General features: G+C 69.3%; 45 protein-coding genes and 1 pseudogene. 20 read left to right on the top strand and 26 right to left on the bottom strand.

Annotated elements, in window-relative coordinates; genetic code table 11:
* Window positions 1-131: 131 nt before the first annotated feature.
* Window positions 132-1283 (top strand): hypothetical protein, encoded by a 1152-nt coding sequence (locus ACIBR0_RS12665; RefSeq protein WP_396715002.1) that lies wholly within the window; start codon window positions 132-134, stop codon window positions 1281-1283.
* A gap of 27 nt (window positions 1284-1310) precedes the next feature.
* Here the strand turns inward: ACIBR0_RS12665 and ACIBR0_RS12660 are convergent, their stop codons facing one another.
* Window positions 1311-1577, bottom strand: coding sequence for a hypothetical protein (locus ACIBR0_RS12660; RefSeq protein ID WP_396715000.1), 267 nt, complete (start codon window positions 1575-1577; stop codon window positions 1311-1313).
* 344 nt (window positions 1578-1921) lie between these two features.
* Entirely contained in the window at window positions 1922-2341 is a 420-nt protein-coding gene (locus ACIBR0_RS12655) for a DUF2267 domain-containing protein (protein WP_357031781.1), read from the bottom strand.
* Between the two features lie 405 nt (window positions 2342-2746).
* Here ACIBR0_RS12655 and ACIBR0_RS12650 point away from each other — a divergent pair, with 405 nt between their 5' ends.
* The 3 genes from ACIBR0_RS12650 to ACIBR0_RS12640 are packed head-to-tail and all read left to right on the top strand — an operon-like array spanning window position 2747 to window position 12914.
* Complete coding sequence (locus ACIBR0_RS12650) at window positions 2747-3163, top strand: hypothetical protein (protein WP_396714998.1); 417 nt, start codon at window positions 2747-2749, stop codon at window positions 3161-3163.
* A gap of 17 nt (window positions 3164-3180) precedes the next feature.
* Window positions 3181-9147 carry a neuraminidase-like domain-containing protein gene (locus ACIBR0_RS12645; RefSeq protein ID WP_396714996.1) on the top strand — a complete coding sequence of 1989 codons (5967 nt, stop codon included), beginning with the start codon at window positions 3181-3183 and terminating at the stop codon, window positions 9145-9147.
* A 44-nt stretch (window positions 9148-9191) separates the two neighbouring features.
* Complete coding sequence (locus ACIBR0_RS12640; RefSeq protein WP_396714995.1) at window positions 9192-12914, top strand: hypothetical protein; 3723 nt, start codon at window positions 9192-9194, stop codon at window positions 12912-12914.
* A gap of 19 nt (window positions 12915-12933) precedes the next feature.
* Here the strand turns inward: ACIBR0_RS12640 and ACIBR0_RS12635 are convergent, their stop codons facing one another.
* From ACIBR0_RS12635 to ACIBR0_RS12625, 3 genes are all read right to left on the bottom strand, one after another.
* Window positions 12934-19845, bottom strand: coding sequence for a SpvB/TcaC N-terminal domain-containing protein (locus ACIBR0_RS12635; RefSeq protein ID WP_396714993.1), 6912 nt, complete (start codon window positions 19843-19845; stop codon window positions 12934-12936).
* A gap of 378 nt (window positions 19846-20223) precedes the next feature.
* Window positions 20224-20721: a YcxB family protein gene (locus ACIBR0_RS12630; protein ID WP_396714991.1), complete on the bottom strand. Its 498-nt coding sequence runs from the start codon at window positions 20719-20721 to the stop codon at window positions 20224-20226.
* A 147-nt stretch (window positions 20722-20868) separates the two neighbouring features.
* Entirely contained in the window at window positions 20869-21126 is a 258-nt protein-coding gene (locus ACIBR0_RS12625; RefSeq protein ID WP_396715335.1) for a DUF1877 family protein, read from the bottom strand.
* Here ACIBR0_RS12625 and ACIBR0_RS12620 point away from each other — a divergent pair.
* Window positions 21115-21663 (top strand): nucleotidyltransferase family protein, encoded by a 549-nt coding sequence (locus tag ACIBR0_RS12620; RefSeq protein ID WP_396714989.1) that lies wholly within the window; start codon window positions 21115-21117, stop codon window positions 21661-21663. The two genes, ACIBR0_RS12625 and ACIBR0_RS12620, sit on opposite strands and share 12 nt — an antisense overlap.
* Before the next feature lie 3 nt (window positions 21664-21666).
* Here the strand turns inward: ACIBR0_RS12620 and ACIBR0_RS12615 are convergent, their stop codons facing one another.
* The 4 genes from ACIBR0_RS12615 to ACIBR0_RS12600 all read right to left on the bottom strand — a co-directional run bounded on the left by ACIBR0_RS12615 (window position 21667) and on the right by ACIBR0_RS12600 (window position 23463).
* Entirely contained in the window at window positions 21667-21996 is a 330-nt protein-coding gene (locus ACIBR0_RS12615; protein WP_396714988.1) for an HIT family protein, read from the bottom strand.
* A 210-nt stretch (window positions 21997-22206) separates the two neighbouring features.
* Window positions 22207-22503, bottom strand: coding sequence for a glutaredoxin domain-containing protein (locus ACIBR0_RS12610; RefSeq protein WP_396714986.1), 297 nt, complete (start codon window positions 22501-22503; stop codon window positions 22207-22209).
* 179 nt (window positions 22504-22682) lie between these two features.
* Window positions 22683-22955: a hypothetical protein gene (locus tag ACIBR0_RS12605; RefSeq protein WP_396714984.1), complete on the bottom strand. Its 273-nt coding sequence runs from the start codon at window positions 22953-22955 to the stop codon at window positions 22683-22685.
* A gap of 178 nt (window positions 22956-23133) precedes the next feature.
* Entirely contained in the window at window positions 23134-23463 is a 330-nt protein-coding gene (locus ACIBR0_RS12600; protein WP_396714982.1) for a cupin domain-containing protein, read from the bottom strand.
* Window positions 23464-24317: 854 nt separating this feature from the next.
* Here ACIBR0_RS12600 and ACIBR0_RS12595 point away from each other — a divergent pair.
* Together ACIBR0_RS12595 and ACIBR0_RS12590 are read left to right on the top strand one after the other, a co-directional pair.
* Window positions 24318-24872 carry a TetR/AcrR family transcriptional regulator gene (locus ACIBR0_RS12595; RefSeq protein WP_396714980.1) on the top strand — a complete coding sequence of 185 codons (555 nt, stop codon included), beginning with the start codon at window positions 24318-24320 and terminating at the stop codon, window positions 24870-24872.
* A 681-nt stretch (window positions 24873-25553) separates the two neighbouring features.
* The gene (locus tag ACIBR0_RS12590; RefSeq protein ID WP_396714978.1) at window positions 25554-27200 is read left to right on the top strand and encodes an FAD-dependent monooxygenase; all 1647 of its coding nucleotides are present in this window, start codon (window positions 25554-25556) and stop codon (window positions 27198-27200) included.
* A 517-nt stretch (window positions 27201-27717) separates the two neighbouring features.
* Here the strand turns inward: ACIBR0_RS12590 and ACIBR0_RS12585 are convergent.
* On the bottom strand, window positions 27718-28323 hold the full coding sequence (locus tag ACIBR0_RS12585; RefSeq protein ID WP_396714976.1) for a TetR/AcrR family transcriptional regulator: 606 nt from the start codon (window positions 28321-28323) through the stop codon (window positions 27718-27720).
* Window positions 28324-28589: 266 nt separating this feature from the next.
* On the opposite strand from ACIBR0_RS12585, the gene ACIBR0_RS12580 reads away from it, so the two are divergent.
* Window positions 28590-30752, top strand: a complete 2163-nt coding sequence (locus tag ACIBR0_RS12580; RefSeq protein WP_396714974.1) for an MMPL family transporter — start codon at window positions 28590-28592, stop codon at window positions 30750-30752.
* 76 nt (window positions 30753-30828) lie between these two features.
* Here ACIBR0_RS12580 and ACIBR0_RS12575 read toward each other — a convergent pair whose 3' ends face one another.
* Both ACIBR0_RS12575 and ACIBR0_RS12570 read right to left on the bottom strand, forming a co-directional pair.
* The gene (locus ACIBR0_RS12575; RefSeq protein ID WP_396714972.1) at window positions 30829-31206 is read right to left on the bottom strand and encodes a hypothetical protein; all 378 of its coding nucleotides are present in this window, start codon (window positions 31204-31206) and stop codon (window positions 30829-30831) included.
* A 73-nt stretch (window positions 31207-31279) separates the two neighbouring features.
* Entirely contained in the window at window positions 31280-31894 is a 615-nt protein-coding gene (locus tag ACIBR0_RS12570) for a TetR family transcriptional regulator (RefSeq protein ID WP_396714970.1), read from the bottom strand.
* 258 nt (window positions 31895-32152) lie between these two features.
* On the opposite strand from ACIBR0_RS12570, the gene ACIBR0_RS12565 reads away from it, so the two are divergent.
* Window positions 32153-32692 carry a DUF2231 domain-containing protein gene (locus ACIBR0_RS12565; protein ID WP_396714968.1) on the top strand — a complete coding sequence of 180 codons (540 nt, stop codon included), beginning with the start codon at window positions 32153-32155 and terminating at the stop codon, window positions 32690-32692.
* 39 nt (window positions 32693-32731) lie between these two features.
* Entirely contained in the window at window positions 32732-33184 is a 453-nt protein-coding gene (locus ACIBR0_RS12560) for a hypothetical protein (protein ID WP_396714967.1), read from the top strand.
* Window positions 33185-33188: 4 nt separating this feature from the next.
* Here ACIBR0_RS12560 and ACIBR0_RS12555 read toward each other — a convergent pair whose 3' ends face one another.
* Window positions 33189-33458, bottom strand: coding sequence for a metal-sensitive transcriptional regulator (locus tag ACIBR0_RS12555; RefSeq protein WP_396715333.1), 270 nt, complete (start codon window positions 33456-33458; stop codon window positions 33189-33191).
* 21 nt (window positions 33459-33479) lie between these two features.
* Window positions 33480-33731, bottom strand: a pseudogene (locus ACIBR0_RS12550) (thioredoxin family protein); the annotation flags it as partial.
* A gap of 118 nt (window positions 33732-33849) precedes the next feature.
* Between ACIBR0_RS12550 and ACIBR0_RS12545 the strand changes: the two are divergent.
* From ACIBR0_RS12545 to ACIBR0_RS12525, 5 genes are all read left to right on the top strand, one after another.
* Window positions 33850-34149, top strand: a complete 300-nt coding sequence (locus tag ACIBR0_RS12545) for a rhodanese-like domain-containing protein (protein WP_396714965.1) — start codon at window positions 33850-33852, stop codon at window positions 34147-34149.
* 150 nt (window positions 34150-34299) lie between these two features.
* Complete coding sequence (locus ACIBR0_RS12540) at window positions 34300-34443, top strand: hypothetical protein (RefSeq protein WP_396714963.1); 144 nt, start codon at window positions 34300-34302, stop codon at window positions 34441-34443.
* 249 nt (window positions 34444-34692) lie between these two features.
* Complete coding sequence (locus ACIBR0_RS12535; protein ID WP_396714961.1) at window positions 34693-35106, top strand: VOC family protein; 414 nt, start codon at window positions 34693-34695, stop codon at window positions 35104-35106.
* Window positions 35107-35980: 874 nt separating this feature from the next.
* Window positions 35981-36115: a hypothetical protein gene (locus tag ACIBR0_RS12530; protein ID WP_280175161.1), complete on the top strand. Its 135-nt coding sequence runs from the start codon at window positions 35981-35983 to the stop codon at window positions 36113-36115.
* A gap of 439 nt (window positions 36116-36554) precedes the next feature.
* Window positions 36555-37955: an IS30 family transposase gene (locus ACIBR0_RS12525; protein WP_396714959.1), complete on the top strand. Its 1401-nt coding sequence runs from the start codon at window positions 36555-36557 to the stop codon at window positions 37953-37955.
* A 47-nt stretch (window positions 37956-38002) separates the two neighbouring features.
* On the opposite strand, the gene ACIBR0_RS12520 is transcribed toward ACIBR0_RS12525, so the two are convergent.
* The 4 genes from ACIBR0_RS12520 to ACIBR0_RS12505 all read right to left on the bottom strand — a co-directional run bounded on the left by ACIBR0_RS12520 (window position 38003) and on the right by ACIBR0_RS12505 (window position 42488).
* A complete protein-coding gene (locus ACIBR0_RS12520) occupies window positions 38003-38491 on the bottom strand; it encodes a hypothetical protein (protein ID WP_396714957.1) in 489 nt (162 codons plus the stop codon).
* 43 nt (window positions 38492-38534) lie between these two features.
* Complete coding sequence (locus ACIBR0_RS12515) at window positions 38535-38870, bottom strand: transposase (RefSeq protein ID WP_396715331.1); 336 nt, start codon at window positions 38868-38870, stop codon at window positions 38535-38537.
* A gap of 121 nt (window positions 38871-38991) precedes the next feature.
* The gene (locus ACIBR0_RS12510) at window positions 38992-40776 is read right to left on the bottom strand and encodes an ABC transporter ATP-binding protein (RefSeq protein WP_396714955.1); all 1785 of its coding nucleotides are present in this window, start codon (window positions 40774-40776) and stop codon (window positions 38992-38994) included.
* Window positions 40773-42488: an ABC transporter ATP-binding protein gene (locus ACIBR0_RS12505; protein ID WP_396714953.1), complete on the bottom strand. Its 1716-nt coding sequence runs from the start codon at window positions 42486-42488 to the stop codon at window positions 40773-40775. The genes ACIBR0_RS12510 and ACIBR0_RS12505 overlap by 4 nt, the downstream gene beginning before the upstream one ends.
* Window positions 42489-42773: 285 nt before the next feature.
* Here ACIBR0_RS12505 and ACIBR0_RS12500 point away from each other — a divergent pair, with 285 nt between their 5' ends.
* Entirely contained in the window at window positions 42774-43955 is a 1182-nt protein-coding gene (locus ACIBR0_RS12500; RefSeq protein ID WP_396714951.1) for a HEAT repeat domain-containing protein, read from the top strand.
* Window positions 43956-44090: 135 nt separating this feature from the next.
* Here the strand turns inward: ACIBR0_RS12500 and ACIBR0_RS12495 are convergent, their stop codons facing one another.
* Window positions 44091-44618: a 2'-5' RNA ligase family protein gene (locus ACIBR0_RS12495; RefSeq protein ID WP_396714949.1), complete on the bottom strand. Its 528-nt coding sequence runs from the start codon at window positions 44616-44618 to the stop codon at window positions 44091-44093.
* A 118-nt stretch (window positions 44619-44736) separates the two neighbouring features.
* Window positions 44737-45312 (bottom strand): hypothetical protein, encoded by a 576-nt coding sequence (locus ACIBR0_RS12490; protein WP_396715329.1) that lies wholly within the window; start codon window positions 45310-45312, stop codon window positions 44737-44739.
* A 253-nt stretch (window positions 45313-45565) separates the two neighbouring features.
* Here ACIBR0_RS12490 and ACIBR0_RS12485 point away from each other — a divergent pair, with 253 nt between their 5' ends.
* Both ACIBR0_RS12485 and ACIBR0_RS12480 read left to right on the top strand, forming a co-directional pair.
* Window positions 45566-46240: a DUF6891 domain-containing protein gene (locus ACIBR0_RS12485; RefSeq protein ID WP_396714947.1), complete on the top strand. Its 675-nt coding sequence runs from the start codon at window positions 45566-45568 to the stop codon at window positions 46238-46240.
* A gap of 200 nt (window positions 46241-46440) precedes the next feature.
* Window positions 46441-46923 carry a DivIVA domain-containing protein gene (locus tag ACIBR0_RS12480; RefSeq protein ID WP_396714945.1) on the top strand — a complete coding sequence of 161 codons (483 nt, stop codon included), beginning with the start codon at window positions 46441-46443 and terminating at the stop codon, window positions 46921-46923.
* Between the two features lie 329 nt (window positions 46924-47252).
* Here the strand turns inward: ACIBR0_RS12480 and ACIBR0_RS12475 are convergent, their stop codons facing one another.
* Window positions 47253-49799, bottom strand: a complete 2547-nt coding sequence (locus ACIBR0_RS12475) for a hypothetical protein (protein WP_396714944.1) — start codon at window positions 49797-49799, stop codon at window positions 47253-47255.
* Window positions 49796-51130: an SWIM zinc finger family protein gene (locus tag ACIBR0_RS12470; protein WP_396714942.1), complete on the bottom strand. Its 1335-nt coding sequence runs from the start codon at window positions 51128-51130 to the stop codon at window positions 49796-49798. Before ACIBR0_RS12470 ends, ACIBR0_RS12475 begins: the two co-directional genes overlap by 4 nt.
* Window positions 51131-51455: 325 nt before the next feature.
* On the opposite strand from ACIBR0_RS12470, the gene ACIBR0_RS12465 reads away from it, so the two are divergent.
* Complete coding sequence (locus tag ACIBR0_RS12465; RefSeq protein WP_396714940.1) at window positions 51456-52211, top strand: ATP-grasp domain-containing protein; 756 nt, start codon at window positions 51456-51458, stop codon at window positions 52209-52211.
* Window positions 52212-52428: 217 nt separating this feature from the next.
* On the opposite strand, the gene ACIBR0_RS12460 is transcribed toward ACIBR0_RS12465, so the two are convergent.
* Window positions 52429-53541, bottom strand: coding sequence for a hypothetical protein (locus ACIBR0_RS12460; RefSeq protein WP_396714938.1), 1113 nt, complete (start codon window positions 53539-53541; stop codon window positions 52429-52431).
* Window positions 53542-53703: 162 nt separating this feature from the next.
* Here ACIBR0_RS12460 and ACIBR0_RS12455 point away from each other — a divergent pair, with 162 nt between their 5' ends.
* Window positions 53704-54264: an NADAR family protein gene (locus ACIBR0_RS12455; protein ID WP_396714936.1), complete on the top strand. Its 561-nt coding sequence runs from the start codon at window positions 53704-53706 to the stop codon at window positions 54262-54264.
* Between the two features lie 495 nt (window positions 54265-54759).
* Here the strand turns inward: ACIBR0_RS12455 and ACIBR0_RS12450 are convergent, their stop codons facing one another.
* The 3 genes from ACIBR0_RS12450 to ACIBR0_RS12440 form a co-directional block, all read right to left on the bottom strand.
* A complete protein-coding gene (locus ACIBR0_RS12450) occupies window positions 54760-56100 on the bottom strand; it encodes a hypothetical protein (protein ID WP_396714934.1) in 1341 nt (446 codons plus the stop codon).
* Window positions 56101-56249: 149 nt separating this feature from the next.
* On the bottom strand, window positions 56250-56393 hold the full coding sequence (locus tag ACIBR0_RS12445; RefSeq protein WP_396715353.1) for a hypothetical protein: 144 nt from the start codon (window positions 56391-56393) through the stop codon (window positions 56250-56252).
* Between the two features lie 319 nt (window positions 56394-56712).
* On the bottom strand, window positions 56713-57333 hold the full coding sequence (locus ACIBR0_RS12440; protein WP_396714932.1) for a DinB family protein: 621 nt from the start codon (window positions 57331-57333) through the stop codon (window positions 56713-56715).
* Between the last annotated feature and the right edge of the window lie 338 nt (window positions 57334-57671).

Here is a 57671-nt window from a genome sequence, read left to right as displayed (position 1 = left end):
TGGGTTCCCGGCCGCTTCGCAAAGAGTCCAGTTGATCACATTTGAAGGTAGATGTTGCGTTGCGTACATAGCACAACCCGTATGGCAACTCGGAGAGATGTGAAGCAGCATGTAGGCAAGGGTTTGGTGGGGTGGTTGACGTGGTCAGTACCTGTAAGACAATTCGGAATTTTAGCCATTTCCCTGCCAAAGCCCAGCGGTTGGCGGACGCGGCGGCGGAGGAGCGCGAGCAGCGGCTCGGGAAGATCACCAAAAAGCGCAGCAGCAAGGCCGCGAAACTGTCAGCCGATGCTGGCGACCGGCTGCAGCGCCTGCTGGGCGACGACAACTGGACGGACTTGCGGCAACTCATGCAGCAGGAGCGGTTGACGTTTCGCGACCTGCTTCAACCACCGCAAGGGTTGCGGTCGCCCTACAACGAACTCAACGAAGCCCGGAAACACAAGGCTGACGCATTCATGCGAAGTCGGGACATCAGGCGTGAGGCGATTGTCGCGATCGCGACCGACTACCACGAGGCGGTAGCCGACGTCTTCACGGCGGACGAGAACGTCACGGCCGGGTTCCACCTCTCGAGCAACCTCGACAAATGGCTGAGGCTGTCGCCGTTCCACGAGCACGCGCTTCCCTGGGGAGTCTACGAACCCGACGACAGCGGCCCACACCGGTGGGAACTCTTCCGGCCGCCGTTCTTCGGGTTCAACTTCGGCTTCGTCCCGGTACACAACGACAACTTCGTCGTTGATCGCATCCATACGCTCAACCCGTCGGTCGGCGACGTCGGCATCTCGATCACAATGGACAACGGCGACGCCGGCGACTTCGACTACGCATCCGGCGACGGGTTCAGCTCGATAGCGTTCGCCTTCGTGCCGCCCACCACCGGTCTGGTCGAGGTCCTCATCGACGCGCAGTGCGTCGAGGCGACGCACCGCCTGGAAACAGAGGACGAATGGGGATGGTCGAACTCCCGCACCGGCCAGCGGAACTTCCTGATGCTCGACGTCCTGCATCCCAACGTCTCCGAGCCCTCATATGCCGAGATGTCGGTCCTCGACGAGGCGACCGACGATGACGAGAGCTTCCTGCAGGAGAAGTTGACCCGGGGTGCCCACTACTTCGCACAGCTGTTCAGCGCGGGACCGGTGCCGGCGGGTCAGTCCGTCGTCGTGTGCGCCGGGACGCGTTCGTTCGACAAGAGCGGCACGAACGACGTGGCCATTCACAGCACGTCCGACTTTCGGTGGTTCATCAGCTCCGTAGAGGTACGAGTCTCGCCGTAGGACACACCGGGACGCAGATCGGCGGGCTCAGCGGGGTCGACTCAGCCGCTGCCATGCGCGGCGCAGGTCCGCCTGCACCGGGTGGTGAGCCGCTTCCTCGACCACTCCAGCCGGCGGGTCCTCGCCCGGATCGCGCATCTCGGCACCGGGTACCGACAGCACGACGCCCCGCTCGTACAGGCCGGCGATCTGCTCCCGCTGGGCGAAGCGGTGGGACTGGTCCGACCCCGGCGGCGCCACGATGACGCCGTGGAAGATGTCCCACCGTTCGTCGGTGAGCACCTCCTCGACCACGCCGACGGGCGCCGAGTCGACGTCGCGAGAATCCCGGTGCCCTGACCGAGCTCGATCAGATAGCCGTCCGGGCCCCGGAGGTAGCACCGGATCTCGACGCGATGATCCTTGGGCTCAGTCAGGAACTCCCCCCCCGTGACCGCCACTGCTCGTAGACGGCTCGAACGTCGGTGGCCCGGACGTTCATCGCGCTGTTCCGCCAATGTCGTCAGCGTGGCGCCGACGACGTTCGCCGCCTCCGCCGCCGGCACTTCGGCCCGCTTCCCCACCGCTTCGAGATGTTCGCTCTCGTACGTTCAGCTGCGGGCGCCGTTCCGCGCTGGCGCGCGCCCGACCGGCTCGTGCTACGAGCCGGGACGCTGCCTGCCACCGGCGCCCACCGGTTCGATCACCTGCCGGAACTCCTTGGGAAGCTGGGCCATCGCGTCCTCGAACTCGTCACGGGAAACAGCCTCACGTAGCGTGGTGAGCACCGCGCGGACCCCGGCACCGGCGAGCGCACGGTCGATGGCCGGGTGGTCCGCCACCCGGCGCACGAACTCTTCGAGCCCGAACGACTTGGCATGTTCCTCCCTTCTGTGCGGTGGCGGTTTGCGCAGGTGATCGTCAAGGCCTTCGGGAAGCTGATAGGCAAGGTCCTCAGCCTGGCCGGCGCTGATCCGATCTGCCAATGTCTCCAACGTGGCGCTGGTGAGTGTCGCCGCCTGATCGGTCGACACCTTCGCCCGCGTGGCCACTGCATTGATGAAATCCTGGTATTCCACCTGATTCTCCTCTCCGGTCCGATCGCCGTCGAACCGCCAGTTACGACCCCTGACCTCAATGCGCCGCGGTTCGGTTCGGTACGCCTTGTCCCACGCGTACGGTCACCGGTGATCCTCAACTGGTTGTCGCGCAGCGAACTGGTACCTCGACAGCCTTCCGGGACCGGGGGTGACCCTGCCTCATCCCGATCGGGCGAATCACCAAGGCGCCCTATGGCGACATCCCCGACATTCCGACGGACCGGGACGCGACGGCGAGCGAGGAGCAGATCATCGCCGTCGTCGAAGAGCTCTGCGACCTCGTGAGCGCCCTGCGGGACGCCGAGCCGGAACACAAGCTGGAGGTCTACCGCAGCCTCGGGCTGCACCTGACGTACGCCCCGGAAACACAAACGGTGCGGGCAAGTGTTGACCTTGCCGCGCATGATGCTGGGTTCGGCACTGCAAGCCGACGTCGACCTGTTCGTCAACTGGCAACCCCGCGCCGACTTCCCCACCGCCGTGGACGAGGTGATCACCGTTTACCGCGCCGAAGGCTTCCGCGTCGACATCGACCTTCGACTCGACACCTTCGCGCGGCTGCACGTCGCCGACCCAACCCACCCCGACCAGCAGCACCGCGTGGAACTGGTCGCGAACTGGCGCACCCAGCCGCCCGCCATGGTCACCAATCCCATCCTGGTGCGCACGGTGAGTCGCCCTGGTCCACCATCGACACACTCTGTCCAGCTGCCGACTCTCCGCATTGACCCGGGCGCGAACCGTAGCTGGGGTCCGCGCCGAAGCGGTACGTTGAGCGCCTCCACCCACCCGCTGCGCTGACGGGCAGGTCCGACGCCATGCCGTCCATCACCGTTCAGGTCTCGATCACCGTTGTCGGCAGCACACCCGCCACACCCATCCGGGTCGAGGCCACCGTGCGTGGGCAGGCGGGCATTGTCGTTCTGGATGCCGCGACGCTGGACCCGAGTGGTCGCTACGCATTGACCTACGACACGGAGGTGGCGCGCGACCTGTCGGTGGAGGAGCGACCGCTCGTGCGGCTGCGCGCGATGGCCGGCGACGCCCCGCTCCCGGTGCGCGGGCGCCCGGCTGTCTGGCCCTACGATGACGCCCCGGATGCCGTCGAGATCCTCGTCGCGGTCGATGACGATCACCGCCCGGTGGCCGTGCCCGGGACGGTGTCCGCCGCGGCGGACGGCGCGCCGCTGCCCGGGTTGACCGTCACCGCGATCTTGACCGCGGGCCCGCGCCGACGGCAGACGCTCGCGTCCGTGGTCAGCGACCAGCAAGGCGCCTTCCGGGTCGTCTACGACCCGGAAGGCTTCCCGTCCTGGGCGCAGCAGAAACTGGCGGCCGTTTCGCTCGAAGTGACCAGCAACGACTCGACCGTTTCGGTCATGGACGGGCGTTGGCGATGGGCGGTCGGACAGGAGCCCGATCGTGCCGACATCCTCGTCGACGTCGACGTCGAGGGCCCGAAGCCGGGCGGCGAGCCGGGAGAGCCGCAACCCCGGGTGAGCGGCACCATCCGGCACACCGACGGATCGGTCATCGCGGGTGTCCGGGTCGAGGCGGTGCAGCTCGACCTCGTCGGCGAGCAGGTCCTGGCGTCGGCGACGACCGGGGCCGACGGCACCTATCAGTTCGCCCACGAACCCGAGGCTTCGCCCTTGTTCATCCGGGTGATCAACCAGGACGGACGCCCGATCGCCGCGTCTCCACCCGTGAACGGCGCCGCCTCGCCACTAATGGACGTCTACGTCCGGGACGAGCGTTTGCGTGGACCGTCCGACTTCCTGCGCGTGCACGAGGCGGTCGCGCCGCTGATCGAGGGCCACGACCTGGCCGCACTCCGGTCGCACGCGGTCGGCGTCCTGGTCCGCCGAACCGGTCTCCACCGTAAGCAGATCACTCCCTACCTGCTCGCGCGGCGACAGGCCGCGGCCATCGGGGTCGACCCGGAGGCGCTCTATGGGCTGATCCGCACCGGTGGCACGCGTACGGCCGGACGGTTGCTCAACGCGAGCGAGGCCAGCATCGTCCGTCGGCTGGCGAGCGCGGGTGCGGCCAACATCGTTTCCCTGGCCGTCGGGGCGTCCGGGACGGCCGTGTACCGGAAGCTGCGCGCAGCCCTCGCGCGCGACGCCGCCGCCCGTACCGCGCCCGGCGCGTTCGGTGCTCTGTTGATGACGACATCGATGAACGAGTCGCAGCGCAGCGCCTTCGTCGCACGCCACCTACGACACGCTGGGGACCCACGGGGGTTCTGGGCGCAACTTCGCACGGACCCGGAGTTCGGTCCGGCGGCGGTGGACGATGTGCAGCTCAGCCTCCACCTCGGCGTGCTCACGGAGAATCACCAGCCGCTGGTCGCCGCGCTCAGAAGCGACGCCGGCATCCGGCGCGCGCGTGACCTCGTGCGGTTGACCGAGACCGACTGGCTCAGCCACATCCGCAGCACGCGCGCCGGGCGCCCCGTCGGGGTCCCGGCCTCCATCCCTGGCGCGGCGCAGGCCGAGCGGGAGGCGGCGTATGCGCGGCGTCTGGTGGAGAACGTGGAGCGGGCGTGGCCAACGGCCAGCGTCGCGGCGCGCATGCGCGGTGATGACTTCACCGGCAAGGATCTGCTGGTGCCTTTCCTCGAGGCGAACGAGGACTTCGACTTCGCGCGAACCCCGGCGCGTGCGTGGCTGATCTCCGGCGACGCCGTCCTCCCCGACGGTCCGAGCGAGGAACTGCTGGACGTGGTCACCCGCCACCAGCGCCTGTTCCGGATCGCCTCGTCGGTGGATCGCTGGCGCTCCATGCTCGCGCTGGACGCTGCCGGCATCGCATCGGCGCGCGACGTCGTGCGCACTGGCAAGCACGCCTTCGTTACGCGCTTCGCGAGCGCGGTCGGTGGCGAGCCGGCGGCCCGTGCGATCTACGAGTCCGCGGCCGTGCAAGCGTCCCGGGCGGCGAACCTGGTGGCCGGCCTCGGCACTGCATACCAGGGCCCGGCCGTCATGACGGTGCCGGACGTCGGTGCCGCCGTGGCCGGCCTGCCGGAGTCGAGCGGGCTTCCCGAATGGCGCACCCTGTTCGGCAGCATCGACTTCTGCGCCTGCGAGCACTGCCGCTCGATCCTGAGCCCTGCGGCGTACCTCACCGACCTGCTGCACTGGCTCGAGGACGAGGGCGCCCTGCAACCGCTGCGCGAGCGGCGCCCGGATCTGTTCGCCCTGGAGCTCTCCTGCGAGAACACGAACACTGTCGTGCCCCACGTGGACCTGGTGCTGGAGGTGCTCGAGAACCGGGTGGCCGGGATCGCATCGCTGCCGGCCGAGGAGCACACGGCCTCGACCCTGCCGTCGGAGGTCCTGCTCGCCCATCCCGAATACCTGAATCAGCGGGTCTATGACGGGGTGCTGGCGACGGCGGCGCACCCCTTCGATCTTCCGTTCGACCTGACCGCGCTGCAGACGCGGGTGTACCTGGAACAGCAGGGGGTACGGCGGCCAGAGCTCATGGAGGCGTTCCGGCGCGGCTCGGTGCCGAGCGATGTCTCCGTCGCCTCCGAGGACCTGGGCCTCACCAGCCTCGAACGGCGGCTCGTGACCGGCCGCTCCGGCCACACGCAGCAGGAACTGTGGGGCTTTCCGGCCGGCTCCGGTACGTGGACCGACACGCTGGCGGAGGCGACCCGGTTCCTGGACCGCAGCGGGCTCTCCTTCCCGGAACTGCTGGATCTGCTCCACGTCACCTGGGTCAATCCCGGGTGGAGGTTCGGCCTCGTCTCACCCGAGGGCGAGTCGCATTGCGATCTGGCGCAGATGACACTGCTGGACGCGACCCGGGCGCATCCGGAGAGCGACTTCTACGACCGTGCCCGGCGCTTCGTGCGGCTGTGGCGCCGTCTCGACTGGTCGATCATCGACCTGGACAAGGTACTGATCGCCCTCGACGCGGCGCAGATCGACGACGCCGTGATCGAGAGCATCTCCCACATCCGGCGCATCCGCGCCGCCGTGCGCATCGATCTGCCGGCGCTGCTCTCGCTGTGGGGCGACCTCGACATGAAGCTCGACCGGCCGGGTCGCGACGTGCCGATCGTGCCGCTGTACGACCGGGTGTTCCTCGATCGCGCGGTCGTCGCCGACGAGGCGACGTGGCCCTTCCGGCTGGACGAGAACCGCGATCTGGCTCTCGCCGGCGACCCGCTGTCCGCCTGGACCGTCGAATTGCAGGCGGCGCTGGGTATGACGGCGGAGGAGCTCGACGAGATCCTCGAGCCGGACATGACTCTCGCGATATCCACACTGTCCCGGCTTCACCGCACGGTGGTGCTCGCCCGGGCATTGAAACTCCCGGTCGGTGACGTCCTGACCTTCCGCGAACTCTTCGCGCGGCTCGATGAGCCGGCCGATCCGTTCGTCGCGGACGACGGCACCTTCGACACGCGGGCGACCCTGCGCTTCATCGACGAGGTCCGGGCGGTCAATGACGCCGGCTTCACCGCCGACGACCTGCTCTACCTGCTCGGGCACGACGCGGACGCGGCGCTGTCCGTCGGTCCCGACGAGACGGCGCAGTCGGTGTTCCTCACCGAACTGCAGGCGGGCCTGCTGGCGGTCGAAGCCGAGGCCGTCGTCGAGCCCGACCCCACCGGTGAGATCACCCAGCAACTGCTGTCGGAGATCGTGGAAGCCGCCGACCTCGACGCTGTCCTGGCGCTGATCGACGGCACCACGCCGGTCGACCCTGCCGAGCGGGAACGGCTCTACGCCACGTACCTCGCGCTCTTCATCACCGACGTCGACCCGCGCACCCTCGGCTTCGCGGCGATGCCGGCCGCGGCACGGTACGCCTTTGTGCTGGAGCGCCTGGTGCCGTACCTCGCGACGGTACGCAAGCAGTTGCTGGTCCGGCAGAAGGTCGCGAGCCTGCTGGCGCTGGAGCCGGAGCAGTCCGACGCGCTCCTGGCGCTCGCGCCGGCCGCGGTTCTGGACGATCCGACCGCCGAGGGCACGACCGACCTGCTGGGCGTGTTCATGAGCCGCGGGTTCGCCGACGCGCCGGTGCTCGGTGCGGCGAGCGACCACGCGGCCGCCTTCGCCACGCTCACGTTGCTCGACAAGATCGCGATGGTGTTCGGCAAGCTCGGCATCGGCGTCGAGGAACAGGCCTGGCTGCTGTCCGGCGGCATCCCCGCGGGCATGCTGGATCCCGCCGCTCTGCCGCTCGCCGCCATCGCCGACGCGGCGGCGCTCTACGTGCGGTGGCGTGCCCTGCGCGAGGCGCTCCGCCTGCGCGACCGGATCCCGGGCAGCACGCCCTCGGTCATCGAGCTGCTCACCTCTGCCGGCGACCCCACCGTCACCCGCGACGACCTGCTGGGGCTGCTGCGCGACCGCACCGGCTGGTCGTTCGAGGCGGACAGCGCGGTCTACAGCGATCTGCGCTGGCTGGCCGATGAGTTCGGCTTCAACCGAGCGGCGGCGTTCCGGGACGGCACCGCGTTGCACACCCTCGCCGACAGCTTCGGCGTGCTGCGCAAGGTCGGCGTGACGGCGCAGCAGGCGGCCGGCTGGGCGTCGGCCGACGTGACTCCCGGTGTGGCCGGCGCCGTCGTGCTCGCGGCCAAGGCCGACTACGAGCCGACCCGCTGGTACGACGTCGCGCGCCCGCTGCGGAACAAGCTGCGGGACAGGCAGTGCGCGGCCCTGGTCTCCTGGCTGGTCTCCAACACCCCTGGGCTCGACGACCCCGCCGATCTCTTCGCCGACGTCCTCGTCGATGTCGAGATGGATCCATGCATGCTCACCTCGCGCATCGTTCAGGCCATCGGCTCGGTACAGCTGTATGTGCAGCGGTGTTTCCTCAACCTGGAGACGCCGGATCTCGGCGCCGGCGCGGAGGAACGCTGGGCGTGGATGCGCAACTACCGGGTCTGGGAGGCCAACAGGCGGGTCTTCCTCTACCCGGAGAACTGGCTCTGGCCGGAGCTGCGTGACGACAAGTCGGAGATCTTCACTGCGCTGGAGACCGACCTGCTCCAGGCGCCCATCACCGACGCGACGGCGGAACAGGCCTATCTGACATACCTGCAGAGCCTGCTTCAGGTGTCACGGCTGGAGATCGTGGCCTACTACCACGAAGAGGAAGAGGACGCGGAGGCCGCCGTCGACGTGCTCCACGTGTTCGGCCGGACGCCGAACCTGCCGCGGGTCTACTTCTACCGGCGCCGCGCGGCCGGGACCTGGTCGCCCTGGGCAAAGGTGGACCTCGACATCGAGGGCGACCACCTCATTCCCGTTATCCACAACCGCCGGATGATGGTGTTCTGGCCGATCTTCATCGAACAGGCGCTGGACAACAACGACGGTGATCCGCCGGCGAAGTTCCTGACCGTTCAGCTCGCGCACAGCGAGAACCGCGACGGAGGATGGACGCCGAAGCAGGTTTCCCAGCAGGAGATCGACACCAGGGCGGCGTACACCGGGCTCGCCCCGAGCTATCAACGGCACGCGTTCCAGTTCCGGCCGACCCGAGCCGACGGCGGATCGCTCGAGATCGAGTGCATCTTCTCGCACACCGCCTATGACTACGACGGTGCGTGGTCATGCGGAAAATTCATCTTCGACGACTGTACGGGCGCCGTTCTGGCCTTGACCGAGCCAACCCCGGACGCCGTTGTGTATCCGACGAGGACCACGTCCTCCTCCTCCCGCCTGACCGTCAACCTCGGTGGATCGGCCCTGTTCCAGTACGACCTCCCCGCTGCCTGGTTCTCGCCGGGCCGGTCGACGCCGACAAGAACCTGATCGCCGATGAGAGCGCGGAGAACATTCTGGCGCTGGAAACCCCCTTGGACGACACCTACTACACCGTCGCGCGGCAGTACAACGAGTTCGCCTCGCAGGGGCCGTTCTTCTACTTCGACACCGAGCGCACCTTCCTCGTCGAGCCGGCGCAGGGCTGGTCGCCGACGGACTACGCCCACCAGTTCGAGACCGATGCGATCGGGGCCGACGCACCGGGGAAGACCGGCGGCAGCGTGGCCTACGAAGGCTTCGAAGCCGGCGACGACCGGGACGTGACCGGCGGCGTGCTGCTGTTCGACCGCTCGGTCGACACGATCGCGCCACTCGACGCCCACGCCGCCGACCTGATCGCGGCGACGGCACGCTCGACCTCGACGCCCGCCAGCAACCTCGCCGAGACGAACACGGCGGAGCCGTTCGGCATCAGCATCGGGTCACAGGCGTCGCAGAAACCCACCGCGGGCGATCCCTTCGCGCAGTCTGCCGCCGGCCTCCAGCACTCTGCCGACTATGAGGGCGCGTTGCTGTACAACGACCTCGCCACGCAGGAGGAGGACCGCGCGCTGCAGGCCTACGGCGCGGTGGACACCGGTGTGCTCGGGGATCCGGTCTGGACCTACACCTTCAACCTCCACTTCCACCCGTTCGCCTGCCGCTTCATCAAGGAGGTCCGGCGGGGCGGTGTCGACGGACTTCTCGCACCGGCGGACGAGGACAGCGGAGCGGCGTCGCAGACACTCGCTCGCCAGAAACTCGCCCGCTTCGACGTCTTCGAGCAGACCTACCAGCCATCCGAGTCTGTCGTCGTCGAGCCGTACCCGGTCGAGAACATCCAGTTCGGCGCCTCCGGGGCGTACTCGATCTACAACTGGGAGCTGTTCTTCCACATCCCGCTGCTCATCGCCGACCGCCTCCGGCGCGAGGGTCGCTTCGACGAGGCCCTGCGCTGGTTCCACTTTCTCTTCCAGCCGACGAACCGCAACCCCGCGTACGACCCGCCCTACCGGTACTGGATGGTCAAACCCTTCACCTCCAACGTGGGGGAAACGATTCAGACCATGCTGGCCACGCTGGCCGGCGACGATCCGAGCTCGGAGTCCGTCGAGCTGCGCGCTGATCTTGAGGCACAGATCGCGGCGTACATCGCCGACCCCTTCAACCCGTGGGCCATCGCGCGGCTGCGCATCACGGCCTATCAGAAGGCCGTCGTCATCAAGTACGTGCAGACGGTGCTCGAATGGGGCGACTCGCTGTTCCGTCAGGACACGATGGAGTCGGTCAACGAAGCCACACAGCTCTACGTCATGGCACGCGAGATCCTCGGCGACCGGCCCGAGGATGTCCCGCCGCGCGAGGAGGTGGTGGCGAAAAGCTTCGACCAGCTCAAGGCCGAAGGGCTCGACGCGTTCTCCAACACCATGGTCGAGGTCGAGAACCTGCTCTTCGCCCCGCAGCCGGTCTCCGGCGCGGAACCTCCGGCCGTCAATCTCGGCACAACGCTCTACTTCTGCGTTCCGCACAACGAGAACCTCATGACGCTGTGGGACACCGTCGACGACCGCCTTTACAAGATCCGGCATTGCATGAACATCGAGGGCGTCGTACGACAACTCCCGTTGTTCCAGCCGCGGATCGATCCCGGTGCGCTGGTGAGCACCGCCGCTGCGGGCGGCAGCCTCGCCAGTGCAGTAGCCTCGCTGCAGGTGGCGCTGCCGCACTACCGCTTCCGCACCATGGTGCAGAAGGCGCAGGCGCTCGCCGCGAATGTGCGGGCGCTGGGCGGCGCGTTGCTCGCCGCGCTGGAGAAGCGGGACTCCGAGGAACTGCAGCAGCTCCGGTCCGGGCATGAGATCGCGCTGCTCGACGCGATGCGAGATGTGCGGGTGCAACAGGTCGAGGAGGCGAAGGCGTCGGTCGTCGCGCTGGAGCGCAGCAAACAGGTCACCGAGAAACGTGCCCAGCACTACCACAGGCTGGCCGACGAGGGTCTCAGCGAACTCGAGCAACAACAGATCAGCAAGCTGAAGGTTGCCAACACCTCCACCGTCCTGCACCAGGCGGCGAGGGCGCTGGCCGGTTCGCTCGCGATCGCGCCCGATGGAGACCTGGGCGCGTCCGGCCTCGCGAGCCCGGTGGTCAAGTTCCGGTGGGGCGGCACGCAACTGGGACTCAGCGCCGCCGGCGCGGCCGACTTCCTGGGTGCCACCGCGACGTTCCATGCGCAGAAGGCGGCGATGCACGGCCTCGAGGCGGCTAACGCCCGGCGGGCCGAGGAATGGGAGCTCCAGGCCGGCCTCGCCGACAAGGAGCTGGAGGCGATCTCCAAACAGATCGAGGCGGCGCAGACCCGGCAGCAGATCGTCGAACGCGAGCTGGTGAACCACGACCTGCAACGCGACCACGCCCGCACCGTCGACCAGTGGATGCGCAGCAAGTACACCAGCGACCAGCTCTACGACTGGATGGTGTCGCAGGTCTCGGCGGTGCACTACCAGAGTTACGCGCTCGCCTACGACGTGGCGCGCCAGGCGGAGCGCTGCTACCAGCACGAACTGGCGCGCTACGACGCCTCGTTCGTGCAGTTCGCGAACTGGGATTCGCTCAAGAAGGGCCTGATGGCCGGTGAGCGGATCACCCTGGATCTCGACCGCATGGAGGTCAGCTACCTTCAGAACGACAAGCGCGAGCTGGAACTGACGCGGAGCATCTCCCTCGCGGGCATCGACCCGGTGGCGCTCATCGCGCTGCGCGAGACCGGCAGCTGCACCTTCACACTCGACGAGGCGCTCTTCGATCTCGACGTGCCCGGCACGTACCTGCGCCGCATCAAGTCGGTGAGCCTGACCGTGCCCGCCGTGGTCGGACCGATGGCGGCCCTCCACCTCAAGCTCACGCTGACCAAGAGCAGCACCCGCCTCACACCCACGGTCGATTCGCCCGATGACCCCGGCGCCGGCTACCGGCGAACCGGTGACGAGGACCTGCGCTTCCGCGACGAGGTGGGCGCGGTCGAGTCGATCGTGACCAGCACCGGCCGCAACGACCCCGGGCTGTTCCAGCAGGACCACGACGACCCGCGCTACCTGCCCTTCGAGCGGCGCGGCGTGATCAGCGACTGGCAGCTCTCGCTCGAGGGTGTCTTCGACGCCTTCGACCGCCGTACCATCCCGGACGTCATTCTGCAGCTGCGCTACACCGCGCGCGACGGCGGCGAGGTCCTGAAGCTGGGCGCCGTAGCGAGCATCGGCGACGCGCTAGCGGCCCGGCCGACCGGTCTCGCCGACGCGCCCGGTCCCCTCGCGCTGTTCGGCGCCCGGCACGAGTTCCCCGACGCGTTCAACGCCTTCCTCTACCCGGCCGAGTCAGAGACCGAGCAGTCCCTCGTGCTTCCACTCGACATCAACCGCTTCCCCTACGCCTTCCGCGAGCAGGAAATCACCATCGACCGCTTGCTGGTCCTCCTCCTGCCCGCGGCGGACGCGGCGTGGTCCGATGCCGAGCCGCTTGCGCTCACGCTGACTCCGCCCGCGGGCAACGGGGACCCCGCCGACCTGATGGTCGCGGGCAGTCTCGTCGCGGGCGTGCCGATGGCCGTGTTCGACTACGGGAGCGCGGCACAGCCGCCGGGAACGTTCACGCTGACCGCGTCAGCGACCGCAATCGCCGCGGTCGCAGAGGCATTCCGGACCGGCGACAAACTCAACCCCGAGGCGATCGAGGACCTGCTGATCGTGGCGCACTATTCGGTGACACGCGTGGAAACCTAAGCGGCGGTCGCTTCCAGAATCAATACGGCACGCACTGGTCGTCGTAGACCTCCACGGCAGGGGGACTCATCGCCGCGGCCTCCTGCCGCTGCATGACGCCGGCATCGCGCATCATCTGCTGGTAAGAGGCCCCCGGCGGGTGGATCCGGACCACCATGGCATCCATAGCCACACCAGTCAGTACCGCGTTGCGGCTGAACTCGAATCCGGTCTGCAGGTCGAGGGGGCCAAGACCCACTTCTCCCATCGCCCCCCAGAGCACCCGGTCATCAGGGGAGCCGGCAAAGGCCTCGTCGGGGTAGAACACGGAGTAGACAAATCCGACCCCCGCCAGCCCTTTGATGCCGACCTTGCCGAACTCGGTGGTCAACCGGCGCAGCTTGTTCGAGTCAGTGATCCAGCTGACCTCCACCTTGCCTGCTTTGTTCTCGACGAAGAACGGCACTCCCCGCACCGACGGCATGTTGGCCATCTGGCTCTTGAATTGAGGCAGCGTATCCAGGCTGTGCACTTCGAACCCCCGCGCGACGCCGGCCGTCCCCTTCACGCCCGGCCTCAGGTTGAGATTCCCCGCAGTATGTCCCTTGATCTCCCATCCGCCGCCCTGTAGCAGATGCGGGTGATAGTCCACCTGGCCCACCGTCCGGGGAGAACCCGCTCGACCCTTGACCTCGATGAACTTCAGCTGGCCGTCATGCGGATCGACGTAGACGACGTCCATTTTGCCGTACAGTTCCGTGGTCGTCCCGGCCTTCAACATGCGCTGGCCATGCTGATCCAGCGGATAGAACTCGACCTGGGTGGCGTAGGGAATGTTCCTCGCCTCGAACTCCGTAAGGATGTGCCGGGTCATCGCCTCCTCGTCGGACGTCGCCATACCGCTCGGATCCCGATGCCGCACCGGGTTTGCCCGGGTATACATGTAGCGATTCAACCCGTCCACGGTGCCGGCCGGATCCGCGGCCTCCCATCGGCCCAGCCAGCTCGCGTAGTACCGCGCGCCGTGGTAGGAAAGCCCGGTCTCCTCGTCCTTCTCCTTGCCGGTGTATCGGTAGCGTCTGGCGCTCACCTCGACCCCGGAAGCGGTCGCGTGCCAAGCAGTCGTGCCGTACGGGTGGTACTCCTCGTGGCTGATGATCGCGCCGGTCTCGTCCAGTTCGAGCCGGGCGCTGCCGAGGTGGTTGTCGAGCTGGTGGCGCAGCCGGTGCGCGGGCGTCGCGACGGCGGCGCCCGCCGCCACGGTCTGCGTCTCCACCATGGCGATGCGGCGCTGGTCGTCTGCCACGTGCAGGGTGTGCCGCTCGCTGTCCAGGCGGGAACCCACGTGCCGGCGGTAGAGCTCGTAGCCCTCCAGGTACAACGTCTCCTCGGTGTTCGCTCCCCGCCGGACCACCTTGCGGACGCGCATACCGGCCGCGTCGTAGTGATACACCGCCTCGTTGCCGCCGCCGAGGTCGACGCGCCGCAGTTGGTCGCGGAAGTCACGCTCCATCGACGGCAGGTGCGGCATCGACACCATCGCGCCGCGGTCGTTGTGCGAGTAGAGGTCCGAATGCACCGTGTCCGGATCACCGGGCCGGCTGGTCGCCAGCAGCCGGTTGCTGTCGGCCGCCACCTGGTAGCGGCGCCGCCAGAGCGTCCCACCGGCGACCGGAACGCCGTCACCGCCGATGCCGCCGTGCACCGAATGGGTCATCGCAACGAGGTTGCCGACCTCGTCATAGGCGTACGTCTCGGTGTATCCGCGGACCGCCGCGCTGTCGTTGGGGTGCGGTATCACGCCGTACGGAATCTCCAGCTCCGTCGGCTGGCCGACGCTCGCGTGCTCCCGGCCGGAGGCGGCGGTGAGCCGGTAGATCGGGTCGTACGCGTAGTGCGCCGTCGGACCGACCTCGGCGTTGTCGAAGAAGAGGGTGTCCTGGGCCGAGTCGGTGAGCTGGACGATGTTGCCGACCGGATCGTAGGTGTAGCTCAGGTCCTGCAAGCGCGCCGAGTCCCGGGCGCGGGTGGTCGTCAGTCGGGCAAGCCGGAACGTCTCGGGCTCATAGGCGTAGGTCGTGGTGACCCCGTTGCCGTAGCTGGCCTGCTCGCGCTGGCCGCGCGCGTTGTAGGTCAGGCCGGTGACGTGCGGTACGGCGTCCACGTCAACCGTTCGCAGCCGGCCACCCTCGTCGAAACCCACCGTGGTGGCGCTGCCGTCGGGCGCAACGGCCCGGGTGACACGGTTGAGCGCGTCGTAGACCGCGGACCTACCGTGGTTCTCGGTCTCCAGCAGCGCAGCCGCGGCCGCGTCGATCCCGGCCAGCGTGTCGAGGCCCTCCAGGGTCGCCCAGTCGACCGGGGTGTCGACGTCGGCGAGGAGTGTTCGCGCCGCGTGCAGCGCATTGCCCTTGAAGTCGTAGTCATCGATGGTCACGACGCCGGCGGTGTCGTGCGTGCGGACCGCGCGGGTGCGCAGGTTCCCCGCCGTCACGGCAGCGTCGTCGTCCGGCGCGAGCGTGTCGCCATAGGTGACGACCTGGACCAGCCGCTCGCCGAGTCCGCCCTCGCGCGCCCATTGGCGCACGGGCCGGCGTAGCGCGTCGTACCCGATCCGCGTCTCCGAATCGCCGCTGCGCCAGGCGCGCACCGGCTGGTCGGCCGCGTCCGGAAGAACGCGCGTCTCCCCGGCATCGGGGCTCGTCGTCCGCAGGGCCCGGCCGCGCATGTCGAACACGCCCTCGGTGGTGCGGACACCCCGCGCGTCGGTGACCGTCAGCGCGTTGCCCGCCAGGTCGAGTTCGGTCCGGGTCTCGTACCGGCCGGCGGAGCCGTTGTCCTCGATGGTCAGGAACGGCCGGGCGAGCGGGTCCAGATGAACCACGGCGGGGGTGCCCGCGTGCGCGGCGGTCAGTAACGCTGCGCGCTGCGGCCCGGCGCCCGCGCCGCCACCCGCTCGCCCCGCGTACCAGGCGCTGTCCAGAACCGTGTCGTTCTCGTCGGACAGCGTGCTGGACCAGGCGTCGAAGGCCGTCGTCCGGAAGGTGCCGTCCGGACGGTCGACGCGCACCACGCGGCCCGCCGGATCGTAGGTCGTCACCTGCGTGACGCCCTGCTCGACCAGCTCGGCCTCCGCGTCGTAGCCGTCGTTCGCCGCGAAGTAGGGCTCGTACTGCTTGACCGGGTTTCCCTTGTTGTCGAAGACCGTGCGTCCGTTACCCACCCACCGCTCGCCACCCGATGGGCCGGGGGCGACCCGGGCCTTGGTCAACACCGGGTGGCCCAGCCCACCCGTGTAGGCCACGACCGCCTGCCAGCGCGTCGCGGGATCGCCGTGGGTCTCGCGGCTCTCGGTGCGCGCCGATACCGGCATCCCGCGGTCGTGCCAGGCCCAGACGTCATAGGAGAATCGCACGGCTGGATCGTCGAGCGTGTCGCCCTCGCCGTCGCGACCGACGATCGCGACGGCTGTCACCTGTCCGAAGGCGTCGAAGCGCGCCACGGTGGCGTGCCCGTTGGGATCGGTCATCTTCCACGGCGCCAGCACACGGTAGTCCGGCTCGACGGTCACGCGGTTGCCGGCGGGGTCGACGACCGTGACGACGAAGAGTCCTTCGGGATCGTAGGTGAGGGCAGTCGTGTTGCCGAACGGGTCGACAAACGACACCGGCAACCAGAACCGGCCGGGATCGCGCCGCTCCCGGCCGGACCGGGCCCACCAGCCGCCGTCCGATTCCGCGTAGCCCGCCGGTTCCAGGTCGGCGACCGCAACATCGGTGCCGAAGACCTCGGTGAGCAGGCCGGGTGTGAAGGCCGCCTCGTACGACTCGTACACCAGGAGCCGGTCGCCGAGTTCACCCTTGGCGACCGGCTGATCGTCGTCGGTGGCGTACAACGTGAAGGCGCGCCGTACCGGGCGCTTCTCCGGCGCGGCCGCCGGCGCCGGCGGCGACGCGGTCGCCTCGAACGGGATCGTCACCGCGGCGTCGAACGCCTCCTGGATCGCGGCGGCGGACAGTCGCCCGACGGACGGGACTTCGGTGAGCTCCCACCCGGTCAGCTCCCACGCGTCGGTCTGGACCGGTACGCCCAGGTGCAGCCGGGCTGCCTCGTCGCGGTTCGCGACCGGTTTCTCGGTGACGGTGATCCAGGTGCGGCCCTGTTCGTCGCACGCCGGCGAGCGCCGCGGATATGCCACCGTGGCCGCGCGCACGACGGCGCCGTACTCGTCGACCTCCAGCGTCAACTGCTGCTGCAGCCGCGGATCCAGCGGGTCGCGCTCATAATGCGAGGTGATCGCCTCGCCCGGCACGACGTGGAACACCGCGGGCCGGTGGTCGTCGCCCGCCTGCAGGCGCCGCACCTCGTAGTTGGTCTCGGCGACCGTGTAGGGGTCGCCCGCCATGTCTGAGCCGTCGTCGGCGAAGACCTCCTGTCGCAGCACGCGTCCACGCAAGGCGCGGGCGGCGTCCCGCCGGTCGGCGGCCGCCAGCCCCACCGGTACGACCGACTCCGGCAGCGACCACCCGCCGGGGTCCCCGGCCCAGAACTCCTTGCGATAGTGCTCGAGCAGCGTGCCGTGCTCGAGCCACGCCCCGGTGTGGTACCAGGTGACCGTACGCACCGGAGGCAGGTGGTGTACGAGGTCGCCGTTCGCGGCGCCGTCGAAGTCGGAGACCGTGCCGGTGTCGATCTGTTCCACCCGGCCGAAGCCCCGGAACTCCCGCTCGACGCCGTCGAAGTATCCGTGGTGATAGGAGTACCGGCACACGAACCGGGCGCCGGTGACCCGGTCCTCGACGGTGACCGTCGTGAGCGTGTGCACCGGGAACGGCAGACGCGTCGCCCACGGGCAGCCGGCCGCGCGATCGGCGAGGTAGGAGTGCGTCGACGGGGTGTACTCGAGCGTCCGCTCCGCGCCCACGCCGTTCTCGATCCGGGTCAGCAGCCACGGCTTCCCGGCGGTCATCAGATCGACATAGCGCAGGGGCCGTCCCGCGTCCTGCGGAAGCGGTGATGACCAGACCAGGCACGCGGTGCCCGTACCGAACAGGTCCACCACCTGCGCCGTGGAGACGTCGTCCGGAAAGGAGATGCCGGTCAGCCGTCGCGGCGGCGACCAGCCGTTGCCGGCCTCGTTGAACCAGATCAGCACGTCGCCGCCGCCCAGGTAGACCAGGTCGTTCGAGCCGGTGCCGTCCAGGTCCGCCAGGCGCACCCGGCGCGGGTCGAACAGGTCGGGCCGGTCGAACACCGGCGGGCGCGTCATGACCACCCGGGCACCGAAGTTGCCGTAGCCGCGGTTCGGCCAGTAACTGACCTCGGAGTTCCGCACCCGCACCAGGTCGATGAGCCCGTCACCGGTCATGTCGGCGGTGAAGACGGATTCGGTGCCGTCCGCGAAGAGCAGGCGCGGGCCGTCGTCCTCGCCAGACGGCAGCGGCCGGGTGTGCGCCTGGTCGAAGCCGTCCCTGCCCTGGCTGCGGTACCAACGCAGCGCGTGGTCCTCGGTCAGCAGGACGTCGGCGAGTCCGTCCCCGTCCAGATCGATGAACCGGAGATGGGGATCGGACCAGTCGAGGTTCGGCAGGGCGCCGAACGGTCGCAGCGGGCTCCATCTGCCGTCGGTGCGTCGCTCCTGCAGGCCCGGCGCCGGCCCGTCGAGGACGACCACGTCCAGCCGGCCGTTCCCGTCGAGGTCCTGCAGGCTCGCCACGGTGGCCAGAACCGGGCGTTCCGCGACCCGCTCCAGCGGCCCGAATGACCCCGCGCCGAGGTTGCGTTTGTAGAACCACGCGTCCGCCTGGCCGGTCAGGACGCCGGCCAGTCCCTCGCCGTCGAGGTCGAGCCACCGGCTGTCGCCGGCACCCAGTCCGGCCGGCAGGTTCTCGAGGCTGGCGTCGTCGAGCACGCGCAGCGTGTCACCGATGACCGGCCGGCTGTATTCGAATGTCACCGGGGGAAGGGACTGGGGCTGCCGGGCCTCGTCGAAGCACGTGCGCTGCACTTCGCGGAGGAGACTGACCTGTGGCGTCGCCTCGTAACTCAGCGCCGTCGAGCTGACCAGCACGGGCCGGTCCGCCAGCTCCGGGATCGCGTGGAACATCAGCACCCGCTGACAGCGGCGTCGCGTCCGCACGTCGAATCCGGTCCGGAAGGACGACGACGGATCGTCCCGGACCGCCCATGGCGCGGACTCCACCGGAGTGTCGTCGGGGTGCTCGCCGTAGTCGAGGACGACCTCGAACCGGAAGGCGCTGTCACTGAGCGGCTCAGCGTTGCCGTACCGCACACGTTTGAGATAGAGCTGCGTACAGCGGTGGCCGGCACGCGTTCGCATCCGCTCGACCGGCGAGCGCAGATCCACACCCGCCTCGTCCTCGGCCTTGTAGTCATAGACGGTGACGTGCCCGAGCTCGTGCTCCGTCCTTTCCAGACACCACTCGGCGGTCCGCCGCGGGTCATCCGGATCGGCGATCCGGGCGGCGGCGGAGGCGCCGAAGGTGGAGACGGTATTGTCCCGCGAGCGGATCTGCCACCACACCTCCCCGGTGGCCCGCTGGGTGAAGCGCTCGATGCGGGCGAACGAGGCTTCCGCCCGGGGGCGATACCGGCGCACCAGCCAGTCGCCATCCGGACGGTCCACGCCAGCTTCCGGGACCAGGTCCTCCCCGCCGGCGACGACGAACGTGTCGGGGTCGTCCACGTCGTCGTATCTGGGGAGCCCTCGGTCGGTCTTGCGCCGGATCCGCGGAACGGGAACGGACCAGCCGAGTCCGTACGGCCCGTTGCCGCCCCCGGAGTCATAAGTGAGCGCCAGGGAGGGCTGCTGCCCCTGGCGACCAGGGCTCAGCCCGAACGGGACCGACAGGGATGCGGTGCCCGTGACGGGGTTGGCCTCGAAGGTCTCGTCGATGCCGCGCAGGGCGCCGCCCCCGGGTGGAAGGGACACGCTGGGCCGGGCGAGGAGAAAGTCGCTCGTGCGCGGGCGAAGGGCGTCGCCACCTCCCGCTCCGCGGTCCCGAGACCCTGCTTCGACCGGCACGAGAGCCTCCTGTCGCCACAGCGAGACTATTCCATCACGTTCGGCGATGCGGTCGGGTTGTCGACCGAACGACAGCCTTCCGGAGCGTTCAAACGATCCGGTCAGGATGGTGGATCCGCGTACTGGGGCCACCGTCCGCAAGGCGGTGGCCACCCTCATCAGGGAGGAGACCAACACCAAGAACGCTGCGGCCCACCTTGGGCCGCAAGCGACGATGGCCTCGCCGTCTCGGATGCCTGCTGGCGCCGGTACGACATGACGACCCTTGGAAGCAGCGGACCAGTTTCACCGAGGCTGGAGCAGCCCGCGTTCGGCCATAAAGGCTCGCAACGTCTCGGCGTCCTCGCCGGACATCAGGCGCCGTGGGATCACCGTCGCCGGCATCCGGCCGACGTACACGATCCAGAACTCTGGGGTGTCCGTTACCCGGGCCACTCCGTCCCAGGCGATGCCGCCGGACTCCGAGCCGCTGCGCATCATGATGTTGTCATCGGTGATGTCGTAGGCGCCCTCGACGGCGTAGCGACTGGAGCGACGCCGAGCGCGCCACTGCACCCACGGTGAGTACGCCATCGACAACAGGCCACCCACGACCATCGCCATACTCACCGGCGAGATCCGGTCGCCCCACGCGAACCCCCGCGAGACGACGAAACTGATGACCCCGACCGCCACCAGCACCGCGCCGACATAGCCGTACCTGCGCAACCGAACCCTGCTGAGCGCAGCGGCCACACGGCCTGGGTACGCGGGATCGGCGGGGACGTCAAAACGGATGTGCACGTCAGAACGATAGTGCCCCCATCAGCTTGCGGGCAGCGCCTGACTCGCGCCCACTGGCCGGATCGTCGGGGTCCGCCGGTCGTCACCGGCATGGGCGGGCACCTCATCCCCGGAACGCCGGCAACCGGAGACAGCCGGGCGGGTGCGTCACGTGATGGCCAACAGCACGGCCTGGCCGTTCACGGCTGCCGCTCGGTAGAACCGGCACAGTTCGCTGAAATGCGACATGAGGTAGTCGAACTTGTCATCGCCGTTGGTCCAGATGGCCGGGTAGATGTCGACTGCTGCCACGGCGCCCGGGTCGAAGCGGGCGCGCAGCGTCTCCACGTCCAGGGCGTCGAGCGCGGTGGCGATGGCACGGACGTCCGCTGGTCTAGGGTCCCTGGGGTGGTCATGAGCGCGCAGGACGTTGTGGGCGTAATCGAGTCAGACCCGGGAGCAATGAGAGTCCTTCGGGCTACGGCCGACCTCCGACTACCGGATTGGTGGATTGGTGCCGGCTTCGTACGCAACCGCGTCTGGGACGCGATCAGCAACCTCCCGGTCTCGCCGGAGCGTGACGTGGATGTCGCCTACTTCGACCCGGAGACGCTGGACCCTCGCGAGGACGCACGCGCCGAGGCCCAAGCCATGGTGATCCTGCCTGGGGTGCCGTGGGAGATTCGTAATCAAGCACGGATGCATCTGCGTAATGGCGATGAGCCCTACACATCCACCCTGGACGCGATATCGCGCTGGCCCGAAACGGCAACGTGCGTCGCGGTTACTCTACGGGGTGATTCTGTTCACCTGGTGTCCTGCCATGGGCTGGCCGACCTTGTGGGAATGATTGTCCGCCCGTCTCCAGCCTTCACCAACGCAGCGGGCCGGGCGAAGGTACAGCGCCGCGTAGAGGCCAAGGGATGGCTCGACCGATGGGCCGGACTGCGGCTGGAGTTCTAGCGCTCACGCCAAGCGAAGGAAGCGTTCGGTCGGTACGGCGGCGGCTATGGCGCGGGCGATCACGTGCGTGACTGCTTGGAAGCCCAGGAACTCGTCCGGCTTCATGTCGTGCACCCAGTCCTCGAGGTGTGCTTTGGGCGCGACCAGGCAGTAGCCCAGCAGCGTCGGGTAGCGGCTAAGGAAGGCGATCGTGTCGCCGTCCTGGTAGACGATGTGGTGCTGGTAGTCGGGGTCGCCGGCGACCAGGGCGCAGACAAAGCACGGCCCCTCGCGAACCCGGCGTTGGTACTGGGCAAGGTCGAACGAGGTTCTGCGCAGCGGCTGGTCCTTCATGCCGGCACGATAGACACCCGGAGCGACGACACGGACAGCGACGGGCACATGGAAAGGTCAGCACGCCCGGTCGGCGGCATCTGAGTGTCTTGATCTTGGAAGTCGGACAAACGCGCGAAGGACCAAACCGACCAACAATACGGGGCAAGGTCAATTCTTGCGTGTCCGCCAGCAGGGGCCCGGACGGCCGTAGGCGTCGACAATGAGGCGTTACATGAGGCCGCGCAGACGCGCCAACAAACCCCCACCAGGCGCTTGCTCTGGCGGTTGGTAGCCGGCTGCCGTGCATACCTCGTCCGCAGTCGGGTTGACGAGCCACCGATCGCCAACGTGGATGGTTGGTACGGTTTCGTTGCCATCGGCAACGCGGCGAACCGCAGCAGCCGCATCGGCATCTCGCCAGATGTCGATCTCTCGGAACGGAAGCCCGCGTCGGCGCAACGCGCGACGCAGCCGGAAGCTGTACGGACAGCGTGGGCGAGTGTAGAAAACAACCTCGGGAGTCATGCCCCGAATCGTAGGGATACTCAGCGTCTTCCAATGTCGGGAAAACGGACGGACGTTAGAAAGATCGTGATCGTCCTGGTGCGCCAGGCAGTAGATGGACATCGGGGAGAGCAGCGCCGTAGGCGACCTGAAGGACCTCTATTGGCCGGACACCTCGGGGTGCGCCAGAGACAGATCGACTAGCTCACGGGCGAGGCGGCAGGCAGCCGGCAGCGTCTCCAGGGCTTGATGACAGCGGCCTCGGCTGCCTCGTCAGATCCATCCGGCGCGTCGTCCGCCCGTGCGCGACTCAGGCTTCTGAGCACCTTGACGAACCCGGACTCCTCGTCCCTTGTTTGCTCGGCCAAGTCGAGCCACTTGCCTTCCTGCTGCGACGCCACCTCGGCCGCGCTGACAATCGGCTCGCGTACCGCGTCGCGGGCGGCGTCCTCGATCGCGAGGGCGGCCTTCAACAGGACGTTGGTCTCAAGCTGCTCTTGCGGGGATGGCCTGGGACTGGGAAACCCAACACCGCGGCTAGCGGGTCCCGTTCGTCGAGGCGGCCGATCAGGTCGTTGTCCTCAATCCACCCGACGAGCGATAACCGTCGACGTCTGGCTGCATTCCGAACCGCCTCGGTGGTGATGCCGGTCAGCCGCGCTTGGCGACGGTGAGAAGGACGACCGCATCCTCCAGCGCCTCAAGGGTGTGCCGGGTGTCGGGCACGACGAGCAGATCGCCCGCGGAGCCGGTCCAAGAGGAGTCCCCGGCAGCCAGACGCACCTCTCCATTCAGCACGTGCACGGTGGCCTCGCCCGGGTTCTCGTGCTCCTCGAGCGTCTGTCCGCCGGCCAGCGCGATGAGGGTCTGGCGCAATACCCTCTGCTGTCCGCCGTAGACCGTGTAGGCGCTGCGCCCGTTCTTACCATGCGCGTTCTCCAGTTGTTGTCGCGCCAAGGCGGTCAACGACGTCTGCTCCATGAAGTACACCTCCGGTCGACCAGTGCGATGTCCAACATCAACGCCAGGGCGGTTGAGTCGGAACGTCCTGCCCCGCCCGGGCCATCAAGGCCGCCGGCGGCGACACACAGATTTCAAATCGAAAGATTTCTTTTGTCCGGGACCGCAACGGCTAGTTTTCCATCCTGTTCGGCGACGCACTCAAGGATGCGGGAACCAAGGTCGTGCTGACGCCGTCGTCGCCTCGCTAGCGAACCAAGACACGGATGTCCAGATTGTCTGCTCACCGGCTCCGGTGACCCGATCCATACTCGTCTCCGTCACGTCCGACCAAGGCCCTTTGCGCCGCCTTGTCTGATCCGCACAATGGTCACGAGAACGCTGACCACGGCTTGGACCGCTACCAGGCGGCGAACGCGTACGGGTGGGAGCCTGCCATCCGGCCGGCCCGTTCGACACGGCGGGGGGCCGATACGGGCGGCAGATGTGGACCGGCGGCCCCGGCAACACCGCGCCCTGGGCGGGCGCTGCTACGCGCCGTACAGCAGGTCCGCCGCGCAACGTTCGCCGGGAGTTTCGTCGGCCCACGTGCGCCGCCGCGATGAGCAGCGACACCAGCACCTCACCCACTCGGCGGCAGGCTATCAGGTACGTTGACCGATTTCTCCCCGGCCGTCAGCGCGGCGATTAGCTGGCCTTGTTGTCGTGGCTGTAGGTGATGCATCCGGCGTCAGGGGCGTTTGTGCTGGTGAGCCGGCGGAGGCGTTCGTAAGGCACGGAGAGCGGAGTACACAGCGCCCGAGCCGGGGCGGGGTGGCGCCGCAACCGACACACTCTGCTAGTAAGGAGTCGTGCCGGAACTCGACTCTCCAGGGATGACGCGAAGCGACGCCGAACGGAACCGCCGGATCCTGCTGAACGCCGCCGCCGAGGCCCTCGCGGAGAATCCCGGCGCCTCCATAGCGCAGGTCGCGCGGACCGCCGGCCTCGCTCGCGCGACGGTTTACCGCCATTTCCGCACGCGACAGGACCTGCTGGAGGCGATGCGCGCCGAAGCGTTGGTCAGCGCCGCCGAGGCGATCGCCGGGTCGCGGCTCGACGAAGGGGATCCCCTCGACGCGCTCCGCCGCGCCGTGGATGCCCTAGCGTCGCACGGCGTACGCTTCCGGGCCCTGCTCGTCGAGGGCGCCGAACTGGATCCCACCTTTTTGCAGGGGCGTGCCAAGGTGCTCGCCCCCCTGCACGAGGTGGTCCGGCGGGGACAGAAGGCGGGGTCGATCCGCCCCGAACTGCCGGCCCAGTGGGTGGTTACGGCGATGGCCGCGCTGCTGGCCGCGGGCGTCCGCACGCTGGCCAGCGGTACCGATCACCGCACCGTGGCCAATCTGATCTTCGAGACCCTCACCGACGGCGTCGGCACCCACCCGTGAGGGGTGCATGGAGGGCCTTTGTTATCGCTTCCGGTAGAGCAGGGGCCACTGTCAACAGCGTCGGGCCGGTACGCGCTGCCTGCCGTGGGGTGCGGCCGACCGGATACGCGGGCGACGGCACCAGATATGAAGAGGGCCGCTGGTGGGACCGGGTCAAACTCCGGCCACAGGATGGCTGCTCGCACTGGCCGTGGATCGGTGCTCGGCCACCGGATCCCGGCGGGGTAGGCCAACACCTGTACCGTCTGCGCGGCCCCGGGTAAGCGCCATGTCCTGCCACCCGTCGATCTTCTTGAGCGCCTTGAGAACGCCATCGTGGCGTACTCCGGGTCCGTGATCCGCTCGAGTGACACCCGCCTGCGCGCTGTGCCGTTACGCCAGGGCTGTCGCCGCCGCGCACCTTTGGCCCGGCGGGCGGGGAGCGGCGTGTCGCACCTTCGTGCAGGTAGGCGCCCCGGCCGAGTGGCCGTGGCTGCCGTCGCCGTCGTGGCGATGGTGAGCGCGGTCGGTGCGGCCGTTCAGATCTTGCGAATCGGGCACAGCGGGTCGGAAGCCGCCTGATCGGAGGTGCAAACCAGGGAGATGATCTTCTCCCCAGAAAGCTAGACTCCTGTGTCTCACTTGGGCTACGGTTGCCGCCGGCAGTCACCTCGACGACCACTGCCTGAAGGAAGGAAGAACGTGACTTTCGAGAGCCGTATCCCAAACGTCCCGCAGGCCCGTACCCGAAACGTTCCGCAGCATCAGCCGCTGCCGGCGCAGGACGTGGAACCACAGGTTGACGTCCTGGTCATCGGCGCCGGTCCGACCGGTCTGACCGCGGCGTCCGAAGCGATCCGACACGGCCTGACTGTCCGGATCGTCGAGAGCAAGTCCTACCGCTCCACCTTCTCGAAGGCTCTAGTGGCCCATGCCCGGACGCTCGAGGTGTTCGAGACGATGGGGATCGCCGACGAGGTCCTCGCCGAAGGCACTAGGTTCGCGGCCCTGAACACCCACGCCGGGCGCCGGCGCCGCGCCGTCCGCGTCAGCTTGCTCGATCAGCCCTGGGGCGACACCGCCTATCCGTTCTGGCTGTCCATCCCCCAGTACGCGACGGAACGCATCCTTGAGGACCACCTCAACGCGCTCGGGGGCGAAGTCGAGTGGCAGACCACCCTCGATCGCCTCCACGACCGTGGCGACCGCGTCGAAGCGACGCTGACCCGCGCGGACGGCGAAGACGAGGTGGTACGCGCTCGCTGGGTGGTCGGTGCCGATGGCGGACGCAGCCGGGTACGCGAGCAGGTCGGCCTGCGGCTGGACCGCTCGGACGCGGGCGCCACCTTCGTTCTCGCGGACGTCAAGACCAGCGCGAACCTGACCGAGGACGAGGGACACGTCTTTCTCCACCCGGCGGGGCTGCTGCTGATCGTGCCGATGCCGGAGCCCCGGCGCTGGCGGATCATCGCCCACGTACCGACTCCCCCGGCGGACGCGCCGCTCACCATCGACGCCGCCTTTCTGAATGAGCTGATCCGGGAACGCTCGGGGATCGATTTCGGCAGCCACGACGTCGTGTGGGAGTCGCAGTTCAACCTGAGCCACGGCGTGGCCGATCACTACCGCCGTGGGCGGGTGTTCCTCGCCGGTGACGCGGCGCACGTCCACAGCCCCGTCGGCGGGCAGGGCCTCAACACCGGGGTGCAGGACGCGCACAACCTGCTCTGGAAGCTAGGCCTCGCCCGGCGGATGGACGCCGAGGCCGCTGAGCGGCTGCTCGACAGCTACGAGGCGGAGCGCCGTCCGATCGGCCACGCGATGGTCCGGGGCACCGCCCAGGTCACCCGAATCCTGACGACCCGGGGGAGTCTGATCCGAACGGTGGTGGGTGCGATGGCGCCAGCGGTCATCCGACGCTCCGCCGTCCAAGCCCGACTCGGCCGCAACGTCGGCATGCTGGAGATCGCATACCCGGACAGCCCGATCGTGCCCGCAGCGGCGGCCCCAGCCGGCGCCGGCCGCCGGATGCCAAACCCGGAACTGCGGTGCGGCGGCCGGCTCTACGAGCGACTGGACCGCACCGGCCACACCTGGGTGGTACGAGGAGCCGCCGGCGAAACGACCCCGGACCCGAACCATCCCCGATGGAACGGCCTGCCGCTGGTTCACGTCACGAATGACGCACTGCTCCATCACGTGGACGGCGTGGCGCAAGTAGCGCTCGTCCGCCCCGACCGCTACATCGCCGCAGCCGGGGACACCCCGGAGGCCATCTGGTCCCAGGTGGACGGCCCGCTGATCCCCGCTGCGGACGTCGCGGCCGGTACGCCAGCCACGAGCGACTGACCGGCACCATTCTCGTCGACACCCATCCACAGCACGGGCTGGTTCCGCACGCCGGATCCGCCCGCCTGCCTGCCCGGAGGAGGTTCCACCTTTGCTTGCTGCACTTTGTCCCTTCTCGGCTGCGCCACCGCTGGTTCGCGCGGTCACCCGGGTGATCTTGTTGTTTAGGGCATTCGGGGCTGGCCGCAAGTTCGGAGGGTCCTTTCCCCAACGACTGGACGCTCGCCGACACGGACACCAGGCCGCCTACGACCAGCCGTCACGGTAATAACGGGGATCCTCAACGCTTCTCAATCCTGATCTCGCCTGTCAGCGGCACCTGCTTCGGGCCGCTGGCCTCAAGTGACCCTGGCAGACGGCGCATCGGCAGCCACCACCGGCACCGCTGTCGGCGCCTATGTGGGTCAGCTCGGGGCGCCTCCGGCGGGAGGCTCCGGTTCCCGCATTCCGCGCACTCCCCCACGATCACTGGCTTGGCCCTGGCAGAACTCTGCAAGCGGCGTGCCCCGCGCGTTTGCTACGGCGCCGCCTCGACGCCCTCGAACGCTAGATCGAGCAGGAGTGTCACGTGCGGCGCGGCGTCCGCCGCTCGACCCTCGGCCCAGTCGCGCATGGCGGCCTCGAAGGTCCGCGCGATGTGCGCGGTGATCAGCGCCGCAGGGATGTCGGCGCGAAGGACTCCGGCTGCCGCGCCCTCCTCGATCATTCGTTCCACCACCTCGAGGACGGGCGGGCGGGCTCCCTGGCCCAGCAGAGCCGCATGCCGGATGGGAAGGGTGTAGACGAATCTGGCGAGCTGTTCGTTGGTCACCATGCGGGCCGCGGCGCCGATCAGGAGCTCCCGGATACGAGGCAGCGCTTCGGAGGCTGGTCCCGGCGGCGCGGCCACGGGCTCCCGGCCGAGCAGCCGGGCGAACAGTTCGGCGAGGATCTCCTCGCGCTCAGAGAAGTGCTTGTAGAAGGTGGCGCGGGAGATGCCGGCCGCCTTGGCGATGTCCTCCACCCGTACGCCGACGTAGCCGCGTTCGACGAACAGCCGCAGCGCGGTGTCCAGCAGTTGGTCGCGGGCCCGTTCGCGCAGGTCGGCACCGACAGGGCCGAAGCCGGGTGGGCGTACGGCCATCTGAGTCTCCTCCAAGCCAGTCGCGCGGTCCGGAGCACGCCTTGACGGTCGCCTGACCACAAATCTACGCCAGCCAAGTCCCTGTTCCGCCATCGCCCCGTGGCGGGACTACTCCTCGAACACGCGTGTATCGTCTGGCTAGACACATGTCTTGTTTCGGACATCGCTTCTCCTCGGGTGCGGCGTCTGCCGCACCCCTGTCCCGTTCAGGAGGTTCAGCCTTGCTTGCTGCTCTCGGTAGGTTTTCGGTACGACACCGCTGGCTGGTGGTGATCACCTGGGCTGTGCTGCTGGTCGGCGCGCTGGCAGGCGGCCACCAGTACGGCGGATCGTTCACGAACGACCTGACGCTCTCGAACACCGACTCGCAGGCGGCGTACGACACGCTGCGGGAGCGGTTCCCCGACATGTCGGGCGACGGCATGCAGGTGGTCATCCACAGCGACGGCGGGGTGACCTCGCCCGAGGTCCAGCGCGCGGTCGACGGCGCGCTGGCGGACGTCCGCGCCCACTCCGACGTCGCCGCCGCGCAGTCCCCGTACGGGCCCGGCCAGCGCCTGGTCTCCGACGACGGCCGGACCGCGATCGCCACGGTGCAGTTCACGCAACGCGCCAAGGACATCCCGGAGGGTGCGGTCGAGCGGGCGCAGGCGTCCTTCGACCCGCTTCGCGACCAGGGCCTGGAGGTCGAGTACGGCGGCCCGGCCGTGCAGACGGAGTCCGGCCCCTCGGGTAGCGAGGTCTACGGGCTCATCGCCGCGGTCGTCGTCCTGCTGGTCGCATTCGGGTCGCTGTTCGCCATGGTGGTGCCGATCGTCACCGCATTGATGGCGCTGGGCCTCGGCCTGGCGGTGATCGAACTGCTCACCAACTGGGTGACGATCGGCACCTCCGGCCCGGTGGTCGCCGCCATGATCGGACTCGGTGTCGGCATCGACTACGCGCTGCTCGTGGTCACCCGGCACCGGGAAGGGCTAGCGCAGGGCCAGGTCCCGGCCCAGTCGATCGAGCTGGCGATGAAGACGGCGGGGCGTGCCGTCCTCGTCGCCGGAGCTACGGTCATCGTCGCGATCCTCAGCCTCTACCTGATCGGCATTCCCTTCGTCTCCGCTCTCGCGCTGGCCAGCGCCGTCACGGTCGCGGCCACGCTGCTCGCCGCCGTGACCCTGCTGCCCGCCCTGCTCGGGATCTTCGGCAGCCGGCTGGACCGGCTGCGGGTCCGGCGGATCCGCTTCGACCACGGCCAGGGCCGAGAGGGCGGCTGGCACCGCTGGGCGCGCGGTGTGCAGCGTTGGCGGTGGCTCGCCGTGCCGCTGGCCGCGGCACTCCTCGTCGTCCTCGCCCTTCCGCTGGCCTCGCTGCGGCTCGGCACCGGCGACGGCGGCTCCCAGCCGGCGGAGTCGACCCAGCGGAAGGCGTACGACCTGGTGGCCGAGGACTTCGGTCCCGGTATGACGGGCCCGCTCCTGGTGACCGTCGACTACCCCTCCGGCACCTCCCCGCAGCAGGTCCAGCAGGCCAGCGGCGACCTGCGCGCCGACCTGGTGAGGACCGAGGGCGTGGCGCAGGTGTCCTCGCCGCGCATCGATCCTGAAGGGCGGACGGCAGTGCTGACCGTGGTGCCGACCGGCTCGCCGGACGACGAGTCCACCGAGCACCTGGTGCACCACCTGCGCGACGACGTGCTGCCGTCGGCCGCCGACGGCGCGGAGACCCACGTGGGCGGCGCCACTGCCACCAGCATCGACCTGGCCGACAAGCTCGACGAGCGGATGCTCTGGTTCATGCTGCTCGTGGTCGGCCTGGCCTTCCTGGTCCTGCTGGTCGAGTTCCGCTCGCTGCTGGTCCCGCTCGTCGCGGTCGTGATGAACCTGCTCGCCGTCGGTGCCGCGTACGGCCCGGTGGTGGCGGTCTTCCAGTGGGGCTGGTGGCCGGCCGGGCTCATCGGTTCCCAGCCCGGCCCGGTCGAATCGTTCGCCCCGGTGATGCTCTTCGCCGTCCTGTTCGGACTCTCCACCGACTACGCGGTGTTCCTGCTCAGCCGAGTGCACGAGGAGTACAAGCGGACCGGCGACGCACGGCGTTCCATCGTCACCGGCGTGGGCGCCACCTCCCGCGTGGTCATGGCGGCGGCGTCGGTGATGGTCGTCGTCTTCGCCAGCTTCGTCCTCAACGACCAGCGCACAGTCAACCTGTTCGGATTCGGACTGGCGACCGCGATCGCGATGTACGCACTCGTCGCCATGCTCGTACTGACCCCGGCCCTGCTCGCCATCCTCGGCCGGGCCGCCTGGTGGATGCCGGGCCAGAAGCGTCGGCGGGCCGCCGGCCCGCATGCGGAGTCGCCGGCGGAGGTGGCAGAAACGGAAGGGGAAGCCGATCCTCCGGCACTGCGGGGGGCCGCCAACGAGTCGGGTTCCGCTGCCTGATCCTTCCCCCAACCCCTGTTGGGGCCCGGCCGCGTCGCGGCCGGGCCCCAACAAGTCATCTGGGCACGGGCACCCCTTACGGGTGGACGGCGAGTTGCGACCAGACCGACTCGACTGAGCCCCCGGCCCCGGCGACGTACCGGTCGGGCCGGACCAGGACCACCGGCGGCAGCGGCCCCGAGCCGTCGACGAGCGACGCGTGGCCAAGAAACACCACCGGGAGACCGCCCCACTTCGGGGCGGAAGGATGGGGACATGCCTCGCCGTGCCGCTGCCGCACGACCCACGTGTAGTGGCCGGGGTCCAGCTTTTGATACAGCCGTCCGCCGGTGCGCAGTTCAGGGTTGGGCATGCGACGACCGGCGCGCGCCGAGGCGATGGCCGGATTAGCCAGCGGACTCACCGGATAGGCGATTTCGAGCATTCCGACCGCCCGTCCGAGCCGCGCCAGCACGGCGGGACGGGAGAGGATCCGGTAATGGGCAGGTCCTGCTCCCGGCAGGGACACGCCCGGCCGCCGATGCCGCTCATCCCTGCGGCTGTCGGTTCGGGGACGGCAGCTCACCGGTCAGGTACCGCTGCAGGGTCGCGCCGACGGTGCGGATCACGATGTCGGCCGGTGCCGCAGCCAGCGGCTCCAACTCGACCAGGTAGCGAGTGAACGCGAGGCCGGCCAGCTGCGAGGCGACGAACGCCGCCCGTAGGGGCGCCTCGCCCGGATCGAGCCCGTATCTGCTCATCACCGCGTCGACCACGTCGGGAAAGATGACCTCCCGGATCAGCCGTGCGATCTGGTCGGCCGTCGCCGCCGTACGCAACAACGCGCTGGCGTTGGCGCCCGTGCCGCCCTCCCACAGTCGGAGGAATTCGGCAACGATCCGCTCCCCCAGCGTGTCGACACCAACAGCAAGCAATTGTGCGAGGATCCGGTCCGGATCGACCGCGCTGCGCAGGACGGTGAGGAAAAGCTGCTCCTTGGTGCCGAAGTAGTGGTGCACCAGCGCAGGATCCACGGCGGCGGTCGAAGCAATCTGCCGGATCGTGACCCCACCGAAGCCGCGCGCGGCGAAGGCATCCCGCGCGGCGGCGAGAATGGTCTCGCGCGTGCCCGAGCCAGCCGGGCGCCTGCCGGTTCGTGCCATCGGTCCTCCCACCGTTCACCGGCCTCGCGTGCCCGCAGGCCGGTCTCGTGCTGTCAGAACTGCCTCCGGGCCCGGGTGTTTGCACTGCAGCGCGCGTGACGCATGCCCTTGACCACTCCAGAAGCTAGACGCTCATGTCGCAGTTCGTCTAGAGTCGGGCCGGCGGCCCACCTGTCCGCCACTCGCGCCGCATCCACTGCTGGGATCACGCCGCGGCCAGGTGGCTGCTCGCTTGCTGGCCAGAAGGGTTGGAGCCTCATGTTCGACACCATTGCCGACCTGCCGATACACCCGTTGGTCGTGCACGCCACGGTGATCGTCGTGCCGGCCGCCGCGCTGGTCGTCGGACTTGCTGGGGTGTGGCCCACGTTCCGCGCCCGAACCGCTCCGCTCGCGCTCGCGTTGAGCGCGCTGGCGTTGGTCCTGGTACCGGTGACCGTACAGTCGGGCGACGCCCTGCGCGGGCGTGTCCCCGCGAGCGAACTGATCGACCGCCACCGCGATCTCGGCACCGGCCTGCTGCCCTGGGTGATTGCGCTCGTGTTCACAGCCGGGGCGACCGGCTGGCTGCACCGCTGGGAGACGGCTCGGACCGGCCCGGCCGGGCCCGACGGTGGGTCGGACAGTTCGGGCGGCCCCGCACGCGCACCGCGGCTGGCAGCCGTCGTGGTGGCCATTTTGGCCGTGATCACCGCCGCAGGCGTTGTCGTATCGGTTGTCCGCATCGGCCACAGTGGCGCGGAGGCTGCATGGTCTGACGTGGCGACGACGACCGTGGGAAGCACCACCCCGAGCTGAGGAGGCAGAGATGATTCTGGGTGCTAAGGAGCAGCGACGGTGACCGCCGCAGACGAGACAACCACCAGAGCGAGCACTCCAGGTATCCCATGGCGTCGGCTGTCCTGGCACTTCCTGGAAATGGTGGTGGCGATGTTCATCGGGATGGCGGTGCTCGGCATGGCCGCACGACTCGCCCTCGCCCTGCTCGGCCACGCTGACCTGTCGGATCGGCTTGAGGGGCGCGTCGTTGTCATGACGCTCAGCATGGGTACGGGCATGACGCTCTGGATGTACTACCGCCGCCACCCGTGGGCCGGCATCGTGGAGATGAACGCCGCGATGCTCCTATCGTTCGCGGTACTGCTCGTGCCGTTCTGGCTCGGCGCGCTCCCTGAATCGGCGGCGATGACCGCGGGTCACATCCTGATGCTGCCCGCCATGGCCCTGGTGCTGCTGCACCGCCGGGCCGAGTACGCGAACAGCCACCGGAGTCACTTGAGGCGACGCTAGCGGGTCACGACAGGGCCAGGAACAGTTTCTCCAGTTCCTCTTCGGTCATCTCCGGCTGCTCGACACGGTCACGCGCGGCCGGGCGGTGCCGCATCCCCGACGCGATGATCTTGTAGCCGGCCCGGTGGATCGCCTTGGACACAGCGTTGAGCTGGGTCAGCGCGCCCCGACAGTCCTCACCGCTCTCAATCATCTCGATAGCGGCGTTTAGCTGCCCACGCGCTCGCTTGAGCCGAGTAAGCGCGTCGCTCGTCATTTCGCGTCGCAGCTTCATCTCGCCACCCCCAATCGAATCCCTGGCCCGCACCTCATCCATGTCGAGGTCACGCACCGCCTGGATCACCTGCTCCAGCGCCGCTGGAGGAAGGGCACCAGGCTGCGAGAAGACCAGCACACCATCCCGGAACGCCATCAGCGTTGGGATCGACGTGATCTGCGCGGCGGCTGCGAGGCCGGGCTCCGCCTCGGTGTCGATCTTGCCAAACACGATGTCGGCGTGCTTCTCGCTGGCCCGCTCGAAGACGGGAGCGAAGCTACGGCACGGGCCCCCCTTCAGGCGCCGCCCGCCGCACGCCTGGCGGCGGGCAGATCGGCGCGCTATGGTCGGACACGCCATACCCCCGGGGGTATTTAGTCAAAGGAGTAGAGCTGTGCGAGAGGTCGACATGGCAACCTTTTCCGCCGTCCACGCGGACGGGGCGACGGTGATCGACGTGCGGGAACCCGTCGAGTACGTCGGCGGCCACGTCCCCGGCGCCCAGTGCATCCCCCTGGGCCACCTGCCCACCAGCATCCGGGACCTGCCCCGCGGCGGCACGGTGTATGTCATCTGCGCTAGCGGCAACCGCAGCCAGGTGGGCGCCGAGTTGCTCGAACGGGCCGGGATCGACGCCCGGTCGGTCGCCGGGGGCACGGCGGCGTGGGCCCGCGCGGGTCGCCCCCTGACTCAGGGCAGCCGGGCCTGAACCACTAGGCCAAGACAGCAATAAGGTGGGCGGGAGGGACTCGGGCCCACGACCGAGGGTAAAGATCAAGATGGGCAGCCCTGCGAGCTGTACGGACGGGCTTCCAGCAGCGGAAACACCTCTCGACATCTCACCACTCCCCTGCCGTCCGTGGACCTCTTGCGGACCAGATGCGGACTGCTCGGCCTACTTGTTGACCTACGGCAGCTCGGCCTCAACGGCGCGCACGATCTCGTCGGCGGCGGTGTGCCGCTGCTGTTCGCGCTGCTGCCCGGTGGCTCCGTGCGTGGGTGACGGTCCCGTTTCTCCGTCAGTTTCGGTCCCACGGTGCGTCAGCCGGTTCCTGTGTGCGTGTGTCTGGGACCACCCGGAGGTTAGGCCGGTAGGGGATCGTCCAGCAGATCCTGCGGGGGCTGACCCCCTCACCCCGGCCGGCTCGCGGCAGTTCAGCACCGGGCTCGGGCGGCCGGTGCACGTGGTACTCGCTGTCTACCAGGGTCTGTCGCGAACTTCGGCTATTTCATCCTGTGGCAGGATCGCAGGGTGCTGCGACTCACCGATTTCATCATCGATTGCCCGGACACGCTGAAGCTAGCAGCCTTCTACTCTGAGGTGACGGGTCGCCCGGTCAAGGGGGGCAGCCACGAGGATTGGGCCGGTATCCAGTTCGGCGAGGTTGAGCTGGCCTTCAACCGGGTGGAGGACTACCGAGCCCCCCAGTGGCCCGACAGCGAGCACCCCAAACAGTTCCACCTCGACTTCGAAGTCGACGATATCGAGGCGGAACAGAGCCGCGTTTTGGCCCTCGGTGCGACCCTGAAGCGGGACTCCATCGGCCCCAACGGCTACGGCTTTCGCGTCTACACCGACCTCGTCGGGCATCCCTTCTGTCTCTGCCACAACAAGGGTGTCATCTGGACCGACCAGGGCCTCATCTGGCCCAAGCGCGCCCAGTGAGCCGTTAGGCCCCTGGCCATTTCGAGGTCGTCGCCAGACGCAACCACCCCTTGCGACCTTTCGCCATCCCGCCACCCACGAACCGGAACCGTTCGGCAACTCATCCCCGAGTCGTCTGGCCCCCGCCGGAGGAATGCCCCTCATCGGCCGGCGCGGCGGCCGATGCCGGCGCTTGCGCCGCCAGTAGGCCGAGCGCGACCCCTTTGCGGGCCGCCTTGATCTGAAAAGCGAAATTCGGCAGGTATACCGGCTGGGCGCCTGAGACTTGACCAGCGGTCAAGGAGCGCCAGCCACCGCCAGCTTGACCGATCTTGGTCCCCAGAACGCCGAAGAGGGCCGATCCAAGTTCCGGATCAGCCCTCTGAACTCTGTCGGGACGGCCGGATTCGAACCGACGACCCCTTGTTACCGACCGTAGCCACCCCAACCTTGTCATTGGCGGTCAGAAATAGGCGCTGAGCTGCACCGACGCGATCCGGCGATGACCGTCTTTTGTCACTGATTGTCAACCGCAGGCGGGGGTTTTCGGGGGGTAAACGGGGGGCCGGACCACGGACGTCGTCAGGGTCCCACCGCGTCCCACCGCGTTCCACTACCCCACCATCGAAACCTTCGGTCACCAGGAGAACGGGGTGTTCCCACCCGTCGCGATCCCGCCTTCCGCAGGCATGGGGGTTCATGTCGGTGGGGCGACACGATCTATTGCCTCACCACCGGCGATGCACTTCCGAACGTCGGCAAGAGCTGGAACAGCGTAGGGTCGGCGTGCAGTGAAGGACCTCGCGCCCGCCGCGCGGGTCTTCCGTCACCTGCACGCCGTGATCAGGCGAGTAACACGCTGCACGTTCACCGACCTGCTCCAGGAGGTTCGATCATGTCCAAGGACTCGACGACCAAGGCGAACGTCAAGAAGAAGGGTAAGACGATCAAGGAGAAGCAGACTGCGAAGCGCCTGAAGCGCGACGAGCAGAACGGGCGTTCCTCAAACATCGTGTCCACCGGGCGCTGACGCCTGCAGCATCGCTCAATTGTCCGATTGCGGCGATGAAGGTGGGGGCTGACGACCGTCGGCTCCCCACCTGCCGCTGCGGCCGTAGAGCTGCGGCAGGGCCGCTCGGGTGGTGCACAGGGTGACGACCGCGAAGTTTCGCCGGGTTCGGATCCATCGGCTGCCTCACGGGTCGGATCGCCCGCCGGGCGGCCAGCGGCCCGCGGGTGATGGTCACGATCGCGATCCGTAGTTGCTCGCGGGTGGCCCATGATCGTCGGTTCAGGACGTTGTCCGCAGGGGTCCGAAGAGGGATTCCATGGCGGCGTTGTCTCGGGCGGCGCGGACGCGCCCATCGATCCGCCCATGTGGTGACGGCTGAGGACGCGGACGAACTTCCTGGACCGGAATTGGGTGGATTCAACCGGTCGTCGCAACACCTTGTCGGAGAGGTGGAGCGATGGGTATTGGGCCGAGGCAGAAGCAGGTTCGGAAGTATCGGGGGCAGCTTCCTTCGCCGGGGCGGCCGACGGTGGCGTGGCGTGAGGACAGGGTCAAGTTCTGGGTTGCGATCCGATCGGGTGTGATGACTGAGGACGCGGCCACGGCGGCTGGCGTGTCCTCGCCGGTCGGGTTCCGGTGGTTCCGGCACGCTGGCGGCGTGAATCCTGGGTTGCCGCCGAAGGTGTCGGGCCGCTATCTGTCGTTCAGCGAACGCGAGGACATCGCTCTGTCGCGGGCGCAGGGCCTGGGCGTTCGGGAGATCGCACGCCGGCTCGGCCGGGACCCGTCGACGATCTCGCGGGAGTTACGGCGTAACGCCTCGACCAGGACGTACCGGTTGGACTACAAGGCCTCGACCGCGCAGTGGCATGCGGAACGTCGGGCCCGTCGGCCGAAGACCGCGAAGCTGCTGGCCAGTGAGCGGCTCCGAGAGTATGTCCAGCAACGGCTTGCCGGTGTGATCCGGACAGCGGACGGCCGGCCGGTCATCGGCCCGCAGGGCCCGCAGTGGAAGGGCCGCAACAAGCCTCACCGGGCCGATCGGGCATGGACGACCGGGTGGAGCCCGGAGCAGATCTCCCGCAGGCTCAGGGCCGAGTTCCCGGAGGATGAGTCCATGCGCATCAGCCACGAGGCGATCTACCAGGCGCTCTATGTCCAGAGCCGTGGTGCCCTCAAGCGCGAACTCGTCACCTGCTTGCGGACCGGTCGGGCGCTTCGCGTTCCCCGAGCCCGCGCGAAGCAACGCGCGTGGGCGCACGTCACCAGCGACACCCTGATCAGTGAACGGCCCGCTGAAGTCGCCGACCGTGCCGTCCCCGGGCACTGGGAAGGGGATCTGATCATCGGGTTGCAGCGCTCCGCGATCGGGACATTGGTCGAGCGGACGACGAGGTTCACGATGCTGGTCCACCTGCCTCGTGAGGCCGGCTGGGGTGTGATCCCGCGGACGAAGAACGGCCCCGCTCTCGCCGGCTATGGAGCTATCACGATGAGCAAAGCCCTCGCCGAGACGATCACCCAACTGCCCGAGCAACTGCGCCGGTCACTGACGTGGGACCGCGGCAAAGAGCTGTCCGCGCACGCATGCTTCACGGTCGAAACCGGCGTCCCGGTGTTCTTCGCCGACCCCCACAGCCCCTGGCAACGCGGCACCAACGAAAACACCAACGGCCTGCTGCGGCAGTACTTCCCGAAAGGCACCGACCTGTCCCGATGGAGCGCCGACGAGATCAACGCCGTCGCCCACGCCCTCAACAGCCGACCCCGGAAAACCCTCGAATGGAAGACACCAGCCGAAGTCCTCGACGAACACCTACGATCGCTCCAGCAACCCGGTGTTGCGACGACCGGTTGAATCCGCCTTGGGATCCGCGGTCGGTGTGCAGGATGCAACCTTCCAGGTCACCGCGTCTGGCGGCGGCGTTGTCCAGCGCGGCGACACCCCAGGCGGGACTTCATCCGCGAGTCGATGGAGTAGCCGACGATGCGGTGGGACCAGACGTCCTTGATCGCGCAGAGGTAGAGCTTGCCCTCGGCGGTGTGGTGCTCGGTGATGTCGGCTAGCCACAGCCGGTTCGGGCCGTCGGCGGTGAAGTCCCGCTGGACCAAGTCGTCGTGCACGGGTGGGCCTACCTTGCCGCCCTTGCCGCGACGCTTTTTCTTGCCGAACGCACTCCACCAGCCGTTACCCGAGCAGATCCGCCACGCGGTGCGATCGGCCATCGGCTGCCCCGCATCGCGAGCCTCGTCGACCAGGAACCGGTAGCCGAACTCCGGATCATCACGGTGAGCGTCGAACAACGCGTTGGCCCGATACGCCGCCACCTGCTCAGCGCTGGTGACTGGCCGGGCCAGCCTCCGGTAGTAAGGCTGACGAGCGATCTTCAACACCCGGCACGTCACCGCCCCGGGATCCCGTCGGCGGCCAGCTCGCTCACGAGCGGGTAGAGCTCTTTCCCGGCAGATGCGCCTGCGACAAGTAGGCAGCGGCCCGGCGCAGAACCTCGTTCTCCTGCTCCAACAAGCTGGTCCGCTTGCGCGCCTCCCGCAGCTCGACCGACTCGCCGCCGGCCGTCCCAGGCGTGACGCCGGCGTCGACGTCGGCCCGACGCAACCACTTGAACAACGTCATCGGGTGCACCCCGAAGTCCTTTGCGATCTGCTCGACAATTACTCCCACCTCGCGGTCACGAGCCACACGCACCACGTCATCACGGAACTCTCGGGGGTAAGGCTTGGGCCCAGCGACATCCTTCCAGCCCGCCCACAGGGCAAGCCATCTCAGATGCCACCTGCCGGTGCAGCAGGCCCCAGCCGTGGTGTCGTCCCTGGCGTGCGGAGACGCTCGTGGGATGGGATAAGGAACTGGTCTGCCACCACTTAATGCTTGTTCATCCGTGCCAGGAGTGCCAGAGGGCGGCGTAGGCGCCGTCGGCGTTAACGAGGTCGTCGTGGCTGCCGAGTTCGGTGAGCCGGCCGTCTTCGAGTACTGCCACCCGATCGGCGTCGTGCGCGGTGTTGAGACGGTGGGCGATGGCGATGACGGTACGCCCGGTGACTACGGCGGCGAGCGCCCGCTCGGTGCGCCGGGCTGTTGTCGGGTCGAGCGCGGCGGTCGCCTCGTCGAGGATCAGCGTGTGCGGGTCGGCGAGCACGAGCCTTGCCAGCGCGAGCTGTTGGGCGTCGGCGGCACTGAGCTCGCGGGCGCCGTCGCCGAGTTGCGTGTCGAGGCCGTCGGGCAGGTCGGTATACCAGTCGGCGCCCACGGCTACCAGTGCGGAGCGCATCTGTTCGTCGGACGCGCCAGACGCGGCGAAGGCGAGGTTGTCGCGCAGCGAGCCGATGAAGACGTGGTGCTCCTGGGTGACGAGGGCGATCCGGCGGCGCCGCTCGGTCGGGTCCAGGTCGGTGATCGGGCGGCCACCGAGGCTCACCACACCCTCGCGTGGCGCGTCGATTCCGGCGAGCAGCCGGGCGAGGGTGGATTTCCCGGCGCCCGAAGGGCCGACGATGGCGAGACGTTCGCCAGGGTGCACCTCGAGGTCGATCCCGTGCAGCACATCGGGGCCGTCGGCGTAGGAGAATCGCGCGCCGCGTACCACGAGCCGCTCCCCCGACGGCGTGGACGCCGTGCCGCGCGGTTCCGGTATCCCGATTGCGGCCGGGGCGACCGTGACGGGGCCGGAGCGGTTCTCCGGTTCAGTCTTCTGGCCGACACCGAGCACGCGGGCGAATGAGGCGAGGCCGCGTTGGGCCTGCTCCATCCACTGCAGTAGCCGGTCCAGGGGATCGATTGCCTGCTGGAGATAGAGCGCGGCGGCGACAACCTCACCGAGCGTCACCATGCCTTTGGGTAGGACGAACCCGCCGATGAGCAGCACCGCGGCGATCGGCAACGCGTAGCTCGCCTCCACCACGGGGAAGAAGACGGAGCGCAGGGCCAGGGTCGCCCGGCGGGTGGCCCACACCTGGCCGATGCGCTGCGTGCCGTAGGCGATGCGATCGGCGCCGAGGCGGAGCGCCTCGACGGTGCGGGCACCCTCCGCGGTCGTGGTCAGCGCCTCGGTCAGCTCGGCGGTCGCGGCCCCCTCGGCAAGGTACGCCGGCCTGGCGCGACGCAGGTACCAGCGGGTGACCGCGAAGATCGACGGTAGCCCGGTCAAGGCGACCAGGCCGAGCAGCGGGTGCAGCAGGAAAATCGCGCCGAAGAGAAGCGACAGTTGTGTCGAGGCGATGACGATGACCGGCACCACGTCGCGGACGGTCGTCCCGACGGTCGTCACATCAACCGAGCTGCGGGTGGCAAGTTCGCCGGTGCCGGCGCGCTCGACGAGCGAGACGGGCAGGTCGAGCGTCCGCGAGACGAACTCCTCGCGCAGTCGGGCGACGGCACGCTCGCCGAATCGGTGGCCGGCGTACTGGGCGTACCGAGCGAGCAGCCCTTGGGCCAGCACGCAGACGCCGATCGCGAGCGCCAGGCGGTCCACTGCGGCCGCGCCCGCACCAGCGGCGACCTCGTCCACGATCCTGCCCAGCAACCATGGTGCGGCGAGCCCGGCGACCGCGGCGGCGCCGTGCAGCACCAGCACGATGGCGACCGCGCGACGGTCCCGGGCGATCAGGTCCCGCGCGGCCCGGCGGACGACGGCCCGGTCCGCGACGGGGAGCCCGGTCACCGCAGCGCCCCGTCGACGCCGACGGATTCCTGGGTATCGCCGGAGTCACTGCGCCGGGACACCAGCGCCCGGTAGCTCCGGTCCTGTTCGAGCAGCTCGAGGTGGGTGCCGGTCCCGACGATCCGGCCTTCGCGCAGGTGCGCGACCGTGTCGGCGCACCCGAGCAGCAGTGGCGACGTGGTCAGCACGATCGTGGTTCGCCCGGCCCGCGCCGCCTGGAGTCGCTGCGCGATGCGCGCCTCGGTGTGCGCGTCCACCGCCGACGTCGGGTCGATGAGGATCAGTACGTTCGGTTCGGCGAGCAGGGCCCGGGCGAGCCGGATGCGTTGGCGCTGGCCGCCGGAGAGGGTACGGGCCCGGGTGCCGATCGGCGTGGCGAGCCCGTGTGACAGGGCGTCGACGACATCGTCGGCCGACGCCGTGCCCAGCGCCGCTCTGATGTCGGCGTCGCCTACACCCGGCCGGGTACGCAGAATCTCCCGCAGCGTCCCGGCGAAAAGGTACGAGTCGTGGTCGGCGACGAGGATCCGAGCCCGTACCTCGTCGAGCGCAACCCCGGACAGCGGCACGTCACCCCAGGTCACGTCGCTGGCGACGAACCGCCCGAGGCGGTCGGCCAGCGCGATGGCCTCGGCCGGGTCATCGGCGGCGACGGCGAGCAGCCGCCCGGCAGGTACCGTCAGCCCGGTGGCGGGGTCGTGCAGTCCGGTGGGCCGGTCCGGAGCGGGCTGGACTGCCGCCCCGCCAACTCCGGAAGGCGGTGCGGCGTCGTCCGGAGTCAGGTTGAGCAGGGCGACGATCCGGCGGGCGGCGACTCGGCCGCGGATCACTTGGTAGCCGCCCTCGAGCAGGAACCAGACCGGCACGATGAGGACCGCCACGTACCCGTAGACGGCGACCATCTGCCCGACCGTGATGTCGCCAGCCGCGGCCATCCGCGCCGCCAGCCACACCACGGCGGCCAGGAAGACGCCCGGGATGACGACCGTCAAGGCCTCGATCCAGCTGTTCACGGCGCCGACCCGGTATCCCTCGGTCAGCAGGCTCTGGGAGCGGGCCGTGTACCGGCGGGCGAACAGGCCGCGCCCACCGACCCCGGCGAGCACGCGCAGCCCGGCCACGATGTCTCCGGCGCGGGTGGTGAGGATGCCCTGCTGCTGCCGGTAGACCGACTCGACCCGTTCGAGGCGGCGCAGCAGGGGTCCCACGACCACCACCGTCGCGGGCACGCCGAGCAGCACGAACAGCGCCAGGAGCGGGGAGACCGACCACAGCACGACGGCGACGAACGCGTACGCGAGGACCGCGCCCACACCCGGCCCGGTCATCGTCAGCACCGCCGAGGTGTGCGTGACATCGGCGCCGCCGACGGTGGCGACCTCCCCGGCGGCGAGCTTGCGCGGCAGCACGGCACCGATCCGGGACAGGTGACGCAGCAGGACCGCCGCGGAGCGGGCCGACGCATCCTCCCGGACGAACGTCATCGTGCGGTGCCGCATGATGCCCAGGTACGCCAAGCCCACCCCCGCGACGAGGATCGCGGCCACCCACCACACCAGCGCCCGGTAGTCGGATGCGCGCAGCCCATCGTCGATGGCGCGGGCGACGAGGTACGGCCGGGCAGACAACCCGAGCATCCAGGCCGTACCGATCAGGCTGCCGCGCAGCACCCGCCACGGCTGGCAGCGGATCAGCCACCAGATGTACCACATCGGACCCCTCGTATCTGGCACGCCAGGCTCGGGGTGAGGGAGCTGCGGAGGCACCGGTCCAGGTTACCGATCAAGCTCGCGACGTATCCATGCATTACCGCGCCGGTCGAGTCCACGCGCGCCAACCGCGTCTACGCGAAACTCTCGTCGCCGAGTGGCGCGGATCGAGGCCCACTTCCGCTTCATTTCACCACGTATGGTGCAGCCCGGCTTCCCTCCGATGTAGAAACCTGCCGCCAGCAGCCAGGAACTTCTGCGGCTGCGGTGTGGTGGCATAGTGACCGGGTGATCGACAGCCATGGGGCGTTGGAGTCGGTGATCCGTCATGCCGTGCAGCTGGACGAGGACTACGACGACATCGCGCCGGCCGTCACGGCGCTGGCGGCATCCGGCGACACCACCCTGGTGCCTCACCTGCTGGAAGCATTGCAACGGTTTCTCGACGAAAAGAACTTCTACGGTCGTGACCTGATCGCCGCCGTCCTGGCCGGCATCGACGCTACCGCGGCCCTGCCGGCGCTACTTCGCGCCTCAGCCACCGATCTCGGCGACGACCAGGACTCCTTGCAGTCCGAGATCATCGAGCTGCTGCATGGCGACACGACCGCTGGCCGGGGCGTGGCCCGCGAGTTCGCCACCGCTGATACGCCGGACCTGCGCCGCGTCGGGCTGTGGGCGCTGGGCTTCGTGATCGACGCGCAAGACGTGGAGCTGCTCTCGGCTGCCGCGATCGACACCGACGCGACGATCAGGTCCATCGCGATCGGTTCGATCCCTGACCCCGCCGGTAACGACCGGGCGTTCCACACCCTCGTCGCGGCGTTGCGGGACCCGGACGAGCAGGTGCGGACATCCGCGGTGAGCAGGCTCGGCTACACCGGCCGCCGCGACGCCGTCGCGCCTCTCATCGGCCTGGTCGCCGACGAGGCGCCGCGGGTCCGGTCCATGCTCGCCTACTCCTTCGGGCGCCTCGGCAGCGACGAGGCGACCCCCACGCTGCAGCGGCTTGTCCACGACTCCGACCGGCACGTCCGTGAGCGTGCCGTTGAGGCCCTCGGGTCCGTCGGTGGGCCAGCGGCGGTCGACACGCTGCTGTTGCTGGCCGCCGATGCGAACCCCCAGCTGCGAGTCCATGCCGCCAAGGCACTTCCGAGAGCGGTCGACTCGGATCCCCGGGTGGCCCCGCGGCTGGTGGAGCTGGCACGTGACGCTCAGGCGGCGGTACGGGCGGCCACGGTCAGCGGATTGGCCAGCTCCGAGGCCCCGCCGTCACGCTGGGAGAACCTTCTGGTCGAGTTGGCCGACGACGGCGACCCCATGGTTCGGCAACGGGTCGCCGTGGTCGTGCGGCAGCTCGCACCAGCCGCCGCACAGAACATCCTTCACCGCTACACCCGCGATACCGACGCCACACTGCGCCGGGTCGCAGCCGCCGAGCTGGAGCGGCTCACCAACTCGCCGCTTTGACCCGACACCTGCAGCCCGTAGCGCTTACGGGCTGACGTGGTGATCGCTTGCACGCGGACATCGTTGCCGATCGCTACGTGCCGTCCCGAGTTGGGTCAGTACGGGCCGGCTGAGGGGCGCAGCTATGCAGCGGCGCTATGCCCTGCCGAGCCGAAACTCGCGCAGTGTTTGCCAGGAGTCGGGTTCCGGTGCCCCGGCAATGAGCCGGACCGCATCGACGGTGGCGCGGATCGGCAGGTGGCCGGCGACAGCCTCGGCGGCTTGGGCCAGGACGTGCTTCGGGGCGTCATGGCCGATGGTCAAGTGCGGTACGACGTCGGCATGGGAGCCGGCATACGGCGGAGCCTCGGGGAATCGCCGCCACACGGCTGCGGTGAGTTGGCGCAACCCGCCATCCGGCTGCGGCGAGAGCCATACCACGGTGTCTCCGAACCACTTGACCTCTGCGAACGAGATATCGAACCGCGGTATGGCTTCGAAGATCTGGCTCAGGGTGGCGAGCACATCGTCGTTGATCCGGTCTGGGGGCAAGAACGGGTAGAGCACGGTCACATGAGCGGGCACTCCCCAGCTGCCTGCGATGTCCAGAGCGGATCGGAAGCGCCCCACGGCCCGCTCGGCCTCGGGCACGGCGACGATCAGCGCAGTCTCTGTCGGCTCCATCGCCACAGTTTCCGATCATCGCTCCTGACAGTCCACCGGGATTCGTGACCAGAAGAGTTGCGAGACAGCTCTTAGCCTGGCGATGCCACGGCAGATGAAATGGCCGGAAGAGTGCGGCTCAGAGTAGGTCGCGCCAGAACTCGACGCTCGCTTTTGGCTCCCACGGGGTCTCGCCTGGGCCCCTGCGACCGAACTCCCGGTCTATGTAGTCGGCCAGATCCAACCCGTAGTAGATGATGTCGGTCTGCCACATCGATAGCACCGGGTGGCCGAAGGCCGTGGGCTCACCAGGGAGATACCGATGCCCGTACACCGGCACCATCGTCGGAACCTGCGCCAGCATGTGCGTCGCTGTGGCCAGTGCCGATGCGGTGCCGCTTGGGCGTGAACCCCAGCCGTCGTACCAGAAGCCGTTGTTCTCGACGTCGAACAGCACTCCTTCGCTGGGCCAGTCCAGCACACCGCGCAGCATGTCACGGTCTGCGTTCCGCCAGTCGGGCCACGGCTGCGAGTGTGCGTAGATCACGCCCGGCTCGCGTGGCTCGGGTCGGGTGTTCACCGGCAGCCCGGCGGACAGGAAAGCCCGGTGATCGACGGCGAACCGGAATCCGAATTCTTGCTCGATTCGGTCAAGTTCCGCGTCGGTGAGCCCGGGGTCGACCGCACAGACGGATCTGAGCCGCAGCCGCCGCATCGCTTCTTGACCGAGACGGCGGCCATCGTCGCCGTGTTGATCTAGCTGTGCCGCCACGACGCGAGACTCTACCTCGCCACCGTGTCACGGATCAGCGCCTTCTGATCGCACCGACGCAATCGCGGTGGCAGATCCTCGCGGTCCGCGCGGAGCGAGGCACATCCACCAACTCGTCGGTGCGCGGAGACGACGGCTCCCCGCAGGCAACTGGCCTACCCGTGCGCGGTTCGGCGCCCGTGTCATGATCGCCCTCATGAGCGAGTGGGCCTACAACGACCGTCCCGACGGCATCAGATTCCTGCCCGATCGGATCGCAGAGCCGGCTCGCACCGAGATCGAGCACGAGATCTGGGCCTGGATCGTGCGTGGGGAGGACGACGCCGGAGAGTTCGTTGACTACCTCGACGATGATGAGGAGCGCCACGGTGTCACCGACGAGGAGCTCGCGGCGGCCTACGAAAGGGCGCTCGACGTCCGGCGAGACCAGCAGCGCGAATGGGGTGACGTGCAGAGCAACCTGAGCCTCGCCTTTGCCGAGCTCAACCGGCTCGGTGTGCTGGCGAGGGGAAACTTCAGCTGCTGCGGCACCTGCGCTGCTGCCGAGATCCACGACGAGCGCGACGAGACTCGGCACTGGCGCGGGTACCTCTGGTATGACCAGCAGGACACCGAGTCACTGGTCTCCAGCCTGGACGGCTCGGTCTACCTCGGCTACGGCGCCTATCCGCCCCGGGACTTCGACAAGGCGGCCTATGACACTTTGTCTGACGACGACAGGCAGGCCCGGTACCAGGCCGACGTGGAGCGCCTGCTGGACGAACTTGTCTTTCCGGTTCTTCGCAAACACGGCATGCGGGTCGAGTGGAACCGGACCCAGGCAACTCGGATCCTGCTCACCGGCGCGCGATGGTATGCGCCCCTGACCTGAGATTAGCCCTGGGACCACGTCTCGTGCCCGGCTCGCGGCAGATCGCGTCTTGGATGTCCGCCATATCCGTCACCGGTGGCGACGAGCTCGGCTGATCCCGCAGCCCTGACGCGCTGGAGCTTCCGTCGGCGATTGACCGGTACGACCTGTTCGTCGAGCTGAAGCCGGCGACCTCTGCCCGCACCACGTGAGGAGGAGCTATGCGCAAGCCAGCCAAGACTGCCACTGTCCTTTTCGGGCTCGGCGTCGGTGCCGTGGTCGGTCCATCCCTCGGATCGGCCGCTGTCTGGTCCGGTGTCGCGGTCGCTGCGCTCGGCGTCGCGCTGTCCCTGGTCGGTACGACGGGATCCGACCTCGCCGGAGATGGCGTGGCCGACCGTGACGAGGACGCCGGGGTGGCAGGCGACGGGGCGCCTGTAGAAAGCGCGGTCGTCGCGGAACGACGACGGCGGAACCGGCAGCGGCCAACCCTGAGCGGGCTGGGCACCCGAGTGGAACAGATCCTGAAACTAGCCGAGGAGCAAGCCAACGACCACCGCAACGAGGCGCGCCGCGAAGCCGACAGAATGGTGACCGCCGCCCGACGGGAGGCGGAGGCGATCCTGCACCGGGCGCACGAACAGGTGGCCGAAATTGCCGGCACCCGCCAGGATCAGTCTCCGTCGGCAGATCCGCCCGCATGAGTCGTTAGCCGAGGAAGGCTTGTTACCAACCGTAGCCACCCCGAGATTGTCATCGCTTGCCGTAAGTGGTCGTTTACCTGCACAGATGCGGTCAGCCTTTCGTCGCTTCTTGTCACCGCTCAACGCCGGCGGGACTGCGCGTCGCCACCATTCGACATCCGCGCACCCCCGCCCGCCCGACTGCAGATCCTCAAGATCCTATTCGCGGCAACGTCACCAGAGCTCGCGGCACCCCGCACTCGGCGTGGGTGCCGCGAGCTCTGACGTTGGCTCGACAGTGGGCGGCCGAGCATGTCACAGCTCGACGACAGTGCCGGCCGATCAGCAGGTCAGGTGGCCAGTGCGGTGGCGAGTCTCCGGGCCTCGGTCACCAGCCGGCTCGCACCGCCGCGCGCCACCACGTCGGCCAGCCCTCGCACCTCGATGCGTACGCCGGTCGCGGCGGCCGTCTCGGCCGCCAGGGTGAGCAGGTCGGGCGTGCCGCGCGGCGGGATCGAGGCGGCCAGCAGCGGCGGCAGGGCGGCGGCGAGCAGCCGCCAGACGCTCAGTCGCGCGCCGGCCGCGACCGCGTCGCGCAGCGGCGTCGCCACTCGGGTCAGCGTCACTTGGCTGTCCGCCGCGAGCGCGCCCAGTTGCCTGCCGACGCCCGGAGCGTCCAGCTCATCGGCGGCCGCCAGGATCAGCAGGGCGTCGAGGGCGGACACGCGGTCCACCTCGTGCCGGGCGCACAGCCCGTACGCCAGCGCCAGGTCGAGCGCCGGGCCGCCCGCGCCGGTGCACTCGGCGAGCACCGGCAGGACCGTGGCAGCCTCCCGGACGTCCTCTTGCGCGGCTCTGGCGAAGTCGGGCAGCAGGTGGGCGGCGACCAGGCCCCGGTGCCCCGGCAGCAGTACCGGCCACAGGTCGCCCCAGCCGCCGTGCCCCCGTCCGTTCATCAGTGCCGGCACGGTGAGCAGCCCGAGCGGGTCCGCTACGCCCTCGGGCGGGGCGCTGGCGACGATGGTGCGCCGGACCGGCAGCCGGTCGTAGCCGACGTCGTAGGTGCCCCTGCGCTGCCGCCGCCCGACCGTCACCACCTGGTGCACCGGCGCCGGTAGAACGTCCCCGCGCAGCCAGCCGGCCAGTTCGTCGCCGGCCATGGTGCCGAGCGCCTCGGCCCGGGCCGCCAGCGCCTCGTCAATGCCGACGGGCAGCCGCAGCAGCGCCTGGGTGAGATCCCACCGCCATACCGGGCGGTCGCCGAGTGCGGCCAGCCGTTCGTAGAGCGCGGCTGGGTCGACGGCGCCAGTGGCCGAGGTGGGGGCGGCCAGCAGCCCGGGGTCGTCCCGCCCGTCCAGCCGCTGCCCGATCTCGGCGAGCCGGGCGCAGTACACCAGCGTGAGCGCGGACTGGCGGGGCGGCTCGACGGCCGGCCGGTTCCGGAACGGGCGCAACGTCCGGGTCAGCGACTGGCTGAGGATGCCGGACCACTGGTCGCGGCGGGTGGCCGCCTCGGCCGGCGCCGCGGCTGCCAGCAGGACGCCGTGCAGCTGGACCGACAGGTTGAACACCGACCACGGGTGGTCGTAGGCCCCCACCTGCCTACGCTGCAGCACCGGCAGCAGGGCGGCCGCCAGCCGGTCCTGCTCGGTGGTGGCCAGCCGGACCAGACCGTCGAGGACCCGCTCCACGGCCGGCGCGGGCCACCGCCCACCGGGCAGCCCGGACACCTCCTCGACCAGCTCGTCCACCTCGGTGATCGGGGGCAGGGCGGCTGCCGGCTGCGGCGGCTGCGGCAGCTCGTCACCGGCCACCGCGACCGTGAGCGTGGCAACCGGCTGGTGACCGTGCCGCTGCGCCAGCGTCACCGCCCGATCCCGCAGGTCGGCTGCGGGGTGCTCGGCTCCCACGGCGAGGACGTCGGCGATCTCCGCCGCCCGCTCGGGATGCTGCCGGGCGAGCCGGTCCAGCCAGGACAGCTGCGCCCGCACCAGCGCCTTCTCCGGCCGGGTGAGCACCGTTCGGGCCGCGTCCGACAGCGACTCCAGCTCTACGGCGTCACCCAGGTCCCGCAGCGCACGCTGGGCCGCTGTGGCGACCGGCCCTGGCGCGTCGGCGAGCAGCCGCAGGTACGCGCTCGCCCGCGCCGCCACCTCGTCGGGGGCGGGTGCCAGCTGCTCGTGCAGGGCGAGGAACGGACGCAGCGCGTGCGGTCGGTCCCCCCGTAGCAGCCGACCGAGGACGCCGTCCAGCAGCAGCGCCGGGTCGAGCCGCCCCTCGGTCGCCAGCGCGGCCAGTGCCCGCGGCACGGCCTGCCCGTCGCCGCCGAACGACAGGTCGGCGCCGACCCCGTCGACCTCGAACAGCCGGGGCAGCAGCGCCTCCAGGAACGGGTCGGCGCGCAGCCGGTCGAGCAGGGGCCGCTGCTGCCCGTCGTGGGGTCGCTGCCACCACAACGCGTACGCCCAGCCGGCGACGAACGCGTCTCCGGTCGGCGGTGCCACCTTCTCGGCCTCCAGCAGCCCGGCCGTGAAATGCCAGCCCTCCCACGGTTCGCTGCGGCGAAGCCGATCGGCCAGCCGGTACGCCAGGTCGGCCAGCCACGTCACTCCCCGCTGCCGGGCCGCAACGACCACCGGCTCGGGGTCGGCGTCCCGCAGCATGACGGACCGCCGGCCGAGCAGCGTCGCGGCCTTCGTCGCGGTGCTCAGCGTGCCCACGGCGGCCACCGCTAGGGCGGTCGCCTCCTTGCCCCACCACCAGTTGTCCCGCCGACGCCGGACGTGGGCCATCAGCTCGTCGCCGAGCCTCCGCCGGGCCGGCTCGTCCAGCGCCTGCAGCACGGACCCGACGGCGGCGACGTCACCACGGACCAGCGACTCGAAGAAGTCCGTCACACCCCCACCTCCGCCGGCGTCGCCACCATCGTTACCGCGAGGGCGTGCTTGCACGGGCCGCGCTGTCCTCGGTACTTCGCCCACCACCGACAGGAGCACGTGAGGCTCCCGTCGGGCTGACGGCGGACCCGGTACTCCTCGTCGCCACTGCGTACCGTGGCGTGCTCCCCGTCCCGGCGGACCGCGTCCCGCTCCAGCAGCGTCCGCGCGCCGACCAGGCGAGGGTTGTCCCGCTCGGCCCGGCCCGCGTCGTAGGGCATCACCCGGTGGAAGTAAGCGCCCTCGGCGACGTCGTAACCGACCCGTCCGGCGGTGCCGAGCTGGGCCAGGGCGGCGCGGACCCGGTCGTCGGGCAGGCCGGCCGCGTCGGCCAGCGCGGCGACGTCGATCGTCGGGTCCCAGGAGAGCAGCGCGCCGACCAGCTCCGCGTCGTCGATCACCTCGTCAGCGGCGAGCGCGAGCAGGGCAGCCCCCTCCCCGGAAAACCCCCGGTACGGCTCGGGAGAAAGTGTCAGCGACAGCCGCAGCGCCCCGGTGTCCAGCTCCCAGGTGCTCGGCACGGCCGGCGAACCGGCACGCACCGCCGGCCCGTACACCCGCAGGGTGCGGGCGTGCCGGAGCAGCCCGCGCAGCGCCGCGAGCCGCCCCGCACCGGCCAGACAGACGGCCCCCGGCACCGGCCGCGAGGTCAGCCGCAGGGTACGCCCGCCCGGCACCGCCCACAGCACCGAGCGGTCCCCGGCCGCGGGCAACCGGCGCAGGAACGCCGCCGCCTCGGCGGCGGGGATCTCGGCGCGCGGTTCAAAACCGGCGGTCAGCACATGCACCTCGGCGAAGCCGCGCAACCAGCGCCCCGGCAGCGGGACCTTCCGCTCCACCACCGTGCCATCCATGGTGGAGACCGTGAGGTCGTCCGGGCCCACGGCCATGTGCAGCGGCTCGATCCCACCGACGCGGGCGAGTGCCTCCCGCAGCGGCGGGTTGACGTCGACGTTGGTGCTGCCGTGCCCGACGATCTCACCGTCGAAGCCGGCCGGGACCACGTCCATCCGGGCGTAGACCCCGCAGCAGCCGGAGAAGGACTCGAAGCGCAGCCGATCGCGGCTGCCGGTCACCACCGGGTCCAGGCTGGCCGGGCTGACCGGCTGGTGGTAGCGGGTACGAGCCACCTCGGCCACGGCAAGCAGCCCGGCAGCCGCGGCCGCCGGTGTGGTGAGAAACCCGGAGAAGAAACGCGGGTTGGCCGTGGGGCCGCCGCTGGTCTGCAGGTCGAGGCCTGCGGCGCTCAAGGCGGACGGCTGGAGGTACCGGTACGTCTGGACGGCGTTCACGGCGCACACCATAGGCAGACCGACCGACATCGTTCCGATCAGCAGCAGCGAAGTCCACGATGTGCGGGCATCCCCGCACGGTTGCCGCACGCGACGCCAGCAGAAGTCGAAGGAACGTACGGCGCTCTCCCACGACAATCGGCCGGCACCCCCAGCATCAGGGCGACCGTGCCGATGGAGGAATCAGGTGGAGCCCGCCGTCGTACCTCGGGCACGATGCCCGGATGATGCTGCTGGTCCCCGCGAACCCGCTCCGGCCACGCCTGCCCGACGACACTTCGCGCCCGAGGCCCACGCCGCCCGCGCCGCCGGGATCGACGTCGCGGTGGTCGACCACGACGCGCTGACCCGTGACGACCCGCAGTGCGCCGTCGCAGCCGTGCCTGCCGGCGGCGTCGCGGTCTACCGCGGGTGGATGCTCCGCAGCGACCAGTACACCGCCTTCACCGAAGCCCTTACCGCCCGTGGCGTAACCTTGCGCACCAACAGTGACCAGTACTGCCGCGCCCACGAACTTCCCGGCTGGTATCCCTCGCTCGCCCCGGTCACGCCGACCTCCACCTGGACCACCAGCGCGCAGCGAATTGCGTTCGACCAGGCCCGGACGCGACTCGGCGCCGGCGCCGCCGTACTGCGCGACTACACCAAGTCGATGAAACACCACTGGAGCGAGGCGGCCTTCATCCCCGACCTCCTCGACCCCACCACCGCCTGGCAGATCGCCACCCGATTCATCGAGCTACGCGCCGACGACTTCACCGGCGGCTTCGTCCTGCGCGCCTTCGAACATTTCACCACCGCCGAAGTACGCACCTGGTGGATCAACGGCGCCTGCGCACTCATCGGCGCCCACCCCGACACCCCCGACGAACTCCCACCCGCCGACGTCGACCTCACCACGCTCACACCGCTGATCGCCGCCCTCGACCTGCCCTTCGTCACTGTTGACCTCGCTCAACGCGACGACGGCACCTGGCGCGTCGTCGAACTCGGTGACGGCCAGGTCAATGACCGCCCCACCACTGTCAGCCCGCACGACTTCGCCACGGCGCTGCTGACCGACGCCTTGGCGCACAGGTAGCGCGAGCCAGTCGGCTACCGAAACGCGTCTACCCGTGCCGGTCTCCACCAGCAGGCCCACGACCCTCAGCCGGCCGCTTCGCGCGGCCTCGGCCGGCACCGCCCCTTGGAACCGGCCCACCGCGACGTTCGGGTCCGCACCGTCGGCCAGCGCCTGTCCGGCGGCCACCTCGTCACCGGCTTGCACCGCCTCCATCAGGCCCTGATCGGGACACCGTTCACCGATCATCACCGGTCGGATCGGTGAATGCCCGCAACTGCAGCCGCATTGCCACATTGCCAACGAACCAGAGGTAGACATCGCTGTCCGGGCCGAAGTCGGAGCGAACCGTGGCGCACCAGTCTTGCCGATCGAGCACCGCGAGGTACTGCCGCACCAACTCGTCTCGCTGCTCGGCGGTGCATCCGGATCGTTCTGGGGCCTTTTCTGCCAACTGGTCGGCGATGACCGCCGCGTCGATGTACCTACTCACGGTCGGCGCCTGCCCAACGAGGTGGGCCACGTGGGCGGCAAGCACAGCTGATGCCGGCGGATAATGCTCCAGGGTCATGCCCATGCCCCCGCAGCCAATCATGATCCTCAACAGCCGGCCTGTGTGATCGACTAGCTCGTCGTCAACGTCGCTTCCGATGATCGCCTCATGTAGATGGGCTGCAGTGGCGACCTGGCCAGCGAAGTAGCCGTTGAGGAAGTCGCCGTCGCAGGCGTGGCGCAGCAGCCACCACCGGGAGCCACCGGCACCGTGGCGGCAGAGCGCCTCGACGACGTAGACCCTTCCCCAACCGGTGACGCGTTGGGCCAGCCACACCAGGGCTTGTCCACCCCCGCGGCGACGTTGCAGCGCCTCGGCGGCCAACGGCCCGAACCGGTCCGATAGCAGGCCGATCGTCTGAATCAGCGGAATGTCTTCCTCTGCCCAGTCGGCGGCGAGCAGCGCCAACCCGACTGTCGCGGAACACCGATCAGTGCTGTGCCGCACGAGCCACCGGCCGGTCTGCCGTACCCGCTGCCGATCCGTGCGCAGCGCCGCGGCAGCGATGTGCTCGTTGCGATGGATCGGGACATCGACATCACAGAACGCGGCAACGAGGTCGCCGGGTGGCGCATCGGCATTGCCGAAATGCACATCGAGGATGGCGGCAACGTCAGCGCCGTCGCGTCGCCGATCCTTCTGGGACTTCGATCGCCGCCGGCGGTGAGATTCGTCGTCCGGATACGGCTCGCCGTCTTGCGGAAGAGGAGATTCCGGATCTTGCCGATGCAGGCGCAGAGCGTATTCGAACAACGTGATCTGGGGTCCGAGCGATCCAGGCTCGGTCGTCACGCTCACCGGCGGACGAAGGACTCGATTCTCTCGATCATGGCCGGGATGATGCCAGCCCGAGCCCGCCAAGGCAAATAGTGCACGCGGCGATAGTGGTTCGCAGCCGGTCGCCGCCACCAAATAAATATTGGCTGCGTCCCGGTGGGCTGGTCCGGGAGACTAGCGGCCGTGTATCCGCGTACCGTTGCCGACCTGGCCCACCTTGTTGCCTCTGGCCAGCGGGTGAAGTTCCTACACTTCTGGGGACACCGGCCGCGGCCGGACGGCAGCGTCGGCGCCGGTTGCCTGAGCCAGTGGTGGCCCGCCCCGTTCTCCATCGACGGGCACGAGTTCGCCACCGCCGAGCACTACATGATGTGGGCCAAAGCCATCCTGTTCGGCGACACGAGCATCGCCGAGGAAGTCCTGGCCGCGTCGCACCCGCATCAGGCCAAGACGCTAGGACGGCAGGTCCGAGGCTTCGACCAAACCATCTGGGAGGCCAACCGACACGGCATCGTGGTCCAGGGCAGCGACGCCAAGTTCGGCCAGCATGCTGATCTGCGGGCCTACCTACTCGGCACCGGCGACCGGGTCCTGGTCGAGGCCAGCCCGATCGACCGGATCTGGGGCATCGGACTCAGCGCTGACGACCCTGAGGCCGCCGACCCAGGCCAATGGAAGGGGCTCAACCTGCTCGGCTTCGCCCTCATGCACACTCGTCAGCGACTACGCCAGGACAGTCCATGATCGACGCGATGTCCGTGCCCGAACGCCGGTGAGAAGGATCTACTCGCGGCGTGGGTCGAGGGCAAGACACGGTCCGCCGGCGTGGGAGCAGGGCGCTGGCTGGGCTGCGCGTTCTACGGACGCGTCTCCACCCAGGATTACCAGGACCCGGTGTCGTCGCGGCGGCGGCAACTCGATGTCGCCACCGAACTCATCGCCTGCCGAGGCCGGATCGTGGCGCAAATCGATGACCCGCTCCGCCCGGCCGGCGGTCACAGATTCAGACTGGGCCGCAGCCGGTGGCCGCTGCCGAGACCATGCTTCTCCTCGGCCGCCGACGGTGCCTACGGAGGGCTGCCGGCGTTGCCACCCAGCTCACAAGGTGGGCACGCCACTGCCTGGCCGTCGACGCGACGAACGTGAACATGCCCCACCACCCCTCGACGTACTCTAGCCCGCTCGGCGCCTGCGGCCGGCGCGCGGCCAGGTACGGATGCGGGGCGGTCGGCAGAGTCGTCAGGTGCGGGTCTGCAGCCAGGCCCGGAGCCGGTCCAGCAGGTCCCGATCGGGCGGCGGGGGCAGGGCTCGGAGCAGTTCGTCCTCGCTCGCCGGACGCGCCGCCAGCGCCACATCCCGCAGCAGCGACCGGTCGACGGAGACGCCGCCGGTGACACCGACGTCCACATCACCCCGACGGAGCACGTACCCGTGGCTGTCCTCGCGCCGAACGTAGGTGAGCCCGTCGCCCTCGGACGTGCAGGCGGCCTGGAAGCACGGGTCCTGCTCGGCGAACGTGACGTGCAGCGCCATGCGCACGCTGGCGGCGCCGCCAGTGTGGTCGGCGGGGGCGTAGCCCACGCCCCGAGGGATGCCGAGTGGCTGGGCCCGGTAACCCGGCAGGTCGACCACGAACAGGTCGGCCGGCCGTTCCTCGGTGGGCAGGTCGACGGCGGTCGCCGGGCGTAGCGTGCGGGTGGCGCGGCGCAGCAGTTCACGGTCGACGGCCAGCGAGCCCAGGACGACGACGCCGCGGTCGCCGCGGGTCACCTGGTATCCGTGCTCGACGACCCCGCGAAGATAGACCGCCCCGCCCGGTTCGGTGGCGCAGCTCTGCACCGACGGGGCGGCGTCGAGGTGCGGCTGGCCGCACTCCCCCCGCGCGTCGCCGACGACCGGGCCGGCGATCACGTTGACGTGGCGCGCCGGCGGCACCGCGGCCGGGTCGGCGGGCGCGAACTCCCCGGCACCCAGCTTGCCGCCGTAGGCGGGGTCGACGGGGCGGTATCCAGGGACCTCGACCACGTACGCGGCTCGGCGGTCCTGGGCCGCGTACCGCAGCCGCTCGGTGACCTCGTCGGGGCCGGAACGGGCGAGCGCGACCAGGCCGAGGCCCACAAGGCCGACCAGCGCGAGCCCGGCGGCGAGCCGCGGCCGCCACCCGCGCAGCAGCAGCCCGGCGACGAGGACGTACGGCACGCCGCCCAGGAGCAGGGTGAGCGTCGCGTCGGAGCTGACGCCGAGCCCCACCTCGTCGGTCCAGCGCCAGCCGAGCCGGGCCATGGCCAGCCCACCGACGAGGACCAGCAACGCCCAGAGGCCGGGACGGGTACCGAGGACCGTGACGGACGCCGTGGACCGGGCGATCAGCCACAGCAGCCCGACGACGAGGACCACCACGACCAGCAGCCCGACCAGCACCGCGCCCCAGCCGACGAGAAGCAGCGGGGCCAGCGCGGGGATGGCGGTGGTCAGCAGCGCCGACCCGAGCAACCAGACCGCGCCGAGCTGCTCCAGGACGCGCCGCCCGGGTCTCGACGGGCCGCCCTGGACCCCCGTGACGTCCGGCTCCGCACGCACGCAGACCGTTGTAGCAGAAGGCCGCCAACCGCCGCGAATGCGGCTAGCAGGAAGATGGCCGTCTGGGCAGCACTCAAGGCCGACCGACGATGCTCAGCGAGGTCCGTTCCGCATGTGGTACCAATAGGCCAGACCGCATGGTTGGAGCGCTAGTTGACGCCGACGGGCTGCGGTGCGGGTGTCAGGTTGAGGCGGCCGACGGCGTCGCGGAGGTCCTGGGGCCAGATCCACAGCCGGTACTCCGGGTCAATGTCGAAGTAGTCCTCGGGGCCGTGCAGCGTTCGGGTGCGCATGTCGGCGCAGTACCGCTCGCGCCAGGACCGCTGATCGACCTTGAGAGTGGCTGGTCGGCGACTTTCTTGCGGGTGATCTGGAACAGCTTCTCCATTGCCCGGTATTCGTAGGCCAACAGGGTCTCGGAGTCGGCCCAGATCCCGAGACGGTTCGTGCGGGCGCCGGCTGCGGCTTGGATCAGCAGGGCCGGGTCCTCGGCGCTTGAGCGCGGTGAAGACGCGAACCGCCACCGGCGTGCCGAACAGGGAGATGATGAACGCGACCGCAGCCGCGACGATGACCGCCCTCGCGGGCGAACCTCCACGAGATCCGGATTTCTCACGGCGTCCCCACCGCGCGATGCGTGTCGGATAGGTCAGCATGATGCGAGCCGCTGGCCGCTTCCTGCGCAGCCTGCTCGATCTTCGCCCAGTACGCATGCCGGGCCGCCGTGTCGATCCGCTCCTCGTACTCAGCCCTCACCCCGGTCCGGCCATCGAGCTGCTCACGCAGGATGTCAGCGTGTCCGGCATGCCGGGTGGTCTCCTGAAGGACGTGGACCATGATGTTGAACAGCCTGACGTCCGGCCGCGACCACCACGGCACGTGGCCAGGCGCGTCGATGGGAAGCTCTTCGATCGTCGCGTCCGCATGCCCCCAGGCACGTTGATAGAAGTCGAGGACCTGCTCGCGGGTCTCGCCCGGGGTCACCCACAGGTCGCTGCCGTCCGCGTCCTGCCATCGCCCCAGCGGCTCCGGGAACGGGCGGCCGAAAACCTCACCGAAATACCAGGCCTCCAGGGTCGCCAAGTGCTTCACCAGGCCAAGGAGGTTGGTCCCCGTCTCTGTCAAAGGACGCCGGACGTCGTACTCGGACAGGCCCTCGAGCTTCCACACCAGCGCCTGACGGATCGACCTGAGCTGGCCGTGCAGATCGTCCTTAGCGAAATCATCGATCACGAGGCACGATCTTGCCATTCCGACGGCAAGCGGAGCAGCCCTGGACCTCACCGCGCCGTGGTTCGCAACTCGCCGACCAGAATACGACGACGATCTTGCAGCGCCAGGCCCGGAGGTTTAACTTGTGGCCGGAGCCGCGGAGATAGCCATACGACAGGCATTCGAACAGTTCCGATAACCGACGTCACCAATTGACGTCACCGAAGCGGTGAGCGAAGCCGTGCTAAGGGACGTCTCGTAACGGGGTGAAGGCGTTGCTCGGCGCCGGGCCGGTGGTCAGCCGGTGAGGATGATGTTGTGGAGGTTGGCGATGCCGGAAGCGGCGTCGGCCAATGTGT

It is taken from the genome of Micromonospora sp. NPDC049497 (assembly GCF_044465805.1).
GTDB lineage: Bacteria > Actinomycetota > Actinomycetes > Mycobacteriales > Micromonosporaceae > Micromonospora.
This window is presented reverse-complemented; position numbering and strand designations above follow the sequence as displayed.

Bases quoted from the DNA above. Each gene is read 5' to 3' on its own strand.
- ACIBR0_RS12525 (WP_396714959.1), top strand. From the start codon at position 36,555: ATGGGTATTGGGCCGAGGCAGAAGCAGGTTCGGAAGTATCGGGGGCAG.
- ACIBR0_RS12570 (WP_396714970.1), bottom strand. From the start codon at position 31,894: ATGGCACGAACCGGCAGGCGCCCGGCTGGCTCGGGCACGCGCGAGACC.
- ACIBR0_RS12620 (WP_396714989.1), top strand. From the start codon at position 21,115: ATGAGCGCGCAGGACGTTGTGGGCGTAATCGAGTCAGACCCGGGAGCA.
- ACIBR0_RS12490 (WP_396715329.1), bottom strand. From the start codon at position 45,312: ATGCGGCGGCTGCGGCTCAGATCCGTCTGTGCGGTCGACCCCGGGCTC.
- ACIBR0_RS12610 (WP_396714986.1), bottom strand. From the start codon at position 22,503: ATGACTCCCGAGGTTGTTTTCTACACTCGCCCACGCTGTCCGTACAGC.
- ACIBR0_RS12480 (WP_396714945.1), top strand. From the start codon at position 46,441: ATGCGCAAGCCAGCCAAGACTGCCACTGTCCTTTTCGGGCTCGGCGTC.
- ACIBR0_RS12445 (WP_396715353.1), bottom strand. From the start codon at position 56,393: ATGCGCACCCGAACGCTGCACGGCCCCGAGGACTACTTCGACATTGAC.
- ACIBR0_RS12615 (WP_396714988.1), bottom strand. From the start codon at position 21,996: ATGAAGGACCAGCCGCTGCGCAGAACCTCGTTCGACCTTGCCCAGTAC.
- ACIBR0_RS12530 (WP_280175161.1), top strand. From the start codon at position 35,981: ATGTCCAAGGACTCGACGACCAAGGCGAACGTCAAGAAGAAGGGTAAG.
- ACIBR0_RS12495 (WP_396714949.1), bottom strand. From the start codon at position 44,618: ATGGAGCCGACAGAGACTGCGCTGATCGTCGCCGTGCCCGAGGCCGAG.
- ACIBR0_RS12585 (WP_396714976.1), bottom strand. From the start codon at position 28,323: ATGGCCGTACGCCCACCCGGCTTCGGCCCTGTCGGTGCCGACCTGCGC.
- ACIBR0_RS12595 (WP_396714980.1), top strand. From the start codon at position 24,318: ATGACGCGAAGCGACGCCGAACGGAACCGCCGGATCCTGCTGAACGCC.
- ACIBR0_RS12565 (WP_396714968.1), top strand. From the start codon at position 32,153: ATGTTCGACACCATTGCCGACCTGCCGATACACCCGTTGGTCGTGCAC.
- ACIBR0_RS12555 (WP_396715333.1), bottom strand. From the start codon at position 33,458: ATGAAGCTGCGACGCGAAATGACGAGCGACGCGCTTACTCGGCTCAAG.
- ACIBR0_RS12600 (WP_396714982.1), bottom strand. From the start codon at position 23,463: ATGGAGCAGACGTCGTTGACCGCCTTGGCGCGACAACAACTGGAGAAC.
- ACIBR0_RS12645 (WP_396714996.1), top strand. From the start codon at position 3,181: ATGCCGTCCATCACCGTTCAGGTCTCGATCACCGTTGTCGGCAGCACA.
- ACIBR0_RS12545 (WP_396714965.1), top strand. From the start codon at position 33,850: ATGGCAACCTTTTCCGCCGTCCACGCGGACGGGGCGACGGTGATCGAC.
- ACIBR0_RS12505 (WP_396714953.1), bottom strand. From the start codon at position 42,488: ATGTGGTACATCTGGTGGCTGATCCGCTGCCAGCCGTGGCGGGTGCTG.
- ACIBR0_RS12485 (WP_396714947.1), top strand. From the start codon at position 45,566: ATGAGCGAGTGGGCCTACAACGACCGTCCCGACGGCATCAGATTCCTG.